This window comes from Clostridium folliculivorans (assembly GCF_024341905.1).
Taxonomy (GTDB): domain Bacteria; phylum Bacillota; class Clostridia; order Clostridiales; family Clostridiaceae; genus Clostridium_AR; species Clostridium_AR folliculivorans.
Genome location: NZ_BQXY01000010.1, coordinates 57672 through 115342, shown reverse-complemented (window position 1 = coordinate 115342; position 57671 = coordinate 57672). Strand labels below are relative to the sequence as shown.

The following is a 57671-nucleotide window of genomic DNA, read 5'->3' as shown; positions in this document are numbered from 1 at the left end:
GTTTCGTAATCTGCTTCAGCTTTTACTAAAGCATCATAAATTTCCTTCAGTGTATCTCCAAAGTCATCAATCTTCCTTATGAGAAGATTATATTGTGACTCAAACTCATTACGACCTTCTCCAACCCAATTCTCTCTAACGCTTTGCGTAATTCTAGCAACTTCAAGATTAACTTCTTTATATGACTCAACAATGGCCTTAATTTGAGAATGTGCGGCATAAATTTTCGCTGTATCAATGCTCCCAGCACAAACTCCTTTTCCCTTATCACTTGCCATAAATAACACCTCGCTTTAATCAAAAATTTTAATTCTTGTGTAAACCCCTCCTTCGAATCTATAGCCCATAGTTTTATCAAAGGATCCTTCATTACGATTTCTTCCTGAAATTTCAAACATCTTACTTTCTGACAGTGGGGCGAAAAGTATAGCTTTTCGCTCATCTTTAAGGGCTTTTAGCACATCTGAAGCATTGAAACCAACAGGTTGATTATCAACAACTGTCAGTAGAATAAATGCTCCTGCAGAATTCGCACCTCTTATAACCTCTGTAAATGCTTTACTGTCACTTCTATCGTTACATATCTTTTTGAAGACCTCAGCATTGTTAAGCACTAAGATTAAGTAAGGTCTATCCTCATCATCTCGTCTTCTTGAAATCTCGTCACAATATTCATTAACAAATTCAACGCCCTCTGAGACATCATTTGTATATCTTTTTACAAACCCAAATGATGAACTCTCCTTTAATACTTTAGCCTTATCATCAATTACATAAACCTCAATATTGTGGAATATTATTGTTTCTTTCATCAATCGAAGCAGATTTAAAGTAAACCTTTCTTTGCATTCAGTATCACCTAGCAAGGTCATTGAACCACAATTATTTAAATTTATTGACGAATAGCTAACCGTTGCAAAATCCATTCCTATAGGAAGTATGCCCTTCTTTCTAAATTCAGTACTGTTAGCTGCCATAGCTTGCTGAAGGATAAGTTTCTCAGGAACCATAGGTATTTCTCGTGCCTTGCAGGAACAGCTTGGATTACGCTTTTCAATAAATTGTTTTAGTTCCTGACTTCTTTCTGCTTCCTTATCACCTTTACCAAAAATTGCAACCTGATATTCTAGTATACGTCTATCCATCATTATCAAACCACTTCCTGGGTTCTCTCTAGGAGTTTCCCTGCAATGGCCTAGTACACTGCTATACTCATTGGTGTCATTACAATTTAATACAATTTTTCTACCAAAGTTCGCCTGAGCCCTGTAGCTTATTGCATTTGATGTTGCTGCAGTTATAATAAATGAGATTCCAACTCCCTGTGCTTCTCTACTTAAACTATTAAGCTCGTCTGCCTGATCTGGGAAGTATTCCTTAAAGGCTGCCATATTATCTATAGCTACGACAATCATAGGTATATCCTTGTAGCCTGCATCCAAGTATGAAGCGAAATTACCAACACCTTTGCTTGAAAGGATATTTTTTCTTTCAGCCACAATGGTATTAAGAAGCTTAAAAAGGTTTTTACACTTTTCTTCTTCATTTGATAAAACAACACCACCCACATGTTTGGAGTTTTCAAATATTTTTAACACCATACTTCCACAGTCAATTAAATAAATATTCACCTGAGAAGGATCATACTTTCTTATCAAACCATATGTGATAGTTTGAAGCATAACTGTTTTTCCAGATTGTGCTGAACCAACAACAAAGATATTTTCTTTTGAAGGTTCCAGTATTACTTCTCCCTGAAGCTGCTGTTCAGGGTCATCAAACATACCAATAGGTATAGAAATGTTAAAATCGCTATTATTATCATAGTTTAGTTTGTCTGTTTTTATTATCTTCTCAAGAGAAGGAAGACAGATTCCAGCCAGTTTCTTGATTCCCTTGGCTTCACAGAAGTCACTTACATACTCCACAATTGACTGAAGTTGACTCTTTGTTTCAGTAACTATCTGTTTTTTGCGATTAGTGTATACAAGGGTTTTCTTTCCCCATACATTTCGCTCATAAATCTGAAAGATATTTTCATTCATACTATTTCCGGTTGGCACATTTCCACCACTATAAGCGGATTGAAATAATTCAAATATCTCATTATTACCAACTTGAAAGTAAGCACGTCCCGGCTCAACAATTTCTGCAGCCAAAGGAGTCTTAATAACCTCATTACTGTCTTCTCTAGTTTGAACCTTAAGACATAATTTAAAATTAGAATTACTCCATATCTGGTTGTCAACAACTCCAGCAGGTTTTTGTGTTGCAAGTATTAGATGAATTCCCAAGGTTCTTCCTATACGTGCTGCACTTATAATCTCTTTCATAAAATCAGGATATTCCGCTTTAAGTTCTGCAAATTCATCCACAATCATTATTAGATGAGGCAATGGCTCAGCTACTTTATTTGCTTTGTAGAGTTTAATATAATCGTTAATGTGATTCACGCCACATTCTGAAAACATCCTTTGGCGCTTAACTAATTCAGCCTTAATAGATAGTAGTGATCTATTGATTTCTCTGCCATCTATATTTGTTATAGTTCCAATCAAATGAGGCAAACTCTTGAATTGATTTGCCATACCACCACCCTTAAAGTCGATGATAACAAACCCAACCTCGTATGGATGAAATAGTGATGCCATAGAAAGAATATAAGTCTGAATTATTTCACTTTTACCTGAACCTGTAGTACCTGCCACTAATCCATGAGGGCCATGTGCACCAGCTTTATCACTTATATCAAGATAGACCATCTGATTTTTGCTTTTCACTCCAAGAGGAGCTGCCATGCTATTATATACAAGTGCTTTATTCCATCTTTCTGACAAGTTTAAATCTTCTACTGACAAGATTCCTAAAAGTTCAAACATTGAAATGTTCTTTGTCAACTGTCCTTCGAGAGTGACCTCATCAACAGTAACCGCTCCTAGTTTTAATGCAACCTCTAAAGCAGTTTCATTAGTTATTGAAGGATATATAAAACTCGCAAGTTCATCACCATTTTTTGTTTTTAATGCTATACCCTTCTGCTTAGATTCTATTCTAATAACCTCCGTGCATCCTTGAGGCAAGTTTTCTTCATATTCTTCAAAAAATACAAAGGTAAATCCATACTCCGCACAGTTCCTTATATATTTTGAAACAGGATGGCTACTGATAGCCGAAGTGTCTGTAACAAAAATAACGTAATATTCATCAAAAGAAAGCTCCTTATTTTCTTGTTTTGCATTTTCTCTTGCTGAAAGTATGATGTATAAATTTTCTAATAATACATTCTTGCTTTCTTCATCGCATATTATATTTCTCACATCAAGTTGTTTGTTTTCAACATTGCGTAGCCATCTTATCCAGCTCATTTCCTGGATATCATCCTCATTAAAGATGTATACAAACTTCACCTCGCCGTAAAAACAACGTACTGCTATATCTAGCGTAAGATTCTTAATTATTTGTTTAATTTCTGACTTTTCACCCACAACTCCAACTCCACAGGATGCATTAAAATCAGATATAATAGGAGCATCCTCGATATATCTATAATCTTCAGCTACTTGTTCAGGTAAAATCGCCAGTGGATCCTCCAAGTCTATAAAATCTTGTTTGTTATATTTAACTTCATTCGAAGAGACTATCTTTCCTTTACCTAAATAAACCTGCAGGAAATCAATATCTCCAGGGGTCTTTTCAAACAACCTTCTTCCAAAATACTCAACTTCACGAATGCTGTTTTCTAAAGACTCATAGATTAGATTTCTTATACGAAGTTCGTCAGCACGTATCTCTTCAATTACTTTTCGTTTTTCTTCAATATATTTATTGTATGTTTCAATTCTTTTTGCATAGTCCTTCTTATAATTTGACTTATCCTGAATATATACTGTTATAGACATAACTATACCTAAAGTCATAGACACAGCACTATAAATTACAAAAGTTCCTCCTCCACCCATAACTCCTCTAAGAACAATGGTCATTGCGAGCATTACTACTGCAGGAATTAAAGACATAGCTATATTATTTCTTGGCTTCTGTGGTTTTTGTATTGGTTGTTGAATCTCTAATTCTTCCTCTGGTACAACATACTGAATTCTTGTATTCCTATTGAATTTTGGATACTCAAAATGAGTATTGTGATTTTCCACTAGTTCGTATGACAATCCGTTAACTTGAAGGGTATTGTCAGAAGTTGTATAGATTGAACCTTGTTTATAATAAAAGCTAAACCCAACAACTGAGAAAAAGTCACAATCTTTTATTACTTCTTTAGTTACCTTGAGTCCATTTACATAAATACCATACCTTGTTTTATAATCTTCTATTTGAAATTTATTATTAACATACTTTAAGAAAAAGCAGTCATCACCCAAATATTTATCTGTAATCTTTATATCACAATCATTTGTGCCTCCAATTTTAATTTGAGATCTTCCAGAAATCATGATCTTTCTGTTATAATTTTTCTTCTCATAATCAAAATCAATCATAAAGGACAGTTCAAACAATTCATTGTCTGAGTCTTGATATTTAACTGTAATTTTTTCTCCGTGAGTTAATTGTTTTGTTAATAGTTTTCTTACATCTCCTAAAGAAATGTAGAGATTTTCAGAGCAGAAAATGGACCATTCAGAGTTTTTCTTTACAAATATCAATTCAATCTGTCCAAAAAACAATTCTTTTCTTAAACGAACATCACAATCAACACTTGTACCTATTCTAATTTCTTGAGCTTCTGGTTCTAACTCTATTTCTTTATATAGCTTTTTACTTGAAATAATTATCTTATATCTATTATCCATACCATCAGCTCCTATTCTGTATAGTTAATACTACTTCCATCTCGAATCCCATAATCTGCAAGTGTCTTGTTTCCACGAAGCAGAGCAATTGGATTTTCCGATTTCATATAGCAATTCTTAATATCTGAAATATCAATCTGCAAATCATATGCTTCATTTAAAGCTAAAACCAATTCGTTTGCGGATATGTTTAACGGAAGATCTAAGTCCACCGTATAGTTCCTCTTACTTATATTAAAAATAACAATGGCTGTATCCTTTCCCATATTAACCCCCTACACAACTAAAAATGCAATTTTTTGAATACCGTTATCTTTTGATAGTTCTTCACATTCCATCTGGTCGTAATTATTGAAATGTTCAATGTAGTCATTGACGGCGAATTTCAATGCCATATTTGGAGAAATAAGTGCGTTATAATCGTACTTATCAAAATTGTTGCACACAAATATGTATTTATCAGAATTTGTACCATTTATATTAGCGACGAGAAGATTTGTTGCAAAAACAGAATTACTTGTTTGTTCCATAACTATAATTACTTTATCTGCCATATTTATAAACTTCGCTAAATCTTCATCAAAAGTGGTATCTGCATCTATCACGATATAGTCATAATCATTAGATTTCTTCGCTGAAAGTGCAATCTTATAGTAAATTGAATAAGGAAGGCCCAATGACATTAGTGATGCTTTGAAAGGAGGAAGGTAACTAAAAATTTCTTTTCTAATAATATGCTTTATATCTGAATATATGTTTTCATTTGCTCCTGCAAACTTCGCATATATATCAGTAGCTGAAATAACACTTGTATTGTCAAGTATTCTATGGAAACTTTGTAATCTTGCAGCATTTATATACATTGCCTTTTTATAACTCTTTGTTAAACATGAACTAATTCCTAATGCTACGGTTGTTTTTCCTACTCCACCACAAGCTGAACAAACAAGTACTATTTGAGGTTCTTTTTTTTCGCTTTCATCTATATTTAACGCACTAGCACCTTTCCCCGAAATCTGGTTAAAGATTTCTTTAATACTTGTGTACTTAAACAAGCGGTTAAGATTTAATTCATCTGTTTGACCTTCTTCATACTGCTCCATCATGATGAACAAATTACTAATATTATGCCTTTGTAACGATGAGTCGTATAAATCCTCCGATACTATCAAAATCTCTGCTTTTTGAGGAGTTGAAAATAAATTATCAAAATATGCCCTGTCTGTAATAATTTCGAGTTCAATCTTGTTGAAAAATTCTTCAACAAACTTCAGCTGAAGTGGAATTACATAGTTTAAGTCTGTATCAGCGATAATAATTCTTGGTTTTGCCATTTTTCACACCGTCCTAACCTATCATGATTTGAAAGTCACTATTTGCCAAACGAATCACATCACTATTCTTAATTGGATGAGGCTGGTTAGGCACTAATTTGACTTTATTGACATAAGTACCATTTGCACTACCCAAGTCTGTCAGCATGAACTGTCCCCCATTGTTTGTAACTTTACAATGAACTCTGCTAATGGATTTATTAAAAGTAATTGCTCCATCTACCATAGCAGCACTTTTTCCTAGAATAAACTCATTTTTATCTACTATAATTTCAACACGGGTTGGTGCATTCATCGCTACGATACGCATTATTTTATTAGCATGTTTATTATCTGATTCAAATCTTGGCTTTACATTTGTAACCTTAATGCCTTTAATTCTATTAAATATATCCTCTAAGGAATACATTCCATTAGATAAATCCATAGCAAGCTGCATGGTTTTTTCATTAGAAATGGAAGGCAGGCTGTTAATTAACTTCACCAAATTGGTTCTTAATTCGTTCTCAAATGTAGAATAATCATTAAACACCTTTTTACTTACCGGAATATACACCAAATTAACTTTCAAGGTATTTGCATCGATAAAAATCTTATCAAAAGAAATGTCAATATTCTGGCAAGAAAGAAAGCCGTTGTTTTTAACTTCGATAATATTATTAAAGAGGTTAGCAACAATTGTCATAAAACTCTCGGTACTTATGGATGTAAGCATAGATGCAAATGTTTTAAAATTTCCTGATATATAGAAAATTTCTGTCTTTCCATTATGTAGCATCTTCATACATTTAATAAATCCACTAATCCCTTGTCCTTGCAACACTTTATAATCAGTCATTAAAAACTGACTATTATCATTCAATATATATGCAAAATTGGCACCACAAGCTAGTTCGTCAATTACACCCTTTTCTAATAATGCATTCATATATCCTCCATCCTTTACATACAGCTATTTATCACAAATAATACCTCTTGTAATAAAGATATTATTTCTAACAAATAGTCTCGGCATATCCTGTGTAGTTTTTACCCTACACAGGATACCCCCAAGACTAATTTTTATAACTCAACATCAGACTTGTTAGTTAATTTCTTCCTTTTATTGTAAATAGCATACCATATTCCTGCTACAAATACTAGAATTCCACCAATTGAACCCCAGAATAGCTGTTTGTCTGCATACCATCGTACAAAACTATTTGTAGATACTGTTACTGCTTTTTCAAACTTATAAGCACTCTTGAAGTTCTCCGAATCTGTATCAGTAATGTTTCCAGCCATATCCTCAACAACCAGTCGAACTGTCTGCTTAGAACTACTTTCGTTAATTACAAAGCTACCAGAATAGTTGTTTATATCACCAGAGAAATCTGTAATTGTATCTCCCTGCTGTTTTCCGTTAACATATACCTTCACTGACTTTAAGCCAATGGTATCAAATAATGTATACTTAACAGTTACTTTCTGTGCATTGATAATAGCTTTTTCCAAACCTACAACGCTTGTCAATTCAGGAACGGTATTATCTACTCTAAACAAAATAGATTTGTCTTTGTAGTTTGTATTTTCAGGAGCATTTCCTGTTGCATCTTTAGAAGCAATGGATATCTTATATACACCGTCCTTAGCAAAGTTTTCCTTGCTGATAGTGTACTGGTATTGGAACCAACCACTGTTACCAACACCCACTTGTTCATTGATTACAGGAGAAACATTGTACTTAACTTGTGATAATGGCTTACCGTCACAAGTGATTTTAATTACAAGAGAATCACCTACTAAACGGTCTGGATTGTATTCTGTAATAACCAAGTCATTTTTTAATGTTTGTGTGTAAGCTCCACCATTTGCAATTAGTGATCTAAGGTAATCACTATATTCATATACAGATCCAAAACGGTTTACTGTAAAGGTTACTTTCTTTTCACTTTCATTACCAGCCTTGTCAAGCATCTTTACATAAAGTGTATAAATACCATCATTTTTCTGTTCTTTTGCAAAGGTATCATTCTTTCCAGAACCACCCTGAGCATCAATACTTAATGTCTTCATGAATTCCTTAGTAACATCTACATCTTTCTCTCCCATAATGGTTCTTGTAAGTTTAACTTCATAATTACTGTAGTTAATATCAGAGAAGCTAATTACAGGGATAACATCTCCTTTATAAGCCTTTCCGTTTTCAACTCCTGTAATTTCTGGCTCTTTGATATCCATATCAACTGTGAAGTCCTTCGCTGCCACTGAAGTCCCATAATTTGCTTCTGCACTTTCATTACCAGCCATATCCTGCATCTTAACGTCAAAGGTATAATCGCCATCAGCATTATAAGAAATAGTTGCTGTATGAACGTCTCCATTATTACTCCAAGCTGCAGAAGGTACAGCTATTGTTGCTCCACCTTTAGTTGCAGTCTGAGTAAATTTAACTCTGCCTACATCAAAATTGTGTTCCTTAACAACAATAGTTGCAGTACGATTAGCTTTGAAATACTTATCATTCTGTGCGTTATTATTGTCATAGCTTACTGAAACCACAGGTAAAGTTTGGTCCACAGTAAACTCTTTAGGATTAGTTGTTCCAGCTGCGTAGTTTTCTCCAGCACATTTATTGTCAGCAAGATCTTTATACTCAATCTTAAAGGTGTAGTCACCATCTTCATGATAGGTAATTGTTGCTGTGTGTGTGGTATTGTCCTGATTGCCACTTCCTAATACTTCTTTCCAACTGCTGATTTCAGGAATCTTTCCATCAATGTTAGTAATGGCAATCTTCACATCTTCAGCCTTGAAGTTTCTTTCAGTTACTACAACTGTTGCTACTCTATCTTTCTTGTAATACTTTCCACTGTCTCCATCATTGTTACTATAACTGATGTCAATAGTAGGTGCTGTAATATCAATCTTTATAGCAACTTTATCCTTAGAAGAATTCAAAGCATTATCTTCAGCATAAATTTCAACCACAACATCATTGCTGTTGTTCTTTTTACTATCAACAGTAATATCACCAGTCCAAGTCTTAAGCAATTCATCTCGACTTGGATTCTTGTTAGTAAAGGAATATAATGTTCCACTTTGTGTTTCTTTACCCATGTTCAAGACTTTATAATTAACTGTCTTTAAGCCTGAGTAAGTACCACTAACCAATGGATCATCGACTTTAATTGAAACTTTTACATCTCCATTGTACAAACCATTTATAGGCTTCTCAGGTGTTATAGTTATTTCCGGAGCAATTGACTCCTCACGAGGAGAAGTATCATCTACGATCATTCCGTCGGTGCTGATATAGCTAACATTACCAGCTTTATCTGTAATCTTAAGATAAACAGTAAACTGTTCATTAGCTGACACAGAGAAACCGTCAAAGTTTTGCCAAGAGGTAACTGTTTTAACTTCTGCTTCTGTAAGAGCTTTTGGTGAATCAGTCTTGTAATATACAACACTATCAATAGGAGAGGTTGCATCATCTGAAGTACCTGTCAACGCTATCTTCTTTCCAGACCAGAAGCCAAACTTCAAGGAATCAATAAGCTCATTCCAAGTATCTTCGCGACCTTCTTCTGATTTTGCCTTAACTGTTCCAGTAGGTGAATTAGTATCTACTGTAAATTTATAAGGTGCCACTGAAGTATCTGTGTTTACACTACTATTTCCAATATCAGCTTTATCTGTATAAGAAATTGCAAATGTATAATTTGCATCTGCTTGATATTTTATATTAGCAGTATGGGTTGCTGCATCAGCTGTAGCCCCCTCTTTTGTTGTCCAACTGCTTATCATTGCTGAAGGGTCAATTGCAACTTTATTTCCCTTTGAATTAACTGCTGTGATAACAATCCCTTTTGTAGCCGCATCTGCGTCAAAGTGATGTGTTCTCTCTGTTATAACAACAGTAGCCATACGATTTGCATTAAAATATGTGTTTCCATTGTTATCAGTGTTGTTGTCATAAGTTACCTTGATTGAAGGAGCAGTAACATCAATATCAAGAGGTATTGACTTTGTATCTTCGTTTCCTGCATTATCAACAGTTTTTACATACACAACAACATTACAACTATTATTCTTTTTAGAATCTACTGTGATGCTTCCAGTCCAGTCTTTAAGAAGCTCTGCTTGAGTAGGATTAATTTTGCTAAAGGTATACAAATTACCTTTCTGAGTAGGATTCTCTGCATCATTATCCTTTACCACCCAATAATCCACTGTCTTAATACCTGAATATGGTGCTGCATCTGAAACCTTAATTGCTACATTTACATCATCCTTATATGTGCCATTCTTATTAGGTACATCTGGAGTAATGGTTATATCACTCTTAACCTTATCTACAATATATCCATCAGAATTGATGTAAATATAGTTTCCTGCATGATCTGTAATCTTCAAATAAACAACAAACTGCTCATCAGCTGCTACGGTGAAGTCTTTGTAAGGTTCAAAACTCTTACTATCTAGTTCTTCTGCTGTCATAGCAGTAGGATTACTTGTCTTATAGTATTCAACTGTAACAGGACTTGTAGCATCATCTGAAGTTGCTTTAACCTGAACATCTTCATTGCTATACAAGCCAAATGTAAGCACACTAAGTAATTTACTCCAAATACTTGTACCAACAGATACTGTTCCAGTTGGATCAGTTTTATCTACAGTAAATTTGAATGGTGTAGTACCTGTTGCATTAACGGGTTTCATATGATTATCTGCTCTATTTGTGTAATCAAATGACCAAGTGTAGTTTCCATCATCTGAAAATGTAATTGTTGCAGTATGAACATTACCAGTACTAGACCAATTGCTAATCATACTGCTAGTATCTAGTTTAACCTTATTTTTCTTTCCGTCTATTGCACTTATAACAATTCCCTTTGTTGCAGTATCTACATCAAAAGCAGATGATCTATCAGTAATCTGAATGGTTGCAGCTCGATTTGCTCCAAAATATCCATTATCTTCAGCTACTTTGTTGGCTGTATCGCTATAGGATACATTAACTACAGGTTCATCTGTATTAATAGAAAGAGGAATTGATTTTTCAGACTTTTCTCCTGCATTATCATAAGAAATAACAGTCACTTTAATATGATCATCATTATTTAATACCTTATCAACTTTAATACTTCCACTCCAGTCCTTTTTAAGTTCATCCTGTGTAGGATTTGTCTTATCAAAAGTATACAAATTGCCACTCTGGGTAACTGTTCCATTGTTTTCAACAGTATAATCAATAGTCTTTATACCAGAGTAAGCCTTCCCATCAACAACTCCATCATTTACCTTAACAGCAACATCAACATCTTTATTGTATAAACCGTTTTTATTAGGCGCATCAGGTGTTAATGTAATTTCACTTTCTGTCATATCAACAATAATTCCGTTTGTGCTGACGTATAAAGTATTTCCGGCATAATCAGTAATCCTTGCATATACCGCAAACTGTTCATCGGAATCCACAGTATATTTTTCAGAAACAAATTTACCACTATCGTAAAGAGCAGTTAGCTCTTCTTTTGTTAAAGCGGTTGTTGTATTGGATTTATAATACTTAATATCATACACAGGTGAGGTTACATCTGTTCCTGTTGCTTTTGCTGAAACAGAGTAGTTTTTCCATATACCAAAAGTAATAGTTGAAAGTAGCTTATTCCAGGTTGTTGTTTCTAATGCAATAGAACCCACAGGGGCTGTTTTGTCCACAACGAATTCATACACCGAATCACCTGTAGTGGAAGCAGCATCATTTGTAAGGTCAGCATTGTTTGTATAAGACAACTGCCACTTATAATTTGCATCTGAGCTAAATGTAAGTGTAGCTGTATGAGTATCTTCACTGCCAGACCACTTACTTAATTGCGGAACAACATAGTTACCTTCTTTGTCTTTAGCTGTAATACTTAATCCATCCAATGCTGTTTTTTCATTAAAACATGATGCTCTATCAACAATCGTAATAGTTGCCGTCCTGTCTGAGTTATAATATCCAGTTTTCGCTTCAGGATGAAGAGTTCCATCAATGCTTATGCTTACCACCGGTTTTGTTATATTGATTTTCAGGTTCTGTGTTGCTGTGGTAGTATTTCCAGAAGCATCTGTTACTGCCACAATTACTTGTATATCATCCCTATTGTTTTTGCTTGCATCAACTACAATATTTCCATTATATGCGGATTCTTTATTAACGTTAATTGTATTGTGTTGAGTTTCAACAGCATTTTCTCCTACCCCATACTTTACCCAATACTCTACAGTAGCAATACCTGAATAAGAACCAGGATCTATAGCAGCAATTGCTACATTTACATCTTTATTATAGTAGCCATAGCTATTTGCTTCATCTGGAGTTAATTTAACTGAAGGTGCAGTTTGGTCAATTGCAAGTTTTAAGCCACCATCAGGCAACTTCACCTTGTGCCAAGTTGCACAGTAATCAAACTCACCCTTATAGAAAATTTCAAGTTTTTCTATAGTGGTATTTGTTGTTGTAGACCATGTACTCGTTTCCGTAAGAATACCCTCTTTTTGTCCATTAACTCTCATACCATTTTTAGCAGTTGAAAATTTAACTGTACTGCCCTTTTTAAACACGTACAAATCCCCATTACTATTAACTCTTGCTACATCGCTGGAGTTAAAAGACACATCTGTCATATCTACAATAGGCATCTCTTTGAAACTAACAACTATGTTTTTATCAGCGATAATGTTTTTAAATGTGAACTGAATAGAATCGTTATCCACCTGTTTTACATCTACTAATTTTTCCCCATCAACTGTAACATCCTCAAGAACATTCTTTCCATCAACTGTAACAGCTTCAAGAACGTAGCCACTATCAGGAGTAAATGTAACCTCAGTGCTGCCGCCATAATCTACGTTAGCATTTTTAATTACAACTGTACCATTGGTAGGCTGATTAGCAGTCACTTTATATACATTAGAAGCAAAAGTAATCTCATATGAGTAATCTTCTTTTATCGTAGTAATAGTATCCTCATAAGACTTTCCATTGTCCGTATAATCTTTAGTTTCACTATTCTTTTCACCATTCTTTATACTAGTCTTCACAACCTTTGAAACACGATAGTTTGGGTTTGGTGTAGCTGTTACTTTAATCTTATTTCCTTCTTTAACAGTAACCTGTCCACCCACGCAAGCAGGATCAGTAACTACTGTTCCTTTTGCATTATCATATGTGACCATAATTGTATATAACTTTATAAAGGTAGCAGAAACTATAACATTTTTGCTGACAGCAACATTTTCAGTGAAATTAGAAACATTGCTAACGGTCTGAGGTACTCCATCAATTACAACACCTGAAATCTCATATCCACTGTCTGGAGTAACAGAAACACTTACCAAGGCATCTTTGTCAACGGTAATGCTATTAACTTTATTGTTATTAAGTAAAATTACTCCACCGCTACCGGCTGAAGCTGTAATAGTGTAATCAATGCCAAACTCAACGACGATTTGGGTATCCTTTGAAATCTTCAAAGCATTATTGCTATAGGCTTTGTATTTTTCAACTGGAATACTTTCAGTTCCAATTGTCAGCGATTTTATATAAGCTTTTCCACCATCAACATCAACTGGAGTAACTTCAAGTGTAATTGCATCTTCCTTTTTAACAGTAACACTTGTGCTTTCATCTCCATTGATTTTAACAGTACCACTTCCACTCTTGACAACAGACAGGTTAACTGTTGCAGGAGGTGTAGCATATAGGACTACATCGATATTGCCTTTTGCATCTGAAACTTGCACATCATCAGCTTGTTTTGTTGTATATCCAGATTTAGCAATAGAATAGCTAATAGTAATTGTGCCGTTTGTGATTGCATCAGTATGATTTGCCAGCTCTGTAACAACAACATAACCATCTGCATCAGTTTGGCTATTGCCTGTTTCAACCACAGAAGAATTATCTTTAACTACATATGCTACAGTAGCGTCACTAACAGCAATACCCTTTGAGTCCTTCACATTAATCGTAAATGCTTCTGGATTGCTCTCATTTGCAGCAAAAACTGTGGTAGGCATTAAATATACTACCGTAATAAGAGCGAGTACCATAGCAAAAATACGATCTGTGATTTTGGTTTTGCACTTCCCCATCTTTTTCATTCTCCTTTTTGATTCCATTTATGTTTTCATCTTTATGCCTATCATCAAATCACCTCATTCGTATGGATGAGTATTACCTCATCAATTATTTTAATCTCACCTTCATCCGCTACTTTTCGCGAATGGTTTACAACATTCTCATTGAAAACAGTATTAGAATTACTATCAAGCACCGCTGTTCCTTCTTCATTTAGTACTCCTGTTGCATCGTTATCATCCAAAAGCTCTGTTGAATTTTCAGTAAAGTTATCAACTTTGTTGTCATCCAAAAGGCCTGTTTCAAGGTTATCACCAATTTCTAGTTTAGAAGTCTTTTCGTATATCTTTATTGGCGCCTTCCTAGTGTCTTCTAGTTTTTCTAGTTCAACCTTTATTGAACTTGTTCTAAAGAGTTTCTTGCCTGTTTTCTTATTGTTCTCTCGCATCTTAGCAATTGATTTCTTTGCAGTTCTACCTGACAAGTCACCAATAATACCAAGGACTCCAAATCTAATCCAAAAGACAACCGCAAGTACAAAGAATACTGCCGATAATACAAAAGAAACTATTGAAATCGTGGATAATATTTCTGCCATAATTATTTTCTCTCCTCCGCATTAGTGTAGGTTCTTTCGATTGCCTTCTTGTATTCTACATAGTTATCAAGGATCTCACTTTGAAGTTTTTTCGACTGTTCTTTTTGTACTGAAATGGAAGAAGCGTTTTTATATACCTTATCCATAAGCGATACTATTGTATCTTGTTCAACATTTACTGATTGTAAATTTATTCTTTGGTCATAAAGAAACATGAAGGTTCCATTATATAGTGTAATCTGGTCGTAAGCTCCTGAATTCTTTACAGAATCAAGTGATTGTTCAATCACCTCAATGAGTTTTAGATAGTTTTCTTTTGAAGCTTCTTCCACATTGGCAGAACTTAATATATATTTCTTATAAAATGAGCAGATCTGATAGTAGCAATTTAATAATGCCTTGTTTTCAAAACTTGCAGGCATCTTTTCATTTTCATAATCTGCTGCAAAGAACGGATATGCTTTTTGCACTCTATTTGAAAAACTATAGGTACCATCATCGTTTGTGTAATAATTAAAGTACATCATACCTATTCGGTAATTTAGCTTTGCTACTTCAACACTTGATACATCAAAACCATCTTTATTTGCATTATAAAGAGCCAAAAACTCATCATTTTCCTGCTTATCAAACTTACCTTCATTTTCGTAAGCATCCAATATACACATATAAGCTCGTGTATCATAAGGATAAATCTCTATTGCCTTTTTATAGCTTGATATTTTCTCAGAAAGAGAAGTGGACGCAACTACCGATACCAAGGTATCATAGTCACTGTTGTTTACTTTAGTAACTAATGCTTTGCAAGTAAAACCAGAAATCAACATCACCACTGCTAATGCTGCTGATGAAATGAAAAGTCCTAACCTTCTTTTTTGCTTTTTCTTAAAGTCTTTTGTTATAAGATCAGGATGTTCTAAATCATACATCAATTCTGAACAGCTTTGATATCTATATTCAGGATCAATGGCAGTACACTTATCTATAATTGCTTCAACACCGTCTGATAATTGTGGATTCCACTGACGAATAGAAGCATACATATAATCAGCTGGTCTTGGGTCGACACCTGTGAGCAAGTGATGTAAGGTCATACCCAAGGTAAAAATATCCGATCTTGCATCAGTCTGTCGTGAACCATAATGCTCAGGCGATGCGTATCCTTTTGTGCCAAGAACCGTTGTATCAGCTAAGTTTTGCTCTTTATATTCACGGGCAATACCAAAGTCAATTAACTTTAGATTTCCTTCAGGCTTTAACATGATGTTTGCAGGCTTCATATCTCGATAAATAATAGGAGGCTTTTGGGCATGCAAATACCCGAGAGCATCACACAACTGTTTTGCCCATTCAATAACTAAATCTTCTGGCTGAGCTCCATATTGCAAAAGAATTTTGTCAAGAGATTCGCCTTCGATATAGTCCATAACAACATAAATTGTTGCTTCATTATCAATAATATCAACAATTCTAGGTAAGGCTGGATGATCCAGTCGTTTCATCAGATTAGCTTCGGCAAGTAAGCTGTTAACAATTACCTCATCATTTTTTCCATTACCTTTTTTTCTAATCTCTTTAACGGCCCACTGCTTATTAAGTCGCTTATCCATTGCTAGATAAACAATTGACATACCACCTTTACCTATTTGTTTAAGTATTTCATATTTTCCGTCAACAACAAAACCTATATCCGCCATTCTTTCTCACCTCATTCCGTTTTAACTAGAACAACAGATATATTATCTCGTTCTTGTCTTGACTTATTTAAATCTATTAAGTATCTTGCATTATCGTGCATCGCCTGCTTGTTAATAAGATTTACAGACTTCAGCGATTCAAAGATTTCTTTTTCTGTTATTTCGTGTCTGAATCCATCAGAGCAGATCATATACACACCTTTTTCTGCTCTTCCATATATGATTTGTGGTGTAACAACTCTAGACGCACCTACACACTGTAATAACATATTTCTTCTCCTGTCTGTCTTAGCTTGCTCAAGAGTCATTGTTCCTCGGCTTATCTCTCGTGCTACTAATGTATGATCCTCCGTAAGTTGTCTAATACCATTTCCTATATGATAAACTCTAGTATCTCCAACATGACAAATCACATATTGGTTGTCTGCAAATAAGATACCAGTAAATGTAGTCCCCAAATTTATACCAACAGATTTCCCATATTCCAATATCTTTGCATTTAGTTCCTTAAGCATTAGCTCCCATTTTCCACCAATAACTTTCATATCAAGAGAACGTAGTTCACTCGGCATCTCGCTGTCAAACCATTCTGAAAATGAACGAATAACCGTTGCACTTGCTAATTCTCCTTTTGCCAAACCGCCCATACCATCACAGACAATGGCCAGCAGAATTTCGCCACTTGATGTAGCTGCATGTTTTATTAGCACACTATCTTGATTTGTATCTTTACTGATTCCTATATCAGTATCTGCTGTGGCTACAAATTGCATTGTTTCACTCCCTTATGTTTTTATTTGTTCAAGATAAAATTCTGTATGGATGAACCACTTCATAATTAAACTTATATTTTTAAACTCTCTCTCAAAAAGCCGCAAGAGTTTTAAAAATGGATTGCGTTCGAAGTTGTACATCTTTATATATGAAATACAAATTCTTCATTTGCTAATCGAAGAATATTTCCTTCAAATATTTCAGTTTCAACTTTTGGTGGTAGTAACTCATCATTAATAAAGGTATGATTTGTTGAATTTTGGTCAAATACAAAATAGCGATTCCCTCTTGTGATAATATCTGCATGACTTCTACTTATTGCATTATTATTGGTTATAAAATAGTCAACATAACTTTGTCCTTTTCCTAATCTAAAAACTGGTTTGTTTATGCTGATTGTTTCATTGGTGGAAATTCTTAATAAAGATGGGAAATGAACTTCTTGGTGAGATGCAACATTAGAAGATACAGCATTTTCTTCTAACAGCGAGGTTCCTTCATCATTTAGTAGACTTGTTGCTTCATATTCATCTAAAAGACCTGTTACTTCATCTTCCTCTAAAAGACCGGTTACTTCACCTTCCTCTAAAAGACCTGTATCTTGGTAGTCCCCATGACTCTTTTGGTCTCTGTGTTCATAGTAATCCTTTGGTTTATCTGTGATAAATCCACTTTGACCAATGTTTTGTTTTTTAATTTGTCTCGCCACATCTTTATCTTCTCTTGAAACATATCTCTCAATTGCAGGAATATCAAAACCATCCAGAGATTTAATGAAACTTACATATTTTGCAACAAAATCAAAGTCCTGATTTGCTATTGACTTTACAGAATATGCGATTGATTCCATAAAACCGATAACATTCAAGCAAATATGATTTGACATAACCGGTACATAAACAAATTGTATTTCTTTAGTGTTCTCGTTAATATACACATATCTCAAATCAAGAATTAAATTATTTAAAAAAAGATTGTTATTTTGAATCTTTTTTGTAGCATCTACGATTTGTGCCATTATGTAAAAGAATTCGTATTTTGATAATGGATTTTTTAAATGGTCACTCATTGAAACCCCAGCAGGTCCGGTGTACTCAACAAGATTGCTTCTACTCTGTTTAGGTTTAAGAAAACCTCTGATATTTTTCTTTTCTAAAATATCTATTTCTCGCTCACTAATGACATCATCTGATGAAATTTTTACTTTTACTATAAGCTGACTATTTTTAATCTTTGCTTTGAATTTCACCCTAATTCACCCTCCGCGATTTTCGCTAATAAAATAATGAAATACTATTGATACAATTTGTATCTGTTTGCTTATATGAATAAACATACTTCCCACTTATACTTATTTATGACCGTTAATCATTAATTATTATGGTTACATTAAAAATATTTTCCAACACAAATCGTTAAATAAATCACAATTATTGTCGATTCTGTAGTTTTACACTTGCTCTAGGGTATATTTAAATCTATCCACTTTCAAAACCTATATTAGTAACTTCAGCCTTTCATATAATCTATTAATTTATTAAACTCAGAAACAAATAAAGTTCAAAACATATTAGAGAGTTGATATTTTGCAGCTTACAAAGCTTCGTATACTAATAACCTCTTAAGCTAATACTTAATATAAAGTATTCGGATTGGAGGATTTAGTTAAATGCGGTCTAATAAATGTATGAAAACTTTAGTAATTACTCTAATACTAATTACTTGTTTATACCTGTTAACTATCACTTCCTCAAAGACATCCAAAGCAGCAAACTATGCTTCAGTAAATAAAGAGCTAACCACTTGCACCTTTACTGAAAAAAGAGGAGATCCATCTTATGATTATGTAATAGGAAGTGATTATCTTCCTCATTTTCGCGTTTTCTTTTGGGTTCCTAAAGATGCTAATAAATATATTCCTTATGCTGATAAGGGAGTGAAAACAGATGTATCCGAACATGGAAGTGTAGAAAAATGGTCTGTGATTGAGGCCACCAAAACTAACGGAGATTACAAACTGGTTTATATATACGTGCCCAAAACCTTTGTAATATTACAAGGAAAAGGATTCCAAAATAAAATACACCTAGAAGCTCTTATTATAAATAGATAAATGAAATACCTAACACACTAATTGATTATGACTACTTATTTAAAAATATAATATAAACTTAGAGTATTCATGTATAATACTCTATGTTACACTATGATATTAGCGATAATCTAAAAACGTGCTATTTAAAAAAATCTTTTCTATTTTACCATCAAGTTTATGTCATATTAACCGTAAAAAAATTATATATAGTGATATAGCCCCATAACTTGTTAATTAAATAACCCATAATCCATCTAAATACATATAATTCACATAAAAATACTTACAAGTAATTGACACTATAGATGAACCACTTCGTAATAGAGTTTATATTTTTAAATTCTCTCACCAGAACCCGTGAAAGTTTTAAAAATAGATTTCGGATCGAAGTGTTTCATCTTTAATATTGGGGGAATGAAATTGAAATCTATTGTTTGCTGGAGTAAAAGTAAAAACGGAAAGTGCTATCTCTATGATATGGATAGATTAGATAATGATATAAGAATGGCACAATTAGGTTTAGAACATGTGGATGAACTTCAAAGCATTTTAAATAAATGTATTGAAAATAATAGCATTGAGAAGGTACTCAATTTTAAAGGCGAATATCTTAATATACTTTATTTGAACAACTCCTATGAAAAACATATGCTCTCCAAATACTCCTCTAAACATACAATTGATAAGACTCATTGCAAACTAGCTAATAAAAATTGTAATCTCACTTATGAATCTAAAAAAACATTTCTTCAAAAATTAACAAATCAAGTTGATACTAAAATACAATTGTATAATGAAGATCTCTCCATCATAAAAAAAGTTCAAAACTACTGTTCGAACTATTCTGGGTTTAAAATCCATAATGATAATTGTGTATATTTTAAGTTTGATAGAGATAAATGCAATTCATTAATTGCTCTATATTGTAACATTGAAAACTTTAATACTATGAATATGGATTCATCACCAAAACCAATCTTCATTTTTTCAGGAGAAGGCGAATATCCCTTCTATAAGCACACATTACTTCAACTTAAATATGATACATTTATGTACCCACAAATCACTAATTATAGCATTAGTACCTCTAAAGAAATTAAAGATCAGGACATTATCATTCAATTATGGGATTTTCAATCCTTCAATCCAAGGAGAGGGCATGGAACCTTTATCCTAAAAAACTTAGAAGATATTATAAATAAAGTAACCATTAAAATTAATGAAGACCTTTCCTTAAAGAAATCAATAAAATTAATAATAGGAACTGTTCCTACTACTAATAATAATTCATATGAATATTTAGTTCGATTTTATAATAAGAATGGATTTACCACTATATGTGACATGAATTTAAATGAAGGTAATATACCTAAGATGATGGTATATAAGGAAGTTTAGACACCTCTTGGTGATATGAAAAATGTATTTACTATTATTAAAAGGATTTTTTAGATTCTACGTAGAATAAAATATTCTTATCAAAATACAAAGGGGAACAGTGATGATATACGTTTTTAAATTAATAGCAAATCTTATATTGCCGCCTGGATGCTTTATTTTATTACTTATAATTTGGGCAGCACTACAATATAGACGTGAAAAGAAAATACCAAAGTTAGTACTAATAGTTGCAGCTCTTATTTATATAACTTCAATTCCTTTAACTGCAAACTTTTTAATTCATTCCTTAGAATATAAGTTTAATCCACCTTCAAAGTTAAATGGAGATGTAATTGTGATGCTTGGAGGTGGAGCTACACTTAGTTCTCCAGACATTAGCGGCATAGGAAGCCTTTCAGGAAGCTCAGCTAACCGTTTGTTAACCACTTCACGTTTATATAACAAGACTAAACTTCCAATAATCATATCTGGAGGCTCAGTTTATGGTGAAAGTGGCAGTGAAGCTGAAATTGCTAAAAGACAGCTTATCGATCTTGGAATAAACGAAAAAGATATTATAGCTGAAGATAAGAGTCGTACCACTACAGAAAATGCAATATATACATCAAAGATTATGAAAGAGAATAATTTTTCAAAACCTATATTAGTAACTTCAGCCTTCCATATGGACCGTTCAATTATGAACTTCACTATTGCCAATATTAAAAATACTTTACCTTATCCTGCTGATTATTTTACTAATACTAAATTAACTATAGGTCTTAGATCCTTTATACCTAATGCTAGTAGTTTTGATACTACTGTAATAGCTTTACATGAGTATCTTGGGATGTTGCAACTTTCGATTAAAACAATAATTTAAAAACTTATTTATTGCCTTGCTTATGTTAGCAAGATTTATTGGAACTTTGCCACTACCTAACATAGAGATAAATAAAATGAGGTGATGCAAAATCAACTAAATCAGTTCATCTGCATCACCCTGTTTTATTTTAATTAAAAAATCTTCCACTCTTCATAAAGTATTTCACACTATTAGAAGATTTAGATTGTTTAAAGAAATTATACAATAATATAACTCCTATAACTTCAAATATAAAGTACCTAAAGTGAGAAAAATATATCTTAGCATAATTAGGTACAAATTTATAACTTGTATCCATGGGAAATCTAAGTCCAAGGAAAGGGTAAAGATATATCTTTGGAAAAACCTAAGAGAGATCTAGAATAGTATGTATAAATGAGCATATACCTAACATTAATATATTTTTTGTCTTTTTAACTATATAACAACCTACTCCGATTAAACATTAAACTTTAATTTATAGAATCTTCTTCATAATCTTCCTCATATATAAATTTATGAAGGGCTTCTAGATTCTCCTTCTTATCCCATGCCATGAAATATGTATTTCTAACATATACAGTATTATTATGGCCATCTATAGGTATTCTTAATTGATTAACCTTATTCATCTTATTCAAAATGATATCCTTAGACAAACTTATTATGCTTGATTTATCTAAACTTGTATTTACTTCTGGAAGAACCTTCCCTATTATATTATTTAATTCTAAAAGATTCATCTTAGATATCTTTTGAAAGATCTTTGTTAGAACAGTTCTCTGCCTTTCAGTTCTTTCAAAATCCATATTACCCACATGCCTTATTCTAGAGTAAGCAACAGCTTGTTTGCCATCTAATAATTGTAAACCTGGCTTACTCACTAAGCTAGGCTGAACTTTTTCTATTTTAGCTACTTCTTTAACCGAGCTATTTAACAATGAAATTTCTTCTGATTTCACATTTATCTCAATTCCACCTATTTCATCGATTATCTTTTCAAGTCCATAGAAATCAACTTGTATATAATTTTTCATATTCATCTTAAAGTTTTCATTTATGGTTTTTAAAGTAAGTTCTGCGCCACCATAATCATAGGTATGATTTAGCCTATCTTGATTTAAGCCTTCCATCTGTCCATGTCCAATCATATCAACTATCATATCTCTCATAAGCGAAGATAGTTTTATTTCATTATGCTTCTTATCGATGGTTGCTATCATCATTGAATCAGAACGAGCATCTTGATTTGCTGCTCTGGCATCTGTTCCTAATAGTAATATGTTGATGTAATTATCCTGCAGATCCTTATTCTTTTCATTATATGCATTTTCATTAATTCCAAGTTTTTTATCATCTTTAGGAAGAGAGGTTATGTTTATTTTGGAAAGCTTGTTATTAATATAGTAGTACGGAATACCAATAATTAATCCTATTATAATTAAGCCTATAACAGATATTATAATAATTCGTTTTTTCTTATTTATTGGCTCCTTTGGAGTGCATTTATTCATGACGTATACCTCTTTTCAAAATTGCTATTATTTAATTGTATTACTTTTAGTACAAATGAGTGTTAATTGTCAATATCAAACCAGTTCTTTCCAGAGTTAGTTGAAATCACGAAATCTTTCATAAGAAAGAGCTTTTTTACATAAACTCTCAAAAGTAATTGACAATCTACACTAATTACTTGCATATACATTATAACTATTACTTCATTAAAGACTCCCAAAGCAGCAAACTATACTTCAGTAAATAAAGAGCTAAGCAAGAGTCCCTTTACTAAAAAATAGGAGACCCATCTCATTATTATATAATATAAAGTGATTATCTTCCTCATTTTCGTGTTTTCTTTTGGATTCATAAAGATATTAAAAAATATCCATTATACTGATAAGAGAGTTAAAACAGATGTTTCAGAACATCTATTCGTAGAGAAATAATCTATGATTGAGACTACCAAAACTAACGGAGATGATAAAATGATATATATATGTTCCTAAAGCTTTTATATTTCTTCAAGGTAATTGATTTCAAAATAAAATATATCTACATTATCAAGTATATTAATTTACATATTTACTTCATATTTTTATTATGACTTTATACTACAATACAATTAACGCTATGCTCTTGTTAACCACGTACTGATTTACTACTAAATATCTTATAATAAAAAAGATAAAACAAAAAAATTCCTATTAGAGAACCACCAAAATCTATAAATACATCACTAACCAAAGAAGTCCTGCTTGGAACAAAAGATTGATGAAACTCATCTGTAACTGCAAAAAACAAGCAACTAAATAGTATATATATTAAATACTGCTTTCCTTTTTTATCAAAAGCAAAAAAGCTTGCACTTACCAATACTGCCAAAACAATATATTCAAAAGTATGAGCACTTTTTCTAACTATATAATCTAGCTTCGCAGCGTTACTACTAACTTTTGCGTTTGTATTTTTTACTGTTTGAACAGATTTTTTCTGTGAACTTCCAGTTGATGATTGTACATTTTGCTGAGTTTTACTACCACTGTTACTTTGTGTACTGAAACTCTTACCATTATTTAAAGCATTATTGGACACTTTATTCTGATAATTAATACTACCATTTCGGGTAGCCGTATTTTTATCTTCTTTAAGAATATTTACGATAGCCCTACTCATATTATGAGATACTACCCCTGGTTTACTTGACATATAAAATATAACCCCCCCCCAGAATAATAAAACTAAAACAGCACATTTTTTCATATTATTTTCCCCATCTCTATTTAAACACATTTAGTATAATTACAAAATCTTAATATTTCATTATCTAATTATAACTGATTTTTATATTTTAATTCTTACATTTTAAATAAAATATATGTTTTTAATTATATAAGTATAGTCAGTATATATTATTAATGAAACTCATTGTCTATTTATACTTAAAACGGTTCTATCTCAGTTTTTGCAAAATTACAATACAGTGCATTAAACTATGAGAAGTAGTATTTTCTCTATCCGGTAACCTCCTAGAAACTGAAAACTTTACTCCATAAAAGGTGAAATTTACACCTCCATAACTTGTACATTTTATGCTTTTAAACTTATTAACAATTCATTCAAGAAGTCCATTATTGTATTTACTACTTAACTGTTTTTAATTGAGGCATTATCATTTTCTACACCATATATAAGAGTTTATCTCTGTTTAGCTTTATTTATCTAGTTTTCTAATGCGTGAGAAGTAAATTTAAATATACTCTTGAAGTCATCGATAATTTTTCTTTAATTTATTAGTTCATGATATGTTCTACTTAAGATTCTAGGTGTGTTAACATCAGTATTACTTAGGTTTTCTGAATTCTTTCATATAGCCTTAATTACTAAGCTTGAATTAATAATATAATTTGTCTTAGTATTAACACTATTGTCTGCTATATTAAACCCTGAAACTCTTTTTATTCCCTGAGGCCAGTATATAGATTTCTCTGATTTCAAATATTACTTTATGGTGTTTTTGACATGGACTCTTCTCTAGCCATTTCCCATATGCTTGCTCCAGATTGATGCTTATATTTTATTTCTTCTATAAGCGCTCATTTAGCTTTGATTTTTTCATCTCTAATAGCCGTCTTGATATTATCTTCATCTTCTATAACGGCGTCAACAATTTCCTGTTTACTCTTTGATATGATCAAATCTTTGGGGTATTTTCTTTTAACATATCTATTTATGTTATCAAGTAAATTCTTTACTAAGTGATAATTATCAGATAATTGTAGAGCATTGGGCAATGTCTCAGTAATTGCACTTGAATATGATATTGAACCATCTCTACTGACTAGGCTGATTTGCGGATATTTTTTTAACCAATCAGCTACTGCTTCTTTATTTCTACTTGGTAATATATCTAAAATCATTCTTTTATCCATAGCACAGATTAAGGTGCAGTATTTCTTTCTCTTTTTAAATGCAAAATCATCTATACCTATATTTTTAACAGAATCATCAATTGTAATTGTGTATTGAGGTAGCTTTCTTATTAATCTTAATATAGTATCATGAGAGATACTCATACCTATCTTTTTCATTATACATGATAATTTTTCAGCACTAACTTTTAAAGCTAAGGATGTAATTAATTCAATAACCTTATTAGTTATTCTTGCATACGCAACCGCAAAAGGAAGCCTTTCAGTAAAGATTTTTTTACTTCAACTAGAAGATTTACATTTAAACTTTCTAACAATAATAGTTATCTTTTTAGAAAAGCCCTCTAAAGATCCATCAGATAGTTTTCTAGTATACTTTGAGTGTTTGCTCTTTGATATTGTCCCGCAACGTGGACAGCAGCTTCCTTCGTAAGTACTCTTCGGCTATAATACGGATAACTCTATTCTCATCAAATTGATGCAATATCTTAGTATCATTCAAATTCACATTTCCAAACATAGTTTTGAATTTATTATAAGTGAAAATCTATGTTGAAATCATTGAATAATAGCTTCCACTAAAAGTAGCTGTAGATTGTCAAGTACTTTTGGTTCTTAGTCAAATTTGATGAAAGGTACCATTTGGCACCTAACCTTTCTAAATATTAGCTAGGACTTTATTTCTTAATAGATTAAAACCAGCACGTCCAAACATGGATCTTTTAATATACTTTAACCTATTTACATTTCCCTCTAAAATTCCATTGCTTTCAGAATAAATAACCGCATTAGCAACACTGGTATAATCCTTACATACTCCATTTATAAAGCTTTTTATCTCTTTAATTTGAGAGTTAGAATTATAATCAATCCACGCGCCTAATATCTCTTGATTTTTACTATCTAATACTTCACGTAGCGTAGCTATCGACATAAATACTTCATCTAATAGAGGACAGTTATCTACTATACTTGCTAATATACTATACACTTCACTAGTAGTATTGTAATGATTCCAAAATATTTTTATCAAATTATATCTCGTAAAAATATATGGTTTATCTTTAAACTCTTTGGGTAATCCCTCTTTTTTTAGCTGTCCTGCTAATTTAGCTATAGAAGAATAGGAGTACTGTACACCATGATTTCTAAGTTCTATTAAAATATTTTTATATGATTTTTTTTGAACCAAAAGGTTAATTATTAAATCTTTATAAAAATAGATTGGTGTTGGTTTATTGTTATATCTTATATTTTCGATATCATCAATTTTAATGTATTTTTTAACAGTATTTCTTGAAACAGCTACTTCACGTGCTATTTCTCTAATTGGTGTACCATTTGAATACAGTTGTTTAACTTTTCTTATTAATTCTTTTTTCTTTGAGATCTTCTCATTATCTAAATACATTTCCTTAGTTATTACTACTTCAGTCTCTTTACCTTTTGTTATTTTTATTGCTTTGCCAATGTATTTTTTTAGAAAATCACATATACTCTCTAAAAAATTATGTACTATATGAAATCTATCTGCAACCTGAGTAGCATTAGGTAATGCATCCTTTATAGCTTTAGCATATGTTGTAGATCTATCTCTACTTACTATTTTAGCATTTTTATATAATTTTAAATGTTGAGTTACTTCATCAAGATTTCTACTATTAATTATATCTATAGGTTTTCCAGTTGTTAAATCACAAATTATTGTCCCAAAAGTAATTCCTTTTCTAAATGAAAAGTCATCTATCCCTATGAATTCTGAATTATATTCAACATTAATATTATGATTCTTAGATAATCTTAATATTGAGCTAGCGCTAACGGGAACAAATTTGTTAAAAATTCTATAAGCTTGATTGGCACTTTGAGTTAAACCTATATTTATTAGATATTTAGATAATCTGTTTGTTAATCTTTGATATCTTGATATAAATCCTTTAAATTCTTCTGAAAAAATCTTTCTTCCGCAATCAGAATTGATGCAAAAAAATCTTCTAGTTATAATGCTTAATCTAGTGTATTTATCTAAATATAGGTAAATCTAGAACTTGTCTTTTATATTTGCTATGAACTTTAGTTGTTTTAACACCACAACAAGTACATTTAGTAGCTAAATTAGTAGATTTTAATATAATAAGAACTTTATTTTCATCATGTTCTATATTGTCAACTTTAAATTTATCAAAGAAAATCTCATTAATCATTATGTCATTACTCCAAAGTCAAATTTAATTTCCTAAATTATATTAGAAATTATGAAAATCATCAAATTTGACGAAGAACCAAAAGTACTTGACAATCTACACCTATAACTTCAAATGGTGCAATGGATAAAGGTTCTAAAACTTTTACGTTTACACACAACCTGTTCTATCCATTAATACAAAAATAAGGAGTCTACTAGTTCGTAAGCTCCTTTTGAATGTATTAAATTTATTTTATTTTTCAATTAGTTAATTTCTATACAATTTACGTAAAATACACCTTCTATTTTTACACTATATTTATTAAGCTTCTCAATTCTTTAAACTAAATTACTAATACACACCTTATATTTCATAATCTGCATAATGCACCATTGTAATTTTAACCAAGTTGGACTCAATCCTATTTGTCGCTCTATAAATTTACACAAATACTACTTAATCAAAATAATTCTCATGTAGCTATCTTTATATACTCTTTCTGTTCTCAAGTGATTCTTTTGTGGTAGCTACTTCTTGTATATTTTCTTCATATTCTAATATATCTGCTATTCTTTTGCTCGTAAATCCATCACCATATGGATTACTTGCATTGCTCATTTTTTCATATTCATATTTATTTTCAAGAAGTAATTTAAATGCATCATAAATTACTCCTTCATCAGTTCCAACCAACTTAAGCGTTCCTGCTGCTACCCCTTCAGGTCGTTCAGTAGTATCTCTCATAACTAATACTGGTTTTCCTAAACTTGGAGCCTCTTCCTGAATTCCTCCACTATCTGTTAAAATTAAATATGATCGTGCCAAAAAATTATGAAAATCTAATACGTCTAAAGGCTCAATAATTCTTATTCTATCACAACCGCTTAGTATTTTACTTGCTGCTTTTCTTACCATAGGGTTCATATGAATAGGATATATGGCCTTTATATCAGGATTTTCATCTACAATTCGTCTAATAGCCTTAAACATATTTTCCATCGGATTACCAAGGTTTTCTCTTCTATGAGCAGTTATCAGAATAAGTCTACTATCTGCTATCCATTTAAGTTGGTTATGATAATAGTCTTCTCTTACTGTAGTTTTAAGCGCATCTATAGCAGTATTACCAGTTACATATATTGTCATAGGATTTTTACCTTCGTTTAAAAGGTTTTGCCTTGACATTTCTGTCGGTGCAAAACTATATTTTGCTACTATTCCTACTGCCTGTCGATTAAATTCCTCAGGATAAGGAGAGTGTATATTATAAGTCCTAAGTCCAGCCTCTACATGTCCAACTGGAATTTGTAAATAAAAGCATGCTAAAGCTGTTACGAAAGTTGTAGAAGTGTCACCATGAACTAATACTATATCAGGTTTTACTTCATCTAATACAGCTTTTATTTTTTCAAGAATATTAATTGTTATATTAAATAATGTTTGCTTTTCTTTCATAACAGATAAATCATAATCAGGTATTACATTAAATACTTCAAGCACTTGATCTAGCATTTGCCTATGTTGTCCAGTAACGCATACTATGGTTTGAATTTTATCTCGTGTTTTAAGTTCTTTAATCAAAGGGCACATTTTAATAGCTTCAGGACGTGTGCCAAAAACAACCATTATCTTTTTTTTCATTATACATACCTACTTATTCTATAGTTTATATGTATTTTCAAGAGCACATATATTTTTAGTGTCAAGTATAAGCTTATTTTTTAAACAATCTATATTATCTTTAATATGATTGTGCGCTACTAAAATAACAATAATCTTTATTTCACTTACAAAGTCTTCAAAGTTCATAAATTGATGTTCCACTATTCTTTCTTTAACAAAAGGATCAAATACTTTAACTCCAAAAGCTAAATTTTCATCCATTCTTTCTAGAAGTTGAAGCGTTGGACTCTCCCTTACATCATCAACATTTTCCTTATAAGTCAACCCATATAATCCAACCTTTGAAATATCCTTTATATTGTGTTCTCTCATTATATCTCTTATTCTTTTTAGAACATGTGCTGGCATTGAATTATTTATCTTTCTGGCTGCTAAAATTAAGTTGGTTAAATCAGGGTAATCTCCAACTAAAAACCAAGGATCAACCGAGATGCAATGCCCACCTACTCCTGGACCTGGTTGCAATATATTTACTCTTGGATGTTTATTAGCAATTCTTATAATTTCATACACATCCATATTATCAGCCCTACAAATCTTAGCTAATTCATTTGCAAATGCAATATTAATATCTCTGTATGTGTTTTCAACTACCTTTGACATCTCTGCAGATCTTATGTCCGTTACAACAATTTCAGCATCGCAAAAGCTTGAATATAGCTCTTTTACTCTTTCACCTATTTTAAAATCATCTGCACCAATAGTTCTTGAATTATGAACAAGTTCGTAAATCATATTTCCAGGTATAATTCTTTCAGGCGCATGCACTAAATGTATGTCCCTTCCAATAACCATTCTTCTTTGTTCTATTACTGGTCTAACATATTTATCAATGGATCCTGGTGATATTGTAGATTCTATAATTAATATTGCTCCAGTTTCGCATATATCCAAAATACTATTTACTGCAGAAATTACATATTTAGGATCAAGTTTTTTACTTTCCTTAATATATGGAGTTGGTACTGAAATAATATACAAACTTGTTTTTTGATATTCAGTAGAAAATTCAATTCCATTAGACAGAGCTTCTTTAAAAAGTTCATCTAGTCCTTCCTCATCAAAAGTAAGTTTGCCAGCTCTTAATGCATTAATTAACTTTTCGTTATAGTCTGTCCCAACTACTTTTAGTCCACTTTTGGCTAACATTAACGCTGTTGGTAAACCGATATATCCTTGTCCTATTACATTGACTTTTATCATAAATCACAACCCCTATCTGCTCCATTTTATATTTCTTTTTACAATCTTACCATTGTATTCAGTAACATATATTGATTTTTCTGGTATCTCTTTTTTAACCACAGCTCTCATACCGACAATTGATCCAGCATTTATTTTAGATCCTTTAAGAATAGTAACGCCTTGACCAATCCAAACATCATTACATATTATAATATCCTTAGCTTTATTAATAAGCTGTTCATCCTCAGCATTAATTATTCTATGTGTATCACTTGCCCAAATCTCTATTCCATCTGATAACATACACCTTTCCCCGATATATACCATATTTTCTTCTCCACTACTTACAATCCTACATCCTCCTATTGTAGTTCCATCACTAATTTTCACAATACACTTTTTCCCTTTTATTATCACTTTTGAATTAGCGATGCTATCAATATTAAGTAAACATAATTCATTATTATCTCCATAAACTTCAACAGCAAATCCAACTATAGCATTTCCTGTAATAATAATATTATTATTATTACCATTAATATTTATCTTTAATTTGTTGCAATAAGAATCTATTTTTACAATATTGTTTTTACCAATTATCTTTAGTTTACCTTTTATAAATATATTTTTTATGCTAATATAGTTGTTTTTTTTAATATAATTTGTATAAATATTCTTTATAGTAAAATACATTAATGATACCTTTTTGAGGATTTGCTTAATTATACTTTTCATTGATAAACCTCAACTTCTATAATCCTATTTAAATAAACTTTCTCATCTAATACTTTGTGTAAATTCACTAATTACATTTATATATATTTTAATATTAAGTATAGTTTTATTAATAATTTCTATTGCTTAACTACTAGATATATCTGTATATTTGCACTAATTAATATTGCAAATATTTAGTTTTTTGCCTTATTTAAAAATCTTGTTGTACTTATAGTTTCAAAAATACAATATGGTAATATGGACAATATGTTTGCTATAACTATAGAAAGCCAACTTGGCTCTATTCTTGTAAAGAAATATGCTAGAGGGATATTAATAACTGCCCCTACAGTCAGCCATATTACTTCAATTTTTAGTTTGTTTAAACCATTTGCAATATTAGCATTTATTGCAGACCATATAGTTATAAAGTCAAATAAAGCAATTGCAATATGATACCTATAATCATTAATAACAAATTTATTACCCATCCAGATATTTATTACAAAATTCGATGATATTAGCACAATTAACTCCACTATAAATGCAATAGCTAAAAACCTATACATCTTTTTTCTTAAACTTATTATCCATTGAAATTGATTTTTACTCATTGCATCTGTAACAGCAGACCAAGTTGGTATTAATGCAATTAGAAAGAACGTACTTGCTAAACTAAAAAATTTATAATAAACTTGATAACTCACAACTTCTTTACTATTAATATAATAACTAATTAACACATTGTTAGTATTTGATATTACTAACGTCATGATTTGCAACCATAGAAACATCCCACCAAGCCTGATTACTTCCTTGGCGTAACTTTTTTCAAAATATTTAAATGACGGCTTACAATCTTTCAAATCATTTTTAAATATTAACATTGTTGCTATTAACAAAGGCACATTTGTAGTGATAGTATACGCAATAGCAATGCTCAAAAAATTTTTTTCTACTGTTCCAAACGGAACCACCAACATATAGCACATCAACATTACATTGGAGATTAATACTATAATACTTGGAACTGCTGCTTTCTGAAGAGCGAATAAAATAGAGTTTATCAACTTAAGTATAAATTGCAAAAGTACACCCACTATAAGAACTATGATTGCAATAGTTAAACTTCTCCTTGATATTAACTCTGATGATATTTTAAGAATACTATTCAAATTAATATTAAGAATTATTATAATAATTCCTACTAATATAATTGCACTTACACTAATAATTCCAACATATGCAGATGAAATATACTTCTTAATATTTTCTTTATTATTATTCGATATTGATTTTACTAAAAGATTACGTAAACCATTGCCTATTCCTAAATCAAATGTAAAAATCCAATTTAATATTGATATAATTGTTAACCAAACTCCTAATACAGATTGCTCTTTAAAATACTTTACATAAATAGGCATCATTAATAGGCCTACTACAATTGCAAGTCCTTTAACAGTAATACTAATAATAACGTTTTTTAAAAGACTTTTATTTTTTAAGTTGAACTTTTCAAACCACTTTATCATATCTTACCACTCATTCATTGCTATTTTTATAATATCTATACAAAATCATTAATTTTCTTCAATTCGCCTTTTAAATAAATCAGATATAAATTCTGGAGTACTATCAACAAATCTATTTTTTATGTCATTTTTATCTATGGATACCTTCCAATTTCTATTACAAAATTCTCTTAAGTCGTATCTATCCTTTTCAAAACATATATTTTCTTGATTTATATTTATAGATAATGGATAATTACTAAAAATATCGCTATAATCAATTGCATTATAGTGAATATTAACTATTGGTTTTCCTGTTGCGATATACTCATAGATTTTACTAGGTTTTTGTTCATATATACAGTTACCTAAATTAACAAGTATATCGGCCTGTTCCATAACATCATGTATTTCATCAATTGGTAACACTTTATGCACAACTATTTTATCTTTTGAAATAGACTTATATCTATTAATTATATTATCGCAGTCTCCACGAGAAAACAAATGTAAAACAATTCTCTCGTCATCTATACCACATATTAATTTAAGTAAGTATTCAGGATTCCTAATTTTTTTATATAGAGCACCAGCATAAACTAAATTTATATTATCTCTATATTCAGAAAAGTAACTTTCTTTCGGTTGCCCTTTTTTAATTTTTAATAAAGGAAAGGACACCGCTTTAACCTTTTGTTCAATACCATTTGTTATTTTATCTACCCATGGCTTCAATTCTTTAGTCACGAAATTGTAATTTGCATACTCATATATTCTTTTTTCAAAATGCAGGTTAATTTTAAACTTCAAATTTCTACTAAAATAATACCTATGTAGCGATTCTGAATTAGTGAAGTGATCAAGAGAATACGTTATCCAATTCACCTTAGGTTTTAATTTCTTATATCTAAAACCACACATATGAGCTTCGAACGGATTAGAAACTGTTATAATTGTATCTATTTTATCTATTGTATTTATTTTTATTAATAATTTTAATGATTTACTTATATACCACGATTCTGATGTAGGCCAAGCAAATATTGATATAAATACTCTAAATACTCTGGATAATATATATAATATATTAAAGTATTGTCTTTTGTATTTGCTATAACTTAGTTGCAATTCTTTCAAGGCATATCTACGTAACCTAAGTCTTAAGTTACTTAAGGTATATATACTAACACCATCTTCCTCAATTAGTATGTTCTCACTTTCGCCAAAACATATTACACTGATTCTATTATCTCTTTTTAGTTCATTTATAATTTGCTTTATGCAATTACCAGTAGGAGATGGTTCTGGATAATACCAACCAGCAATCACTATTATGTGTTTCATATTCTCCCCCCATATATTTGTTCTGAATCACATCTTTTTATAAGTAATATGTTTACTTGGTTCATTATTTCTTTTAAAAAGCTTTTGAAAAAGAACTAATATAATATATGCAATAATACTTTGATAAACAAATGCTACAACTGTTGAAGAGAACAATCCTCCTCTAACAAAAAAATACATACTACATTGTACGTAAGCAACAATAAACATACCAAAGAATGTATTTATTTTTTGATAAAATATAAAGCTTTTTTTACATATAAAATAAAAAATTATTGCATATAAAAAAGCTCCAAACATACCAAACATCATATGCGCCTCAGCCAATGCTCCAAAAGTACTAGTCTGATACAAAACCGCATTTGGTTCATAAATATCTCTCCAGTATCTCTGATAAAATCCTGAATACGGCTTATCATCCCATATAATTCTAGGTACAAATGGTGTTATTGTATCCACTAATCCTTCATACGTATATTCTATATTCCAATCAAAATCATTTATTACCCTTACAGTATAGTATGCTTCTTTTTGATATCCTTTTAATCCTTCTATTGCATCATTAACACTAACAACTTCACCTGGTTTGTAAAATATCATAAATGCAGAAATTAACAGTATTGCACCTAAAATTCCATACTTAACAAACTTACTCAACTTAACTTTTCTAAATTTGAAATCCATTTTAGATGATACCAATATAAATATTATTAAAAAATTTAAAAAACTAGTTTTTGATCCTCCTAAAATATTTATCATTATAGAAAAAAATAATAAATTTACACTGCCAATGCTTTTTTTATTGATAAAAATATATATAGCTAATATCAACATTAGTAGTTTTAAAACACTTAACACATGATTAATAGGGCCATATCCAGCTCTTATATATGTAAACGCTCTCGGATTTATTAACCTAGAAAAAGTTAAACCAGGATTAAACCCAAGCGGTGCTGAGATACATAGAAAATATAAAAAAATCATCACTATCCAAATAACAAATAAGTAATTCTTCGGGAAGATCTTAAATCCTTTCATAATGATAATATTATTTTTTCTAATCCTTAAGAAGAACAATAGCGTAAGGATAAACCAAGTATAGTAAAATATCCTGATATAAATATATCCTTTTTCAATAGATTGAGGATATAATAATATAAAATATGACTCATTAGGATTAAATTCAAACAAAATTATTGGTAACAAGTATACTATAAAAAAACATATATTGAAATTAGTAAATGTTGAGAAGAATATATATTTCCCTTGTAATAATTTGTATTCAACTAAAATTGATGCAATACAAACTATTACCATATCTATTACAGCCATTTCATCCTCCTTTGCAAAGTATAATAAAATATAAAGAATATAGTGAAGATTATTATAATATGCCTCAAACTAACTCTTAAAATATAAAACTTTAATTTAAAAAATAATAATCAAGCGTCTCTATAAATATCGTATTCTCTTGTTGAGCCTCTTTAATAAAATTATTGCAACCAATAGCTAACTTTTCAAAATCATACTTTGAGTACCATTCATAAAAGTTATTAGCTAAGTTACTCATATCTTCTTTTACAGCGTATCCAAAATTATATTTCGTAGTTATATCTTTCATGAAAGTGTTATCAAATACAAGAATAGGCATCCTCATGTACGCAGCATAGTATGTTTTTATTGAGATTGCTGTATCTAATGCTATTTTACCAACACCATATAAATTGTTAATAACATCAGTATTATTTATAAAATTTTCTGTTTCCTGAGGCTCAAACCTTCCACGAAACTCCATATTTAAATACCCTTTATCTATTGCATATTTTTCAAGTTCTTTAGAGCCTTCCCCATAATACTGAATCTTAAAACGTGAATCATTACCAAATGCGTCAATAAATCTTTTATCTATATCAAAAAAACGTACATATCCTATAAAGCTTATCCTTATTGGTTTTTTTCCTAATTCTTTTCGTTCTTTCGGCATACATTTCGATAATATTGATTTATTAAAGCTATGGATAGTAATATATTTACCTTCAGGTAAAAATTTTCTATACCCCTTTGATGATATTGTAGTAAATGCAGCTTTATTAATTAAGCTTCTTACCAATTTAAAGACAATTTTATTTTTTTCATGTGCATAATCCCTTATATTAAAGCAATATTTATTTTTCATCCTTTTTCTAAGAAATCTATTAAACAATAAAGCAGTATATGTATTCCAAACTATAATAAAATCATATTGATTTTCTTCCATTATAGACTGAGCATAATTTTTAAATTTAATATACTCTATAATTTTTTTGTACTTTGGCCAATCTCTTTCTATTTTCAGATTATAAGCATAAAAATTATTTGCATTATTTTTTTCATAATTTCCATACTTGTCAACACAAATTATATCATACTTAATATCTTTAATATCAAAATAATCCGTATATAAAGATATTAATGTCATATGTTTTAAATTAACTGTACTAAGTATACAAATTTTCTTCATTGAGTAACCTCCGCTTAATATATTTATTAATTTAAACTCATATGTGCTTATTGAATTAAAGTTTCTCTATTTATAACACTCTATCGTAATCAATACCAGCTTAGCCAAAACTTTATTTTTTCCAAACTGCTCTATTAACATAATCAGTATAAGATAATATTATCCTTAATACCTTATCTGATACATTAGGCATGCTATAATCAGCAACATTCTTTAATGTTTCTTGTTTCTGTGTTTCTAGCACTTCTAGCCCTTGTAAGATTCTTTCTTTTTCTAAACCTACCATCATAACTGAAGCTTCTTCCATAGCCTCTGGTCTTTCATGTGCCTGTCTTATATTAAGAGCTCTAAACCCTAATATTGATGACTCTTCACTTATTGTTCCACTATCACTCAGTGCTGCCTTTGATTTGATTTGTAGTTTAACATAATCATTAAAACCTAGTGGTTTCATAGTTTTTATTAACGGATTAAATTCTATACCCTTAGCTTCAATCATTTTTCTAGTTCTAGGATGAGTGCTTATTATTATAGGTAATTGATATTTATCTGCAACAGCATTTAAACTATTAACTAAATTCAAAAAGTTCTCTTCAGAGTTTATATTTTCTTCTCTATGAGCTGATACTACAAAATACTTTCCTTCTTGTAAATCTAGTCTTCCTAAGACATCAGACTTTTCTATGTCTTCTTTCCTAGAATTAATAACTTCATACATAGGACTACCAGTCTTTATAATCCTATCTGCAGGTAATCCTTCTCTAAGTAAATATTCTCTTGCTATATCACTATAAGTTAAATTTATATCTGCAGTATGATCAACTATCTTTCTATTAGTTTCCTCTGGTACTCTTTGATCAAAACATCTATTTCCTGCTTCCATATGGAAGATAGGTATATGTCTTCTTTTAGCAGCTATTGCACATAGACAACTATTTGTATCACCAAGAACTAACAAAGCATCTGGCTTTACTTCCTCCATTATTGGATCAATCTTTATAAGTATATTACCTACTGTTTCTACTGCTGTTCCAACAGCTGCATTAAGGAAATAATCTGGTTTCTTCAACTTAAAATCATTAAAAAACACTTCATTTAATTCGTAATCATAGTTTTGACCTGTGTGTACTAATTTATGATCTATTGCCTCTGATTCTTCCAGCTTATTTATAACTGCTGAAAGTCTTATTATCTCTGGTCTAGTACCAACCACTGTCATTACCTTTAACTTTTTCATATATTAAACCTCCAAAAAGTAAGTATCTGGTTTTTCTGCATTAAAAGCTTCATTTGCCCACATTACAGTGACCATATCTGTATCACCTATATTCACAATAGAGTGGGTATATCCTGTTGGAATATCTACTACTTGAAGTTTTTCTCCACTAACTTCATATTCTATAATTTCATTAGAATCAATTTTTCTAAAGCGAATTAGTCCACTACCACTCACCACTAAAAACTTTTCATTTTTAGTATGATGCCAGTGATTTCCTTTTGTAATACCAGGTTTAGATATATTAATTGACACCTGTCCTCTATCCTTAGTTCTTATGAACTCTGTGAAAGATCCTCTATTATCGCAATTCATCTTTAAATCATAAGAAAATTCATTTTCTGGTAAAAAACTCAAATAAGTGCTATATAGTTTTTTAGTAAGCTCATCACTCATAATAGGAACACTTAAGTCATTCCTACTATTCTTAAAGCTTTTTATTTTTTCCGCTAAATCAGCTAATTTAATATTATGAGTAACTTTTACATAGCAATATTGACCTTTTTTAGTTTCATTGCCTTCCAATGCATTAATAAATTCATCTAAAACATCATCTATATAACATAGCGTTAATTCCGCATCTGGGTTATTTACCTGTATCTCTATATCTCTTGCAATATTATAACAGTAAGTAGCTACCACTGTATTGTAATTTGGTCTACTCCATTTACCAAATAAGTTAGGTAATCTATAAACCAATGTCTTTGCCCCTGTTTCTTCACTATAGTTGAACAGTATTTCTTCACCAGCTCTTTTACTATTACCATAAGGATTATCTCTTTCAGCTTGAATAGAAGAGGTAATTAATATTGGTGATTTGTTATCATACTTTCTTAATGATTCTAAGAGTTCTGATGTAAATCCAAAGTTACCTTCCATAAATTCTTTTTCATCTTTTGGTCTATTTACCCCTGCAAGATGAAATACAAAATCACAATCTTTAGTATACTCATCTAATAAAGCTCTATCTGTATCTATGTCAAATTCATATATTTCTTTATAGCCTCTATTTTTTAGCTCCGCTATAAGATTTTTCCCCACGAAACCTTTTGCACCTGTAACAAGAATTTTCATAACTACTCCTGCCTTTCATTTCAAACTACTCTATTTGGGCAGTTTTTTCTAACTTTCAATAATACCTAACTCGTCTTTTATATAATCTAGTTGTAGTAACTTTTCTTTAATCTGTTCTACGGTTAATATTTGAGTATTATGTGAATTGTATTCAGATTCAATCGATAGCTCTTCGCTACCCTCTACAAAATATTTATCATAATTTAAATCCCTTTTATCTGCAGGAACTCTATAAAAGTTTCCCATATCCTTAGCATGAACATATTCTTCTTTAGTCAATAAAGTTTCATATAACTTCTCCCCATGCCTAGTTCCTATTATTTTTATTTCGTTATCAGCATCAAAGAGTTCTTTAACTGCTTGAGCTAAATCTCTTATAGTAGATGCAGGGGATTTCTGAACCATTATATCTCCAGCTTGAGCATGTTGGAAAGCAAACACCACTAGCTCCACAGCTTCTTCAAGACTCATCAAAAATCTAGTCATATCTGGATTAGTTATAGTTAGATGCTGACCATTCTTTATCTGATCTACAAATAATGGTATAACAGAACCTCTAGATGCCATAACATTTCCGTATCTTGTTCCACATATTACTGTTCTATCCGGCGATACAGTCCTTGATTTTGCTACAAATACCTTTTCCATCATAGCTTTAGATATTCCCATTGCGTTGATAGGATATGCCGCTTTATCAGTAGAAAGGCATATAACCTTCTTCACGCCATATTCTATCGCTGCTGTTAATACATTTTCTGTTCCAATAACATTTGTTTTCACAGCTTCAATAGGAAAAAATTCACAAGAAGGTACTTGTTTTAATGCAGCAGCGTGAAATATATAGTCAACTCCATACATTGCATTCTTTACGGAAGATAAATCCCTAACATCCCCTATATGAAATTTAATCTTGTCATTTTTATATTGTTTCCTCATATCATCTTGCTTTTTTTCATCACGAGAAAAAATACGAATTTCTTTTATATCTGTATCTAAAAACCTTTTTAAAACCGCATTACCGAAAGAACCCGTACCTCCAGTAATCAATAATGTTCTGCCTTTAAACATGATTTTTTCCTCCTAAATTATTTAATTCAACTTCTAATGTTGACATAAATTTTTGTTTACTATAATTTTCGAAATAAAACTTTCTGGCATTACTCCCCATATCATCCTTTATGTCACTATTACAAAACTTAGATATCAAACTTGCAAAACTTTTATAATCTTCTGCTTCACAGCATAATCCACACCTTGATTCTTCTATAGCACGTCTAGTTTCTCCATTAATACAGCCTATAATTGGTTTTCCAAATGCCATATAAGATTGTACTTTTCCTGGCACTGTATAAGACAAGTTCTTATTATCTTTTAATGTAATTAGCATTGCATCAGCCATCTCATAAAACTGTGGCATCTCCCCAATCGGTCTTCTGCCATAAAACATGACGCTCGATAATCCATAATTATTTGAAAGTTGAATGCACTCCTTTAATTTCGAACCATCTCCAACAATGTGAAAATAAATATTTGAGTATGACTTTAGCTCTTTTGCTGCCTCAATTATAGTTTCAACACTCTGTATGTCACCAACATTACCTGCAAAAACAAAATTGAATTTATCTTTTTGTCTTGATATTGTACTTTTAGTAAACTCATCGCTTACCTTTTCAGTAAATAAATCCTCTGCATATTGTGGCAAATGCCTTATTTCAATATCCTCTAGCTTAAGCGTACTTTTGAAATAATCTACAAACATACTCGATGTAACCATAATAGTATCTGCATGCTTATAAATCCATTTTGATATTTTATAAAATATTTTATAGATTATTGATTGCTCTTTAACCCCTCCAGCTGCTAAACTATCTGGCCAGAGATCTAAACAGTATAATAATATCTTTTTATGATGCTTCTTTTTGTAAGCAATAGCAGGTATAACCATCATAACAGGAGAAAGTTGATTTACTAATACAACATCAAATCTTTCTTTTAATAATAGTGCTTTTATCGTTGCCGATATTGCGTAACTTAAATAATTTAAAAATAACTTTAAGCTAGTATTTCCCCTTCCTATCTCAAAACACCTTAGAATCTTAACTCCATTCAATATTTCATTTCTCTTCTTACCATTCCTATAACCATCAAGAATGCTGCCCTCTGGATAATTAGGTAGCCCTGTTAAAACAGTTACGTCATGTCCTCTTTTCGCTAAAGATTCACAGATATCTGTAATTCTAAATGGTTCTGGATAGTAATACTGACAAACAACTAATATCTTCATTTAATAGCAAACTCCTATATCTTATCTATACTTTTTATAATTGTGCTATACTTTCTAGAACATGCAAAACACTATCACAGTTATATTAAAAATCTATATCTTTAGAATTTAATGTACCTGTTCCACCTTCAACCACTCCATCACTCTTTATCACACTTACTATCGTTCCAAAAAAACATTTGACGTCCATCAAGAAACTCATTTTTCTAATATATTCTCCGTCTAAGCCAGCTTTAATCTCTATAGGCAATTCATCTCTACCATTTATTTGCGCCCAGCCAGTAAGACCTGGTTTAATATTATTAGCCCCATACTTATCTCTTTCTTCTATAAGATCATACTGATTCCAAAGACATGGTCTTGGCCCAATAATGCTCATCTCTCCAACAAATATATTCCAAATCTGAGGAAGCTCATCTAAACTTGTCTTTCTTAAAAACTTACCAACTTTAGTAATCCATTGATCTGGATTTTCTAATAAGTGAGTTGGCGTATCTTTAGGAGTATCTATTCTCATTGTTCTAAATTTCAATATATTAAAATAAGTCTTATTAATTCCTATACGTTTTTGCTTAAAGAGTATTGGTCCTTTTGAGTCTATCTTTATAGCAATAATTAATATTAAAAATACTGGTGATAAAACTACTAATCCCATAAATGAAAGAACTATGTCTATCAATCTCTTAATCTTTAAATACAACTCCATCACCCCTTAATACAAACTACTATTTCAAACTGCTTTTTTGTTAGCTATTTTTCACTAGAAGCACTAACCTCACTAAGCACCGGCTTAACGTAGGTAGGAACTATCTCCATAACCTTATAGAAGATTTCTTCCTTACCTTCCCTTTCCAGTATAAATCTTAGCTCACTGAGCTTTCTCTTAAGCTCATCTATATTGTCAGCCATAGGTCTTCCTACAAATATCTTTTCATGGCTTGTATTATCTAAACCTTCTTCGTCCATCAAAAGCTCTTCGTAAAGTTTTTCTCCTGGTCTAAGGCCTGTAACCTTTATTTCAATATCTACATTAGGTTCAAGTCCTGAAAGCTTTATAAGATCTACTGCAAGATCATATATCTTAACTGGTTTACCCATATCAAGTACAAAGATTTCACCACCATTTGCATATGCACCAGCTTGAAGCACTAGTTGAGAAGCTTCAGGTATAGTCATAAAGAATCTTGTTATTTCCTTATGAGTAAGTGTTATAGGTCCACCTTGAGCAATCTGTTTCTTGAATAGAGGTATTACTGAACCATTACTTCCAAGCACATTACCAAACCTTACAGCCACAAACTCCGTCTCACTAATCTTGTCCATAGCTTGTATTATCATTTCGCACATTCTCTTGGTTGCACCCATTATATTTGTAGGATTAACAGCCTTATCTGTAGAAATCATTACAAATCGCTTAACGTTAAACTTGTTAGCGCACTCAGCAAGATTTAAAGTACCAAATACATTATTCTTAACTGCTTCAGATGGATTGTGTTCCATTAAAGGTACGTGTTTATGTGCAGCAGCATGGAATATTACTTCTGGTCTAAACTCTTTAAATATGTTCTCTAATCTTCTTTTATCTCTTACAGATGCTATGATAACTTCCAAGTTTAAATCTGGATATTTAAACTTAAGTTCATTTTGAAGATCATAAGCATTATTTTCATAAATATCTAGTATTAGAAGCTGCTTTGGATTAAATCTTACTATCTGTCTGCAAAGCTCAGATCCTATAGATCCTCCACCCCCAGTAACCAAAACAACTTTATCTTCTAAATAATCAGAGATTCCATCCATGTCTAACTTTATAGCATCTCTTCCTAGTAAATCTTCTACATCAACATCTCTTATCTTATTTAGTAGATATTTCTCGTCTATAAGTTCATAAACTCCTGGAACTATTTTTATTTTCGCATCAGTCTTTTTACAGATATCTATTATCTGTTTCTTATTTTCACGATCTAGAGATGGAATTGCTATTAAAATCACATCAATTTCTTTCTCTATAGCAAGCCTTTCGATACTATTTCTATTTCCTAATATCTTTATTCCTGATATTGAAGTTCCTATTTTAAAGCTACTATCATCTACAATAACTATAGGCTCGTAGTTCATCTCATTATGTGATTTCATTTCTCTAATTATCATTGCTCCAGCAGAACCAGCCCCAACAATCATAACTCTTTTTGTGTTATTTCTCTCTATTTTGCCAACGATTATAAGTATTCTTCTATAAATCCTAAACATTATTCTAAATCCGCAAACAAGCATAGTTGCCAGTATGGAAGAAAGAATTTCCACACTAAAAGGCAAAGATAAGTTTACCGCTTTTGTAAAGATTATACTCACAGTTCCTGCCGCGAAACAGCTGGCCACTGCAAGTAAAAACTCATCAGTCCCTGCATATGTCCAAAGACTTTTGTAGATACCAAAAGCAAATAGGCTTATCATATAAATAAAAATTATAAAACCAATACTTAATTCATAATTGTTCCAATACTTATTGGGTATGGAAAAAGAAAATCTAAAATAAAGTGCTAAAATATAAGAAAAATTTATTAACATTATATCTATTAATGCTAAAAGCGGTCCACGATGATGTTTAAGATATTTCAACAATTTCACTCTCCCAGTTAATAATTTAAAATCCACATTGATATATATTTACTAATCGCAAATAAAATTCATCAACACTTAAATTTATTTAACTTTTTTGTAACGTTTTAATTATAATACCTCATAATTAGCATGTCCAATTATAGTGTGCAAGCTTTTTTCCCTTTTTTTTCATTTATTATGATTTTTTCTTTAATTGAATTATAACACATACTAATGCATACCTTCCACACTTAAATTAATGCATGTAAAACCATAATAATGCATATAAGCAAATACACACTAATTATTACCAACATCTTTTTTGTCGAAGTCATTGTGACATCTTACAATTTATTGTTTTATTTTCGTAACTTTGTACATATTTTTACATTTCATATCTTCCTATAACACATTTTAGCATTATTAAACCAAATTATACAGACATTTACTCCCATTATCTCTGATTTCCTCTATTTTTATATCGTATAACTCACTTGACTTCCAAATACATCAATCACACATTTTCACATAATATACAGTAAAAAAGTGTAGTCTCATATTATAATCTGTCTTAATATGGGACTACACCTATGATTTTAATCTTTTACATCCATCTCCAAAGTTTCATTAAAACTCTGCTTTAATTGATGTTTTATATATTTACTTCTTGGATTTAGGCTTAAATATGCTTCATCATGCTTTTGTTTAATTCTTTCAATCTGCTTAGTAAAGCTCTTGCTGCTATTTTCCTCTAAATCCGTTAGATAATTATAATAGGTTTGATAAACCTTTGGGTTATACTTCTCTACTGAGATTATATTATTCCAAATACTAATAGCATCCTCATACTTTCCATGCTTACCTTTAACATACGCCATATTCCATTTAAGATTTAGATCTTCCCCGTCATACCTAATTGCTGCTCCTAAATTATCTTCCATTTCTTTTAGCATATCAGGGTCATGAATTTCAGAGTACTGTTCTCTATAGCTATCACTCACAAGCTGATAATATCTACTATCTCGAAGTAGCACAGTTGAAATAATACTTCTACCAGTTTCATAATTACTGCTATTTATCATATACTTCCCTAGTTTTAATGAGCCTTCATTATAGAGAAGTACTGATAAGAATATAAACATTCCATAGATTGCTGAAACAATGCTTCTTTTTCTTAAATAGAACTCTTTATTGATATCTAGTAAAACTGAAAATGGCAGCATATAAAGCGCAAATATACTTGAAAATGAAAAATCAAAATCTAATAAGCTGTGAAAAAATATTATAAGTAAAATACTTAAATTTAAAACATTTATAACTTTGTTTTTATCATTAAAATTCTGGCATATTTTAATTACAACATAGAATATCAAATATAAAAACGGAACAACTGCGAATACTCCTATATCAAAAGCTATTTGTATCACTGAATTATGTACATACTTTATACTATAATAGGCACTCTGGAAATAATATTGCAGTTTACCAAAGGTATTAATTCCATGTCCAAAAGGCACTTTTTCAACGGCTTTAATAGTATCGCCAAAGATTATTAGTCCTTCCTGAATTGATCCATTTATAAAAGATATATCTCTTATTCTTTCAATACTATTACTGCTACCTGTAACTAAGATAACTATAAATGCAGCAACTATTATGACTAAAGTAAAAATTATTTTTCTCTTATTGTAGCCTTTACTAGTTCCTTTAGCTATGTATTCGTATATGTATATAAGTATTGGTGCAAGTAATAATCCTGCTATCGAAATAGTTGATATCAAAATATATACCATAAGTCCCATTAAAATATTAGCAATAGGCTTAATTTGTCTTTTACTTACTGCAATAACTACACTATATATAGCTAACCATAAAAAAGTATTCCTTGAGCCAGTAAAAAACATTGAGGTTATAAATATAATATCTATTGTCGTGCTATAATAATCTTCTTTTCTTACATTGTTTATATGTATAAGAATCAAAAGCGATAATGCAAAAGTATTAGCATAACCAAACAAGCCAAAAACTCTTAGATTTAAATATATTCCTTGATAAATAACTGACGCAAAAGAAACTACAGCCATTATATACACTGTATATTTCATTATGTCATCTTTCCTCTTATCTTCCTTCAGAGAGCAGTAGATCACATAATAAAGTATAGGAGATAAATATAGGTTTACTCCTCCTAAGGCTAAAAAGTTAAAATTACTTACTAAAGATATTACTGCCAAAAGAAATAGGATAACTAATGCAATTATTATATTTCTATTTAAAGCAACTTTTTTTACATATATCGCAATATATAAGATTGCCACTAAAGGTAAAAGTATATTACCAGCTTCAAATCCAATTACAGTGTAGGGAATCAAAAATGGTAAAACAAAAATAATTACGTCTTTAATCAAACTATCTCCTCCTTCAGTTAAAATATAGTATCAAATCAACATATTTTATTGATAAAATTTCAGGCATTCAAATATATTTTTCAGCAGAAAACTTCTCATAATAGAAAATAAAAGAGATGGCCTAGCCACCTCTTCCATTATAAGTAATTTCTATCTATTTAACAACGTTAATATCATCTATTAACTTTAATAATTTTTGTGCGTTTTAAAAATACAACACCTAAAAACATAAGCATGCAACCTATCGTTACAATTTTAGTTGATCCGAAACTTGATCCTGTCTTAGGTAGTACTTCAGTTGTATTTGTTGATTTTTCTGCTATTATAAACTTACTGAAATGAGGTGTCTTGAAAGTTATTTTATTTACTTCCACCTTAGTTTCCATAAGCTCAAACTTCTTTGTATCTTCGTTGTAATAGAATACCGCTAAATTATTCTTATCTAAACCTTTTAGATCTTCATCACTTAAAATTAAAGTTATCTCTGCAGCTCCATTAGCAAATTTGTGAACTGATGTCTTTTTATCTCCATCAACTACTGTAAGATCAAAACTATATAGCTTCTTCACAGCTTTTAATCCCTTAACTAAATCTGTGTTACTTTCAGCCGAAGTTCTTAAAACTAACTTAGCGGTATCAGTAAGTAATGCTTTATCTACCACTGAAAATGGTAAGCTTATAAACGAGTCTTGTCCCACTTTAACTTGAAGTGAGCCCGTTCCTTCTTTTATAGCTTTTGTATCTGCTATTGTGACCTCTATCTTATTGGCATTAGATGTACTTACTGCTTCAACTAAATTAGTAGCATTTTTATCTAACTTATTTACTGATATTGGTAAAACCCCATCTTTAACTGGACTTACAACTACTTTTTCTGTTGTTGTAGTAGTTGAACCATTAGGTTGTATTGATGTATTTTGGTCGTTTGATCCACTTGTGTTACCATTTGTACTTCCATTAGAAGAATTATTTGAGTTAGCGCCTGTATTCCCATTATTAGTTGTACCACCATTATCTTGTCCACTTCCTGTAGTTGGAACTGATGGTGTACTTGGAGTAGTTGACTCTTCCGGTTCAGTTGGTATGTTAATTACATAAGGATTTGTTTTATTATTTATAATTTCATATATATATTTATTATCACTACCACTTGCGTCTTTACCTTTAATCATACCTGTTGCTAAAAGATTATTGTCATCATACACATAAATATTATTCATATTAGAATCTACCTGATATTTTTTCACCCATTGATTACTTTCAAACTTATATACAAATCCACCTTCTACTCTCCAAAAGTTGTTATAATAATCCTGAGTAAACTTATCATCTAATATGTCAAATAGCTTTTCACCTTTAGTAAGCATATTTCCACTTACATTCATTTTATAATAAAAATTATCAGATTGATCTTTCTTATTGCATAAATGCAAGTATATTTTATTATTAGAAACTAATACATTTACTACATTATAATTTTCTTTAGTTTGGTCATCAAGTTCGTACTTTTCAACACTTCCGTCCTTATTTATCTTTTCCAAATAAACATCTGAATTTGTTGGATCAGTCACTTTAAATAACAGCACATAATAATTATCACCATCAACTGTATCATTATACCATTGAGTACCATCTTCATACTCAACAACTTTATCATCTGGTGTAATTATGCCTTTTTTATAGTCTTCTGAACCTATGGTTGAGTAGTATCCCCATCCTCCATAATTCTTACTAGCAGCATAACTTGAAATACCTATCTTATATTTATTACCATACTTCTCACTTATAATTTTTTCTTTTTCAAAAGTTTTATCTATCCCTGAAACTTTTCCTTGCTCCATATCAAATGTATAATATTCATTTTTTTCGTTTCCTTCGTTGGTGGAGTATTCAAACTCCTTATAGTTCATTCTAATCCCAATATTTCCGTCTAAGTTTTTCTTCACTCCATTATCAAAATAACACACTTCTGATTTACTCGTATTATCATTAAAAGTTTGCGTTATTTGCGTTGCTAATTTATCTTTATAAAGATAGTTATAATACATTTCTCCTTCATCATAATTTAAATATTTAGGTATATTTTCTTCTGCACTAACTCTCTTGTTAAGAACCCCTGTTTGAGAAAACGTTAACATCGAAATACATACTACTGCTAAGCTCATAATTTTTTTTACTTTATTCATACCTCTTCCCCCTAATAAAACACTTAAGTCCATAGTATAATATATTCATAATTGCGACAATATACTAAATTGTAATTTTCTTGAATAATTAATAAGTAAATTTTTCCTACATGTAATATCCTATTTTAATATTTTTACTTTTTTGATAAACTATTTACAGCACTATAATTTCATAGCAAGGGGTTTTTATATGAATAAGCTTTTAAAACTTATTAGTAACAATAGAAAAAAATTTATAATACTTGCAGCTTCTGGTGTTATCTTATGCGCAGCTGTAGTTGGAGTGTTAATATATACTAAGGATAAAAACGATAAAGCTGAAGCTAATAAAGCTGTGTTAACTGATACAAAAAAAGAAGAAGTAACTACAAAGACTACTGAAGCTGATTCAAATAAAGAAAAAACTCAAGCCGAAACAGCTGTTGCAAAGTCAGAACCTCAATTTGTTGAACAGAAGTTTACAGGCAAAACTACAGAGGTGGTTAACTTTAGGGAATCTCCTGCTGAAACTGCTAATATATTAAGTAAATTAGCAATACGAACTATTGTTGATGTTTTAGGTAAGCAGGAAGATTGGTATAAGGTTAAATATGATTCTAAAGAGGGTTGGATAAATTCTAAATACCTTAGTGAGTATACTGCTGATGATAAGAAGGCCGATGATGATGCAGCAAAGAAACAGCAAGAATCTGCAGCTGCAGCACAAAAAAGTGCAGAAGCTGCCAAAGCAGCATCTACTAGTAATTCGTCAACTAAATCTGCAACTAATACTCAGCCCGCTGCTCCAGCACCTGAGGTAAAAAAAGGTTTTAAATCTCCTCAGTTGTCAAATAGTAGCCAAGTTATATTAGTTACAACCAGCAGCATGAGCTCTAGCTATGCTAATATAAAGTTCTATCAAAAGAATGGTGAAGACTGGAATTTAAAAACTGAAACTAACGGAAGAGTAGGTACAAGTGGTTTAGCTTATATCTCTAACAGAATGCAATCTACAAACAAAACTCCTGCAGGGGTACTTGGTATATTAAGTGCCTTCGGGATATCAGATAATCCTGGAACTAAATATAGTTACGCTAAAGTTACTGATGATATGTACTGGGATCTTAATAGTGGAAGTTCTACTTATAATAGACTTATACACAACAATCCTGGTGGTGATTTTGAGCATCTTGCAAGTTATCCTACCCAATATAAATATGCACTTGTTACAGATTACAATGTTAATCAAACAGCCAACAAAGGTGGAGCAATATTTGTTCACATAAATGGCAGTGGTGGAACTGCAGGTTGTGTCTCCATGCCAGAGACACAGATGAGAGAGTTGATAACTTGGGTATACCCAGGCCAAAATCCTAAGATATTAATAATTCCAAGCAGTGATTTAAGCAAATATTACTATTAATATATATCTATTAAAAAGAAAAAGCTAGAAAGAGCATAATAACTCTCTCTAGCTTTTTGATCAATTAAGTTTAAAATGATACTTCTGGAACTTCCCCACTTTGTATAGTAACGATGCCTCCATGTAATTTTGGAGAAGCATTACCTAAAACAGGTACTGCAACTACTGCTACCAACAATACACTTAAAACAACCTTTGCAATTTTATTTCTCATTCCCAATCACCCCTTAAATATATATGTAACCATTATACCATATTATGGTTTATAATACATTATTTGAGATTAAAAAAATAAATTATTTTTCAAGGAATGGTTCCAACTTATTTAAGAACTCAATGGACTTGCTACTATCTCCTTGTTTAGCTGATACTTCTGCTAGCTTATATAGAGCATAACTTTTGCCCATTTCAATATCATGTTGTTCTAAAGTATTTAAAAAGTTCTCCATAGCACTTTTTATCTTATCTAGCTCATTTCTCGATTCATAAACCTTCACTAGATCTTTGTAATTATCTAAAAGCATATCAAACTGTTTATATTCCTCTGCAATATCTATAGCTAATTCAAAAAGCATTATGCTTTCATCATAAAAACCTTGTTTAAAAAACACTTGTCCTTTAGTATTTATGGTATTAGGCAGTGTCTGTTTACTTACCTTGCTTTTTAGCCTTTGAGCTTCTGTAACATATTTCAATCCTTGCTGAAAATCATTAATTTCAAGATAATATCTACTTATATTATTATATAGAACAGCTAACAAAACTTCATCTTCATCTTTGATTTCTTCACTAATATCAAAATATTCTTTAACAGCCTCTTCTTTTTTTCCTAAATCATAAAGGCTAACAGCTTTAGTAACTCTTGCTTGTATAATAATTCCTCTGTTTAATTCAGTATATTTTGAGTTAGAAAGTATATTGTCATCTATAGTTTTTATACACTTATCATACTGCTTAGTGTGATAATACGATAATGATAAATTATTCATAGCCTTTAAAAAGGTTATATCATCCTTTTCTTGTAAAGCATAGCTTATAGCCTGCTTATAATAAAATATTGCTTCCTCATATTCATTTATCTTAGCCTTACAAGACCCTATGCTATTGTAGATAACGACTTGAGACTTATCATCCTTAAGTTCTTTATATTTACCAAGTGCATTACTTAAACTCATGAATGCTTTTGTATATTCCTTTTCCTCAATATACTTATCACCATCTATTTTATATATCCTAGCCAATAAATCATCTAATTTGAATTCCTTAGCTATAGATGCAAGCTCTTCAAGCTTTTTATGGTTATTGTCTTTGTGTAACTCTTCTTCACAATAAAACTTAGCATCTTCATCTGGTTGCCTTGAAAAGTACTCATCATCTAAATCTAGATTAACAGAAATTCTTTTTCCTATTTCATTAAACTTTTCAGCTAAAGCTTTGGAACTTGCTTTACTTACATTTCTTTTTCCGCTCTCCATCATGCTTATGAAGGCTCTTGTCATATTGACTCCTTCAATTTCAGCTTGATTAATTCTAAATCTTTTTCTCATAAGTCTTATTTTTTCACTAGGACTATAAAAATCCAAACCAATCACCCCTGCCCCTTTTATCGCTTAAATTACAAAATGGTTTCTCTACTGAAACTTATTTTAGACTTGTTCGAAAATCACATACTTATACTTTTCAACATGTATAAACTAATAGTTAAAGTTGAAACCTTATATATTTATAATTATAATACTTTTTAACAAAAAATCACTAGAAATCCTAAAATAATGTTAATAATTTGAAAGTTTTCTAATTATACTCTTAATATGTTAAATTATAACTTAGTTTTTTATAATTTCATATAAATTTATGTTATCACAACTAATTTTCATTAACATAGTTTCTGTATATATGTAATCATGATTTAAAATAGTATATGTTTGAGAATACTTTTAAAATTAAATGGTTATACTGGAGATACTATAGATGTACAACCATTTAATTTGCTACGTAACTTTAATATTTTCTATTTATTAAACAGATCTTTTATAAATCCTAACCCATTTTTCAGATATTGACTAAAATCCACTTTTATCTTTATTATATTATTTTCAATCTTTGCATCTGAGATTTTAACATTTTGAAGTTTTACTGTTATCTTATTCTGAGCTTCATCCACTGACATGAATTGATTCTCATTTTTTTTCAGTTCTTCCATTACAGTGGCATTTGCTATCTTAATTTTTCCTATAAAAGCATTTTCAAGTAACATAACAACATTGTTATTTTCTGTCTTTAAATCAAACACCATTTTATATTGAGTACTTAGTGCACCTATAAGCTGTACTTTCTTATAGAATATGATTTTTCCGTCTACTATTTCTGCTTTAAAATCTTCAACATTACTATTTGTTGCGATGAGGCTGTTTAATTTATTTTCATCAATGTTTACATTTAAAGTAAAGGTCTTAAGGTCTATATCCTTGTTTGTAAATAAGTTAGTATCTGAAGTATTTATCTTACTTGCATCAAAATATTGCACTTCTTTTTCAGGCTTTATAAGGAATAACCCTACCCCAATAAGCACAATTATAACTATTATTATTGTGGACCACGCAACTTTTGTTACACGTTTCATAATCATCAATCCTTTCTATATGAATTATATACATTTATTGCTTTATTTATTAATATCTTAGCACCATTGCCTGTGTCTTCGCTACTCTAATCCCTTGGTTGCTTCTATATACCGCACAAATAGTTCCATCGGAAGCTACAGCAAGTTTTCTTGAAATGTTTCCGTTCTGTAGAGCTGGATTTGTTCTAACATCACTGACAAGCACTTCTACGTATGTACTTGAATCGGCTTCTTCTGCATTTGCAATTAAGAATTTATTTTAAACTGTGTGAGTACTTTTAAATTAACTTATAGATTTATTGGTTTTTCTTTACTTACAATGCCTTCAACCCCTGATTCTATGCGTAACTATTTAAAAAGTTAAATTTTTCTCTATTTATAAATTTACCTTCTTAAAAAGTTATATTTTTTCCTTTTTAAAAAGTTAACTTTTTCTCTAGTTAAATTCTTAACTTCTTAAAAAGTTATATTTATATATAAATTCTAATAAGTTTTATTCATAAAAATACCGTAGTAAATACACTTTAATATATTAATTGATGAATCAAAATAAATAGAACTTACATATCTATTTATCGCAAGCTCTATACTTATAGTATATTTTTCTTTATACAATTATTTATTAATTAAATGTTGTTAAATATTTATACACCTAGATGGACAACCTTATTATTAACTTTATATTTTTTAAATTTTCTTCTCCGAACCCAATACAATCTTAAAACAATTTTCGAGAAGAACTGCATGTCTTCACAATTATTTCAGAGTAAATTAGCTTCTTTACTATCTTATTAATTTTTCTAAAATCATATTGTATTGACTGATATAAAGTGTTGTTAATTTTTTCAGAATTATATTAATCACTTTATAATCTTTATAATCTTTATAATGGTTTCAAAGGTTCATTAGTCATTTATAGTCTTATTAATTCCCATTAGTAACAAAAAGTTCTTTCTAAATGTATTAAATAGTAATCTAATAAACACCTAAATTATACTACTAACTCTTCAATATACATCTCATGGATTGTCTAGAGTTGAGCTATATTGCATTAACTTATAATTTCTTTAAAAAAGCGAATTTGCAATTCTTATTTCATCAGTTTTTATAAATCTATTTCCTTTAAATAATCTATCATATATTAGGTCCATATAATCGATCACCTTATCCAAATTCATGATTATGAAAAAACTAAGGTATCTTTGCAGATATTTTGAGGCCACTCCATGGAAGATCGATAACCACTTTTTCAAATTTGGCCAAAGATATTTTATTCTATACTCATCATCTACCTTAATTGATTTATTTCTATTATGTCTTATCGCCACCGATTTAATATATCTGTCTCCATACGCAGCAATGTATGATTTCTCTTCTATTTTAGAATAAACTTTCTCATCGAAAGCTATTCGATTCCACCAATGCTTAAATATTGGTTTTATAAACATAGAATCTTCTTGTCCTTTTGCACCGATAACCCAAATATCTTCTCTTGGAGTTGAGGATGCAATTATTTCTGGATTTCTGCACCCTTTAAAGTTCTCTTTTAAAATAACCTTTCCTACATGTACAACTCCTGATAAACTATCCGGAGTGACGTCTCGACTTAACGCTTGAAGTATTTTATGTCTCCAATAAAAAGCTGTCCCAATACTTATATTTAGCTTCTCTGCGCAAAACTTTAAGGTTTTATTTTCGGTCATCAATTCAGTAAATTCCATCCAAGTTCTAGTATTCTTTTTTGAATAGCTCCACAATGAATTAGTTGCGCGTGAAAAAGTTTTATCACACACTTTGCATTTATATCTTTGAATTCCGTTATAAAAACCATATTTAATATGCCACTTTGACCCACAAATTGGGCAAGCTTCTACAACTCTATCTTTATAAAAATCTCTTTTTAGAACATCATTAGTATGCAAATCAAACTTTTTTAATTCAACATCGTGCTGTAGCAAAAGGAACACCTCTCTAATAAAATTTAATAATTAGGCTATCCTCTTAATGCTTGCCACATATTCATGTTTTTAATCACTACCAACATTTATTTAACAAATAATTGTATACTAAAAAAACTTATTGAAGTTATCTTCTTCAATAAGTTTTTTTGAACATCAGCCTTTTTTAAACATAAGTTTAATATATTCTTGCAGTAGAATAAGTTTTATTACGAAGTGGTACATTCATATAATGAAGCAAATTAAATAGAATTTATATATATAATTTTTTTCTTTTAAAAAGCTACTTAACTCCACACTGAGCTAGAACAGTATCAAAAATTTCTGCGCAGTCAATAGTATCTTGAAGTGGTATTATATCACTCTCTATTTTATTGTTCTTATATAGATCAACAAAATGATTAATCTGATATATAAAGCCATCCTCAAAATTTTCCTCAAAGATCTCTACCAAATTATTTTGTCTATCATACAATTCACATCTTCTTGGTCCTAGAAAATCATAAACCACTATATGCCCATCTGAACCATATATATGAGCATCTCTATTAGTATCAGCAGTAAAGCCACAGCTTAATGAAGCTAAAGCACCGCTATTAAACTTCATGTTCATTACCACAAAATCATCAATACCGGACTTACTGATTGTACCTACACTATTTATCAAAGCAGGTTTTTCCTCTAATATACCTGTTGTAAACTCTATAGGGTACACCCCTACATCATATAGACTTCCACCTGCTAACTTAGGATTGTATAATCTGTGTTCTGGATCAAAAGGAAAATTAAAAGCAAAGGAAGCATTGATTAACTTAACATCCCCTATTTTCTTTTCTTTCACCCACTGTTTCGCCTTCTGAGTAGTAGGGATGCACCTTGACCACATTGCCTCCATTAAGAGCACATTATTATCTCTCGAAAGCTTTGCTAATTCCTCTGCATCCTGTTTGTTTGTAACTAGTGGTTTTTCACAGATTACAGGCTTATTGTTATTCAAACAAAGTTTTACCATATCAAAATGAAAATTATGAGTTTGTGCTATATAAATCACATCAACTTCTTCATCTTTCATCAAATCAATATACTTGTCATAAGCTTTCTTTGCTCCAAATCTTTCCTTAAAAGCCACAGCTCGTCCCATATCTGAAGCTGCAACTGAATTTAACTCTACCCCTTGAGCCGTATTTAAAACAGTTGCAAACCTTGAAGCTATATCTCCAAGCCCAATAATACCAAATCTTACTTTCATATAATCCTCTCTCCTTCTCATATAAATTGACCCAACAGCGCTTTTAATTTAATTATTACATATTATAGTAAATAAAAAAATCGCTAAAGCTACCTTTTTAGCGATTTTTTACACATTTAATTTTCTAAATCGTATGATGAAAATCTAACAAACTAATAAATTCTGTTTTTCATAAAGTAACCTTAAAAACAGTGCCTTCACCAGCCTTGCTTTCAAAGGTTATGTCACCATTGCATATCTCTACAATTCGTTTTACAATTGCAAGTCCTAATCCATTTCCTTCTGATGCTCTAGAAGCATCTCCTTGATAGAACTTTTCGTATATTCTACTTTTGGATTCTTCCGATATGCCTATTCCATTATCCTTTATTATTACTATTATGTTCTGCTTATCTTTTTTAAGTGATATATCTATGGCTCCTTGATCATTTGAAAACTTTATAGCATTGCCGATGAGGTTCACCCACACCTGCTGCATAAGCTCTTCATCTCCACTATAAGTAACCTTTTGTAAGTCAAGGTTTAGCTCTAGATTTTTCTTACTCCATTGTTCTTCTAATAAAAGAAGAGTTTTTCTTATCTGTTCATCTAGAGAAAATGTTTTTGCTTCACTTTGAATTATTTGATTGTCTAGTCTTGAAAGTCTAAGCATATTAGAACATAAATTGTTAAGTCTTTTTGTTTCTTCTATAATAATATCTGTGTATTCATCAAAGCTTTCTCTCGGTAAATTCTTATCCTTTAAGATTTCTACAAAACCTTGGATTGAAGCTATTGGTGTCTTAAACTCATGAGATACACTACTCATAAAATCTTTCCTTAAGTATTCCATGCTTTTAAGTTCTTGTACCATCTTATTGAAATTATCTGCAAGAACACCAATCTCATCATGACTTTTATAATCGATTTGTATATCAAAATTGCCTTTTCCAATCTCCTTAGTACTATCACTAAACTGCTTTATTGGCCTCACTATGCGTCTTGTCACAAAAAACACAGTAATAGAACCAATTAATACGCATATATGTAAGGTAATTATTAAAATAACATTTTGAGTTATATTTTGTCCATCGCTATAAAAGTTAATATCAAGCAATTTTAAAATACGGCTAATTACTAAGGAAATAATCAGAGATGAAGCACAGGAAAAACTTAGTATGCCTATAAAAATCAAAGTAAACTTAGCTCTTATTGATTTTGATATATTTTTCATATATATTTTTCCACCTTATACCCTAATCCACGTATGGTTATGATTTTAAACTCCTCTAAGTGATCAAACTTTTTGCGAAGCTTCTTAATATGGCTATCTACAGTACGTTCATCTATGTCTATATCCATCCCCCATATCTCATCCATAAGCTGCTGCCTAGTGAATATCTTATTAGGATAACTTAAAAGCTTGAACAATAGGTAGAATTCTTTTTTAGGAAGTTCTATTGTCTCCTCTGGGGTAGTTACCGTTAGATTATCATAATTTAGGCTTATGTCTCTAAGTATTATTTTTCGCTCTGTAGATATCTTAGCTCTTCTTAAGAGTGCTGAAACTCTTAAAAGCATTTCGTTCATATCTATAGGTTTTACCATATAATCATCAGTTCCAACAAGGAAGCCCTTCTCTTTATCTTCAAAACTATCCTTAGCAGTGACCATAAGTATAGGTATATCATAATCTGCTTCTCTCAAGGTCTTGGTAAGCTCGTATCCATCAAGTCTTGGCATCATAATATCACTTATTATTAGATCTATATGAACACTATCCATTATCTCCAGGGCCTTCTCACCATCTTCTGCCTGATAAGCTTCATACCCTGCCTGTTCAAGCTTTACAGCCATGAGTTTTCTTATGTTTTTATTATCTTCTACTACCAGTATATGAAACATATTACTC

At 30.7% G+C, this 57671-nt stretch carries 41 protein-coding genes and 1 pseudogene (1 of these 42 only partly in view); 4 read left to right on the top strand and 38 right to left on the bottom strand.

Annotated features, from left to right (window positions below):
* The 10 genes from OCU55_RS20320 to OCU55_RS20275 all read right to left on the bottom strand — a co-directional run.
* Positions 1-278: the 5' portion of a WXG100 family type VII secretion target gene (locus OCU55_RS20320; protein ID WP_261854121.1), read on the bottom strand. 49 nt of this gene lie to the left of the window's left edge; only the first 278 of its 327 coding nucleotides appear in the window; its start codon is at positions 276-278; its stop codon lies off the left edge, out of view.
* Positions 279-293: 15 nt separating this feature from the next.
* Positions 294-4805, bottom strand: a complete 4512-nt coding sequence (gene essC / locus OCU55_RS20315; RefSeq protein ID WP_261854120.1) for a type VII secretion protein EssC — start codon at positions 4803-4805, stop codon at positions 294-296.
* Positions 4806-4816: 11 nt separating this feature from the next.
* The gene (locus OCU55_RS20310; protein WP_261854119.1) at positions 4817-5071 is read right to left on the bottom strand and encodes an EsaB/YukD family protein; all 255 of its coding nucleotides are present in this window, start codon (positions 5069-5071) and stop codon (positions 4817-4819) included.
* A gap of 9 nt (positions 5072-5080) precedes the next feature.
* Positions 5081-6139 carry an AAA family ATPase gene (locus OCU55_RS20305; RefSeq protein WP_261854118.1) on the bottom strand — a complete coding sequence of 353 codons (1059 nt, stop codon included), beginning with the start codon at positions 6137-6139 and terminating at the stop codon, positions 5081-5083.
* A gap of 13 nt (positions 6140-6152) precedes the next feature.
* Complete coding sequence (locus OCU55_RS20300; protein ID WP_261854117.1) at positions 6153-7067, bottom strand: FHA domain-containing protein; 915 nt, start codon at positions 7065-7067, stop codon at positions 6153-6155.
* A 134-nt stretch (positions 7068-7201) separates the two neighbouring features.
* A complete protein-coding gene (locus tag OCU55_RS20295; RefSeq protein WP_261854116.1) occupies positions 7202-14266 on the bottom strand; it encodes an InlB B-repeat-containing protein in 7065 nt (2354 codons plus the stop codon).
* A gap of 53 nt (positions 14267-14319) precedes the next feature.
* Positions 14320-14850: a hypothetical protein gene (locus OCU55_RS20290; RefSeq protein ID WP_261854115.1), complete on the bottom strand. Its 531-nt coding sequence runs from the start codon at positions 14848-14850 to the stop codon at positions 14320-14322.
* Positions 14851-14852: 2 nt separating this feature from the next.
* The gene (locus tag OCU55_RS20285; protein ID WP_261854114.1) at positions 14853-16547 is read right to left on the bottom strand and encodes a serine/threonine protein kinase; all 1695 of its coding nucleotides are present in this window, start codon (positions 16545-16547) and stop codon (positions 14853-14855) included.
* An 11-nt stretch (positions 16548-16558) separates the two neighbouring features.
* Positions 16559-17320, bottom strand: a complete 762-nt coding sequence (locus OCU55_RS20280) for a PP2C family protein-serine/threonine phosphatase (RefSeq protein WP_261854113.1) — start codon at positions 17318-17320, stop codon at positions 16559-16561.
* Positions 17321-17463: 143 nt separating this feature from the next.
* Positions 17464-18570, bottom strand: coding sequence for an FHA domain-containing protein (locus OCU55_RS20275; protein WP_261854112.1), 1107 nt, complete (start codon positions 18568-18570; stop codon positions 17464-17466).
* Between the two features lie 420 nt (positions 18571-18990).
* Here OCU55_RS20275 and OCU55_RS20270 point away from each other — a divergent pair, with 420 nt between their 5' ends.
* The 3 genes from OCU55_RS20270 (at position 18991) to OCU55_RS20260 (ending at position 21679) form a co-directional block, all read left to right on the top strand.
* Positions 18991-19434 (top strand): hypothetical protein, encoded by a 444-nt coding sequence (locus OCU55_RS20270; RefSeq protein ID WP_261854111.1) that lies wholly within the window; start codon positions 18991-18993, stop codon positions 19432-19434.
* A 402-nt stretch (positions 19435-19836) separates the two neighbouring features.
* On the top strand, positions 19837-20814 hold the full coding sequence (locus OCU55_RS20265; RefSeq protein ID WP_261854110.1) for a hypothetical protein: 978 nt from the start codon (positions 19837-19839) through the stop codon (positions 20812-20814).
* Between the two features lie 103 nt (positions 20815-20917).
* Complete coding sequence (locus OCU55_RS20260) at positions 20918-21679, top strand: YdcF family protein (RefSeq protein ID WP_261854109.1); 762 nt, start codon at positions 20918-20920, stop codon at positions 21677-21679.
* Positions 21680-22134: 455 nt separating this feature from the next.
* Here OCU55_RS20260 and OCU55_RS20255 read toward each other — a convergent pair whose 3' ends face one another.
* From OCU55_RS20255 to OCU55_RS20160, 21 genes and pseudogenes are all read right to left on the bottom strand, one after another.
* Entirely contained in the window at positions 22135-23175 is a 1041-nt protein-coding gene (locus OCU55_RS20255) for an LCP family protein (protein ID WP_261854108.1), read from the bottom strand.
* 625 nt (positions 23176-23800) lie between these two features.
* Entirely contained in the window at positions 23801-24421 is a 621-nt protein-coding gene (locus OCU55_RS20250; protein WP_261854107.1) for a VanZ family protein, read from the bottom strand.
* Between the two features lie 833 nt (positions 24422-25254).
* Positions 25255-25734, bottom strand: coding sequence for a transposase (locus OCU55_RS20245; protein WP_261854106.1), 480 nt, complete (start codon positions 25732-25734; stop codon positions 25255-25257).
* Positions 25735-25872: 138 nt separating this feature from the next.
* Positions 25873-25998: pseudogene (locus OCU55_RS24090) on the bottom strand (hypothetical protein); the annotation flags it as partial.
* A 250-nt stretch (positions 25999-26248) separates the two neighbouring features.
* A complete protein-coding gene (locus tag OCU55_RS20240) occupies positions 26249-27631 on the bottom strand; it encodes an ISL3 family transposase (protein WP_261854154.1) in 1383 nt (460 codons plus the stop codon).
* A complete protein-coding gene (locus OCU55_RS20235; RefSeq protein WP_261854105.1) occupies positions 27612-27794 on the bottom strand; it encodes a transposase family protein in 183 nt (60 codons plus the stop codon). Before OCU55_RS20235 ends, OCU55_RS20240 begins: the two co-directional genes overlap by 20 nt.
* 468 nt (positions 27795-28262) lie before the next feature.
* On the bottom strand, positions 28263-29417 hold the full coding sequence (gene wecB / locus OCU55_RS20230; protein ID WP_261854104.1) for a non-hydrolyzing UDP-N-acetylglucosamine 2-epimerase: 1155 nt from the start codon (positions 29415-29417) through the stop codon (positions 28263-28265).
* Between the two features lie 18 nt (positions 29418-29435).
* Positions 29436-30662: a nucleotide sugar dehydrogenase gene (locus OCU55_RS20225; protein ID WP_261854103.1), complete on the bottom strand. Its 1227-nt coding sequence runs from the start codon at positions 30660-30662 to the stop codon at positions 29436-29438.
* 12 nt (positions 30663-30674) lie between these two features.
* Positions 30675-31379: an LbetaH domain-containing protein gene (locus OCU55_RS20220; protein ID WP_261854102.1), complete on the bottom strand. Its 705-nt coding sequence runs from the start codon at positions 31377-31379 to the stop codon at positions 30675-30677.
* Between the two features lie 176 nt (positions 31380-31555).
* Positions 31556-32896: an oligosaccharide flippase family protein gene (locus tag OCU55_RS20215; protein WP_261854101.1), complete on the bottom strand. Its 1341-nt coding sequence runs from the start codon at positions 32894-32896 to the stop codon at positions 31556-31558.
* A gap of 48 nt (positions 32897-32944) precedes the next feature.
* Positions 32945-34219 carry a glycosyltransferase family protein gene (locus OCU55_RS20210; protein WP_261854100.1) on the bottom strand — a complete coding sequence of 425 codons (1275 nt, stop codon included), beginning with the start codon at positions 34217-34219 and terminating at the stop codon, positions 32945-32947.
* Positions 34220-34246: 27 nt separating this feature from the next.
* Positions 34247-34903 carry a hypothetical protein gene (locus OCU55_RS20205; RefSeq protein ID WP_261854099.1) on the bottom strand — a complete coding sequence of 219 codons (657 nt, stop codon included), beginning with the start codon at positions 34901-34903 and terminating at the stop codon, positions 34247-34249.
* 739 nt (positions 34904-35642) lie between these two features.
* Positions 35643-36719 carry a glycosyltransferase family protein gene (locus tag OCU55_RS20200; RefSeq protein WP_261854098.1) on the bottom strand — a complete coding sequence of 359 codons (1077 nt, stop codon included), beginning with the start codon at positions 36717-36719 and terminating at the stop codon, positions 35643-35645.
* Between the two features lie 112 nt (positions 36720-36831).
* On the bottom strand, positions 36832-37956 hold the full coding sequence (gene wecB, locus OCU55_RS20195; RefSeq protein ID WP_261854097.1) for a non-hydrolyzing UDP-N-acetylglucosamine 2-epimerase: 1125 nt from the start codon (positions 37954-37956) through the stop codon (positions 36832-36834).
* A 3-nt stretch (positions 37957-37959) separates the two neighbouring features.
* Entirely contained in the window at positions 37960-39069 is a 1110-nt protein-coding gene (locus OCU55_RS20190) for a capsular polysaccharide biosynthesis protein CapF (protein ID WP_261854096.1), read from the bottom strand.
* A gap of 48 nt (positions 39070-39117) precedes the next feature.
* Complete coding sequence (locus OCU55_RS20185; RefSeq protein ID WP_261854095.1) at positions 39118-40137, bottom strand: nucleoside-diphosphate sugar epimerase/dehydratase; 1020 nt, start codon at positions 40135-40137, stop codon at positions 39118-39120.
* Entirely contained in the window at positions 40130-41353 is a 1224-nt protein-coding gene (locus tag OCU55_RS20180; protein WP_261854094.1) for a glycosyltransferase family 4 protein, read from the bottom strand. The genes OCU55_RS20185 and OCU55_RS20180 overlap by 8 nt, the downstream gene beginning before the upstream one ends.
* Positions 41354-41438: 85 nt before the next feature.
* Positions 41439-42053 carry a sugar transferase gene (locus OCU55_RS20175; protein ID WP_280923812.1) on the bottom strand — a complete coding sequence of 205 codons (615 nt, stop codon included), beginning with the start codon at positions 42051-42053 and terminating at the stop codon, positions 41439-41441.
* A 50-nt stretch (positions 42054-42103) separates the two neighbouring features.
* Complete coding sequence (locus OCU55_RS20170; RefSeq protein WP_261854153.1) at positions 42104-43921, bottom strand: polysaccharide biosynthesis protein; 1818 nt, start codon at positions 43919-43921, stop codon at positions 42104-42106.
* A 629-nt stretch (positions 43922-44550) separates the two neighbouring features.
* Positions 44551-46362, bottom strand: a complete 1812-nt coding sequence (locus OCU55_RS20165; protein WP_261854092.1) for an O-antigen ligase family protein — start codon at positions 46360-46362, stop codon at positions 44551-44553.
* A gap of 173 nt (positions 46363-46535) precedes the next feature.
* Positions 46536-48548 (bottom strand): LPXTG cell wall anchor domain-containing protein, encoded by a 2013-nt coding sequence (locus OCU55_RS20160; protein ID WP_261854091.1) that lies wholly within the window; start codon positions 48546-48548, stop codon positions 46536-46538.
* Between the two features lie 190 nt (positions 48549-48738).
* On the opposite strand from OCU55_RS20160, the gene OCU55_RS20155 reads away from it, so the two are divergent.
* Entirely contained in the window at positions 48739-49950 is a 1212-nt protein-coding gene (locus OCU55_RS20155; protein ID WP_261854090.1) for an SH3 domain-containing protein, read from the top strand.
* A 70-nt stretch (positions 49951-50020) separates the two neighbouring features.
* Here OCU55_RS20155 and OCU55_RS20150 read toward each other — a convergent pair whose 3' ends face one another.
* From OCU55_RS20150 to OCU55_RS20120, 7 genes are all read right to left on the bottom strand, one after another.
* Positions 50021-50164 (bottom strand): hypothetical protein, encoded by a 144-nt coding sequence (locus OCU55_RS20150; protein ID WP_261854089.1) that lies wholly within the window; start codon positions 50162-50164, stop codon positions 50021-50023.
* Positions 50165-50246: 82 nt separating this feature from the next.
* Complete coding sequence (locus OCU55_RS20145) at positions 50247-51533, bottom strand: CDC27 family protein (RefSeq protein ID WP_261854088.1); 1287 nt, start codon at positions 51531-51533, stop codon at positions 50247-50249.
* Positions 51534-51961: 428 nt separating this feature from the next.
* Entirely contained in the window at positions 51962-52573 is a 612-nt protein-coding gene (locus OCU55_RS20140; RefSeq protein ID WP_261854087.1) for a hypothetical protein, read from the bottom strand.
* Between the two features lie 1067 nt (positions 52574-53640).
* A complete protein-coding gene (locus OCU55_RS20135; RefSeq protein ID WP_261854086.1) occupies positions 53641-54531 on the bottom strand; it encodes an IS1/IS1595 family N-terminal zinc-binding domain-containing protein in 891 nt (296 codons plus the stop codon).
* Positions 54532-54814: 283 nt separating this feature from the next.
* Positions 54815-55780 (bottom strand): Gfo/Idh/MocA family protein, encoded by a 966-nt coding sequence (locus tag OCU55_RS20130; RefSeq protein WP_261854085.1) that lies wholly within the window; start codon positions 55778-55780, stop codon positions 54815-54817.
* 169 nt (positions 55781-55949) lie between these two features.
* The gene (locus OCU55_RS20125) at positions 55950-56993 is read right to left on the bottom strand and encodes a sensor histidine kinase (protein ID WP_261854084.1); all 1044 of its coding nucleotides are present in this window, start codon (positions 56991-56993) and stop codon (positions 55950-55952) included.
* Positions 56990-57664, bottom strand: a complete 675-nt coding sequence (locus OCU55_RS20120; RefSeq protein WP_261854083.1) for a response regulator transcription factor — start codon at positions 57662-57664, stop codon at positions 56990-56992. Before OCU55_RS20120 ends, OCU55_RS20125 begins: the two co-directional genes overlap by 4 nt.
* Positions 57665-57671: the final 7 nt, after the last annotated feature.

Coding starts and splice junctions, on each gene's coding strand:
- OCU55_RS20200 (WP_261854098.1), bottom strand. CDS start 36,719: ATGAAGAAAATTTGTATACTTAGTACAGTTAATTTAAAACATATGACA.
- OCU55_RS20295 (WP_261854116.1), bottom strand. CDS start 14,266: ATGGGGAAGTGCAAAACCAAAATCACAGATCGTATTTTTGCTATGGTA.
- OCU55_RS20130 (WP_261854085.1), bottom strand. CDS start 55,780: ATGAAAGTAAGATTTGGTATTATTGGGCTTGGAGATATAGCTTCAAGG.
- OCU55_RS20215 (WP_261854101.1), bottom strand. CDS start 32,896: ATGATAAAGTGGTTTGAAAAGTTCAACTTAAAAAATAAAAGTCTTTTA.
- OCU55_RS20225 (WP_261854103.1), bottom strand. CDS start 30,662: ATGATAAAAGTCAATGTAATAGGACAAGGATATATCGGTTTACCAACA.
- wecB (WP_261854097.1), bottom strand. CDS start 37,956: ATGAAAAAGTTAAAGGTAATGACAGTGGTTGGTACTAGACCAGAGATA.
- OCU55_RS20255 (WP_261854108.1), bottom strand. CDS start 23,175: ATGAATAAATGCACTCCAAAGGAGCCAATAAATAAGAAAAAACGAATT.
- OCU55_RS20270 (WP_261854111.1), top strand. CDS start 18,991: ATGCGGTCTAATAAATGTATGAAAACTTTAGTAATTACTCTAATACTA.
- OCU55_RS20260 (WP_261854109.1), top strand. CDS start 20,918: ATGATATACGTTTTTAAATTAATAGCAAATCTTATATTGCCGCCTGGA.
- OCU55_RS20285 (WP_261854114.1), bottom strand. CDS start 16,547: ATGGCGGATATAGGTTTTGTTGTTGACGGAAAATATGAAATACTTAAA.
- OCU55_RS20140 (WP_261854087.1), bottom strand. CDS start 52,573: ATGAAACGTGTAACAAAAGTTGCGTGGTCCACAATAATAATAGTTATA.
- OCU55_RS20220 (WP_261854102.1), bottom strand. CDS start 31,379: ATGAAAAGTATAATTAAGCAAATCCTCAAAAAGGTATCATTAATGTAT.
- OCU55_RS20170 (WP_261854153.1), bottom strand. CDS start 43,921: ATGTTAATAAATTTTTCTTATATTTTAGCACTTTATTTTAGATTTTCT.
- OCU55_RS20190 (WP_261854096.1), bottom strand. CDS start 39,069: ATGAAAATTCTTGTTACAGGTGCAAAAGGTTTCGTGGGGAAAAATCTT.
- OCU55_RS20300 (WP_261854117.1), bottom strand. CDS start 7,067: ATGAATGCATTATTAGAAAAGGGTGTAATTGACGAACTAGCTTGTGGT.
- OCU55_RS20310 (WP_261854119.1), bottom strand. CDS start 5,071: ATGGGAAAGGATACAGCCATTGTTATTTTTAATATAAGTAAGAGGAAC.
- OCU55_RS20235 (WP_261854105.1), bottom strand. CDS start 27,794: ATGATTAATGAGATTTTCTTTGATAAATTTAAAGTTGACAATATAGAA.
- OCU55_RS20280 (WP_261854113.1), bottom strand. CDS start 17,320: ATGCAATTTGTAGCCACAGCAGATACTGATATAGGAATCAGTAAAGAT.
- OCU55_RS20120 (WP_261854083.1), bottom strand. CDS start 57,664: ATGTTTCATATACTGGTAGTAGAAGATAATAAAAACATAAGAAAACTC.
- essC (WP_261854120.1), bottom strand. CDS start 4,805: ATGGATAATAGATATAAGATAATTATTTCAAGTAAAAAGCTATATAAA.
- OCU55_RS20155 (WP_261854090.1), top strand. CDS start 48,739: ATGAATAAGCTTTTAAAACTTATTAGTAACAATAGAAAAAAATTTATA.
- OCU55_RS20185 (WP_261854095.1), bottom strand. CDS start 40,137: ATGTTTAAAGGCAGAACATTATTGATTACTGGAGGTACGGGTTCTTTC.
- OCU55_RS20305 (WP_261854118.1), bottom strand. CDS start 6,139: ATGGCAAAACCAAGAATTATTATCGCTGATACAGACTTAAACTATGTA.
- OCU55_RS20150 (WP_261854089.1), bottom strand. CDS start 50,164: ATGAGAAATAAAATTGCAAAGGTTGTTTTAAGTGTATTGTTGGTAGCA.
- OCU55_RS20290 (WP_261854115.1), bottom strand. CDS start 14,850: ATGGCAGAAATATTATCCACGATTTCAATAGTTTCTTTTGTATTATCG.
- OCU55_RS20125 (WP_261854084.1), bottom strand. CDS start 56,993: ATGAAAAATATATCAAAATCAATAAGAGCTAAGTTTACTTTGATTTTT.
- OCU55_RS20250 (WP_261854107.1), bottom strand. CDS start 24,421: ATGAAAAAATGTGCTGTTTTAGTTTTATTATTCTGGGGGGGGGTTATA.
- OCU55_RS20245 (WP_261854106.1), bottom strand. CDS start 25,734: ATGAGTATCTCTCATGATACTATATTAAGATTAATAAGAAAGCTACCT.
- OCU55_RS20160 (WP_261854091.1), bottom strand. CDS start 48,548: ATGAATAAAGTAAAAAAAATTATGAGCTTAGCAGTAGTATGTATTTCG.
- OCU55_RS20210 (WP_261854100.1), bottom strand. CDS start 34,219: ATGAAACACATAATAGTGATTGCTGGTTGGTATTATCCAGAACCATCT.
- wecB (WP_261854104.1), bottom strand. CDS start 29,417: ATGAAAAAAAAGATAATGGTTGTTTTTGGCACACGTCCTGAAGCTATT.
- OCU55_RS20205 (WP_261854099.1), bottom strand. CDS start 34,903: ATGGATTTCAAATTTAGAAAAGTTAAGTTGAGTAAGTTTGTTAAGTAT.
- OCU55_RS20180 (WP_261854094.1), bottom strand. CDS start 41,353: ATGAAGATATTAGTTGTTTGTCAGTATTACTATCCAGAACCATTTAGA.